Origin of the sequence: Vibrio sp. 10N.239.312.C11, assembly GCF_041466065.1 — a bacterium.
GTDB classification, from domain to species: Bacteria; Pseudomonadota; Gammaproteobacteria; order Enterobacterales; family Vibrionaceae; genus Vibrio; species Vibrio tasmaniensis_A.
The window spans coordinates 1-57,671 of record NZ_JBFSRZ010000029.1; the positions used below are offsets into that span (position 1 = coordinate 1).

The following is a 57,671-nucleotide window of genomic DNA, read 5'->3' on the forward strand; positions in this document are numbered from 1 at the left end:
GCGAAACGGGGTTGTTCTATCTTTAAATTTAATTACGCAACAAAGCCCCTATAAGTCATTAATTATATGAATGAAATTGAAAGTTAAATAAGGTTGATGTGTGGATCGCATCTTCTAGCAAAGGTTGTCTACCTACGTGTCAGAACGCTTAGGATTAAAGGCGTTTGTTGACCACTACAGATATCAATACGGAGCAGATGATGAGATTAACTAAATTGGCGATAGCAACTCTATGGGCGTGTTCGCTTTCTTCTCATTCATCCTATTTACCTCCCGACCATTTGGTACTGGCCAATACATACCAACAAGGCATTGATGTTTCTGAATACTGGAAGAGTGAAAAGCTTGATGGGATTCGGGCTCTTTGGGACGGACAACACCTTTATACTCGAAATGGGAATCGCATTTACTCACCGAAGTGGTTTACAAAAAACTTGCCTAAGGTACATCTCGAAGGGGAGTTGTGGGCAGGAAGAGGTCAATTCCACTTAGTCCAATCTACCGTCCTCGATCATACGCCTAGTGACGTAGCGTGGCGCCAAATAGATTTCATGCTGTTTGATATGCCAGGGGCCGCTGGTGATTATCAAAAGCGCTATTACAACATCTTGCATTGGGTAAGCATGATTGGAGAACCTCATGTCAGCTACATCGAACATGTACCGGTTCACAATGAAGAAGCTCTGTTCCATCAACTCGATAATGTCGATGAGAGTAATGGTGAAGGTTTGATGCTTCGTAAGATCACCAGTCGCTATCAAGCAGGCCGAAGTAATGACCTTTTAAAGCTTAAAAGGCATCACGATGCGGAAGCCACGGTTATTGGCTACAAAGGTGGAACAGGGAAGTATAAAGGGATGATGGGTTCTATTTTGGTTCACACAGAAGAGGGTGTGGAATTTTATATTGGAAGTGGGTTCAGTGACCAGATGAGGCTCGCACCGCCCGAAATAGGCAGCCGTATTACTTTTCGATACAATGGCTTTACTCAAAACGGAAAGCCCAAGTTTGCGCGCTTTGTTAGAGAGAAGAGTGAATACTAATCTCTTGAGTATAAACTAATCGCCCCCAAAATTATTTACAGCCGTAAGCGAAAAGAGCCCTGAAAATCAGAGCTCTTTTTGTATGCAATAACGGCGATACCGGTTTCGCGAGGACGGATCTAACGAGAGCTAAATTCTAACTGAACATCATCGTCTTGTTTATGCATCCAATGCAAACGCATACCGAGCATAATGGCAGCTGATGTTAGGCCGACAATGAAACCAATCCAGAAGCCATGTGCGCCCATAGGTTCAACAATCCAATCTTTCATTCCTAATATGTAGCCGATAGGAAGACCAAGTAACCAATACGCTACGAAGGTAATGTTGAAGATCGAACGCATGTCTTTGTATCCACGCAAAGCACCTGCAGCGATAACTTGGATTGCATCGGTACATTGATAAACCGCAGCGAACAACAACAATTGCATTGCAACGGTAACTACCGCCGTGTTCTCTGTGTAAAGTAACGAAACCTGCTCTCTAAACAATACTGTTAATGCCGCTGTCATAAAGGCGGTTACCAAACCGACGATGATACCCACGTGTGTTGCAATTTTCGCACCTTCAGTGTTGTTTTCACCCAACTTATGGCCAACACGAATACTCACGGCGGCACCGATACTCATTGGTATCATAAATATCAGTGACGAGAAGTTAATTGCAACCTGGTGTGCGGCGACAACCAAAGACCCAAGAGGGGCAACCAACAGAGAAACAACAGCGAATAGCGTCACCTCAAAGAAGATAGCAGCAGCAACTGGAAAGCCCAGTTTAAACAAACGAATTTGTGCTTTGAGCTGAGGCTTGTGGAACGTACCGAAGATATTGATTTTAGCCAAACGCTTTGATGTTAAAACGTAAGCGAACAGCAGAGCAAACATCACCCAATATACGATAGCCGTTGCAACGCCACAGCCAACACCACCCAGAGCGGGAGCGCCAAGCTTTCCGTATACGAACATCCAGTTAAGCGGGATGTTTAATAGCAAGCCAATAAAACCAATCACCATTGCAGGCTTAGTTAAAGACATACCATCTGTAAAGCTTCTCAAAGTTTGGAACAACAAAAATGCAGGAACCGCAAACATCACCGCATTCATATAACCGATGGTTTTTTCTGCCATGAGTTGTTCTATGTCCATCCACTCCAATATCAGTTGTGTCTGAAAAAGTACGCCAATGATTGGAAGGGAGATGACAAGCGCTAAAAACGCACCTTGTTGAATCTCAAATGGAATTTTTACTTGTCTACCAGAACCATGAAGTTGTGCAACGACAGGAACCAACGCCATCAATAGACCCACACCAAATAAGATTGATGGTAGCCAGATACTTGCTGCAATCGAAACCGCCGCCATATCGATAGCACTTACACCACCGGCCATTACGGTATCAACAAAACCCATTCCAGTTTGTGCAACAGATGCGATCAATACTGGGGTCGCAAGTTTGATTAGATTCGAGGATTCTTCTTTGTAACGATGCACAAACAACTCCAAATAAGAGGGAAAATTAGAATAATAGTGTAGGAAAGGACATTCTGAAGGAATCAGAGACAATGATCTTAAGCTTCCACTGGACGAATCATAAAGAAATGTCACAATAACTGCTATGAAAAACTGTTATTAGGGCGTGTTGATCTTTCGAGCTGATTTTTGCAGCGAGTTGCTGGGTGTTTATACAAGGCAGAGGCTTCGATGTGTAGCTAGCCTACATGAGAAGCCGATAACGTAGTAAAAATGACCAGCAAACGCTGCCCGAAGGGTTCGGCTAAAAGCGTTTTACTCTTTGTTGAGGGATATTTGCTTAGGATGCTAGGCTACTTCCCCCTCGCCGCGATTAAAACGCTTTTATCTCGAACAAAATTTAACCGAGAAAGGTCAACACGCCCTAGAATGCTAAATAGGAATCTTATGTTTACAGGTATCGTTCAAGGCATGGCAACACTGGTTGCTATAAACAAAAAAGAGTTGTTTCAGACTCATACCATTGAGCTAAGCAACGAAATGGTTGAGGGATTAGCGATTGGTGCCTCAGTAGCTCATAACGGTTGTTGCTTAACGGTAACGGAAATTTCGGGCAATCAGATTGCTTTTGATTTAATGCAAGCCACATTGCGATTGACGAACTTAGGCCAACTGACTGTTGGTGATAAAGTGAATGTTGAGCGAGCAGCAAAATTTGGTGATGAAATTGGCGGGCATAGTATGTCTGGCCACATTACGTTGATGGCGAACTTAGTGGATGTGATCAAGACTGAAAACAACCGCACGCTTTGGTTTGAGTTGCCACAGGAATCAATGAAGTATGTATTCAGCAAGGGTTATATTGGCGTTGATGGTTGTTCATTGACGATAGGTGAAGTGGAAGAGAACCGTTTCTCTGTACACTTGATTCCTGAAACGCTAAATCGCACTTTGTTTGGCAGCCGCGAAATAGGCGACCAAGTAAATATTGAGTTTGACCCTCAAACACAAGCGATTGTTGATACTGTTGAGCGCGTGCTAGCGAACCAGAAGTCGTAGTAGCGGTTCATCAATAACACGCGCCCCAAAAGCGTTGACTAAGTAAAAATCGAAGATGTTAAAAAAGAGCACATTAAGTGCTTTTTTTTTATTTTTGTGTTTTTCTAGGCTAGCTTCAAAATCGAGGTGTAGGTGTAGGTGTAGGTGTAGGTGTAGGTGTAGGTGTAGGTGTAGGTGTAGCTCGACAAGAGAGTAATTGTGTTAGAACACTTGTTCGTCGTCTGCATCAATCGAGAGATGGATTCTGTCTCTCAATTCATCAACCTGCATGTCCAGATGAATTGCATTGCAACATGCAGGGCAATCGTCGTAAAAATCTTGGCTCCCATTAGAAGCATCCAGCGTTATGCTAATTGCATGACCACAATGGGGGCAAGAAACATGTTTCTCTGTGTATTTATGCATGGCGAATTATCCTCACTGTAACTTGCACTAATCGTAGTAGCTTGTATGGGGCGTAACAAATAGCGATATCGAACGTTGCACTTATATCGATCGCAGTAGCTAGCTGTGATTGGTGTTAAACGGCCTGTATCTTCTGAATACACGCCTCAGTTTGTGCTAAATACTCGCCGCCAAATTGATTGCAGTGGTTGAGAAGATGGTACAAATTATAAATGTCTTTCCGTTCAGTATAGCCAACGTCGAGTGGATTGACGCTCTGGTAACCTTCATAAAACTCTTTTGAAAACCCTTCAAACAGTTCAGTTAGCGCTAAATCACATTCATGATCGCCCCAATAACAAGCGGGATCGTAACAGATTGGCCCAAAGGCTGAGTTAGCAACATTGCCGTTCCAAAGGTCTCCATGAAGCAAAGAAGGGCGAGGGTTGTGGCCTGCAAGACGCATATTCACTACATCAACAATGTCATCGATATCGCCGAATTCGATGCCTTTTTCTTTTAACAATTGCAGTTGGAAGCCAATGCGTTGCTCAGAGAAAAAACGCCCCCATTTCTTATGCCAAGGGTTGGGTTGAAGGGTGCTACCAATATAATTGTCTTGGTCACAACCAAACTCTTTCTGTTCACCCCATTGATGCAATTGAGCAAGTTGAACGCCAAAGTCATAGCTATTATTGCTTGTTTCAAGCGGCTTGGTCGGCAAGTAATTAAGGATAATGAACGAGCATTCTTTGGTTTTACCAATCAGTACCAACTCAGGAACATAAACGGTAGAGGTCTCTCTTAACAAGCGTAAATTCTCAGCTTCAATTTCAAACTTAGGTAAAAATTCTCGCTGGTTCACTTTTACAAAGTAACGTTCGTTACCATCGCTAATCATATAGCAATCGTTAATGTCGCCACCAGAAACCTTGGTACGTTCAGTTATCTGGAAGTTAAATAGAAGAGTATCTGAAAGTTGTTGAGAAATGGCCTGCCACATAGGAAATCCTCAAAGACTGAAGGTTAGAAATACAGTTTGTTTAATAGCAATAGTTTAGGATAAATCTGAGCAATTTATAGACGCACTCGTCAATGTTCTTGGCTCTTCTTCAACTAATGTAGAATCAATTGGCTGATTTGTGAACTCAAACTGATTCAAGCCCTTTGAAATCAAAACAGAAATTGAGAATGATATAAGGAAATAGTTTGGAACTAATCTCACGGCATGATGATTTTCATACAATAGAATCGCAGAAATAGGTTGAGATTATTTTTCACTATATTTTAGGTGTGTTTGGTGAAGTTAGGGTGTTTTGATTGAAATTTAAGCTTAAATGCTAACTCGGATCACTTTAATACAGTTTTTAGTAATAAAGAGATGACAAACAGACTCATATACATAGTATTAGGCAGGTACATATTAATCTGCTCTTGAGCTTAAACGGAGATTTATTGTGGTTGTAGAAACCGATGGCTATTTGGCTTTGATCGAACACTTATCATTTAACCTAGATGTCTTTACTAATAGTAATGGCGATACAGGTAATGAAAGTGTCGAAGACATCATCACTGACATGATATCAACAAATATCATGGCTATTTTCGAGCAAAACCCTGAGTTACATTCAAGCGTTCGTTTTCAACTATTGAAAGAAGCGGATTCAGTGGTGGCTGATTTAGGTGAAGTGTTAGCTGGTGTATGGTCAAAAAAAGCGACTAACGAACAAATTGTATTCTTAGATGAATACATCGCATTAGTGAAGAATCTGTTTGATACTGCGGTCGCTCAATACGACTAATTAGCTTCTAGTACATTTACTAGGCTAAACAGCGATAGGCGTTTAAATAGTACCTTCAAAGCAACTGTGTTATCAGTTAATCTTTTAATCACTATAAACGCCTAAAATGCCAAAACTTAGAGGCCCAATAAGGGTTATCCAATCTCGATATAATGACACCTTTCGATGTCGAAGCATGTAGGAATTGATTGTTTCCTAAATATACACCGACGTGTCGTACCGTCATCGATGTTTTGAAAAACACCAAGTCACCACTTATTGCCTGTCCATACGCTATTTCCTTTCCCTTTTTAACTTGAGCTTTTGTGGTTCTCGGTAAGGCTTGCTGGGTCGCAGTTTGCACTGCGATTTGAACGAAAGCAGAGCAATCTACGCCTCTAAATGAAGTCCCACCGAAATGATATGGCACACCTTTCCACTGTTCATACACACTCATATACGCATTGGTCGTTGATTGCTCTAACTTTGACAGAGGCTTGTGTGCGGTTTGACTAAGCTGAGAAGGGGATGGCGTAGAGCTACAAGCAGCCAATGTTGCTAAAGTTATTGTAACTACAGCCATTTTTCTGAATTTCATATGTAACTCTTCTGACAAAAAACTGAAATATAAACGTCATCAAGGACTTCTAGTATACGAACTAACTTAAGGATATCTTTTTTCGTAGTCAAACTGGATTTCACATGCCCGACACAAATTTATCAATAAAACCTTCACGTTATACATTCTCGCTCATTCAAACTGTCACCGCTGTATTTATTTCCATTCTTTTACTCGTCATCTTTTTATCTTTGGTCAGTCTCCGAGGCGTCGTTCGGGTCGGGGGCCATTTTGAAGCACTTTCGGAACAAGCATTACCTCTTGCATTAAACAACGCCGAATTAACACAAAGCGTGTTGGAGCAGGTAAAACTTCTTACTTATAGCACCCAATCAACCGACCTAAATACGCTTAGCACAACAGGCAACTCGATCGACGTGTTAGTTGCCGAAAGTAACCAAACGCTAGAAGAACTCCTCTTCATATCCCAATCTTTTCCTGACGCGATTTCCGTTGAACAAAAACAAAACTTAACCGAGAACATGGCGACCTTACAATTGATGACTAGCCAAGTGTTGTCGTCTCAAATTGAAATTCAGAATAAGCAAAACCTCATCAATGGCCAAGTCACTGAGTTTCGCTATGGTGTGAGTTCCATCGGACCTGAAATGAACCGTATCAGTTCTTTCCTTGTTCAGAACAACCCAGAGGCTTCCGATGCGGCTAACCGATTTACAGCGAGTGCTTCTGCAATGGCGAACACCTTCCTAATGTTGATGATGCAATCAGACTTAGAAAAAGCGCAAGACGAATACAGAGAGCTTCGAAATCGAATTGCAGGCATTAACCTAGCGTATGATGACTTTTCGGAATGGCATCCAGACATCGTAGAGTTCGCAAGCTTAACTGCGCCTTATGAGATGGTTAAATCTGGCTTTTCAGGTAACGGTGTATTAAGACAAATCCTGCAAAAGCTAGAACTTGTTGAGCAACAAGAAGCCGACTTAGAAAAAGTCATCCATCTGGCCAACACCGTGATAGGGACCTTAAATCAACTATCGAACACCGCTTCCATTTTAATTGATGAAAGCGAGTTTGTGGTCAATCAGACAATTGCGACGATAGACAAAGTACTATTTATTAGTGGATTAGTGATAACGGCCATCATTTCTATTTCATGGTTGGTATTACGTCGCTGGGTGAACAAAGGACTCAGAAACATTACTCAACAAATGAGCTTACTCGCGGAACACGATTTTTCAAAACAGAGTCAATTAGTTGGCCCATTGGAATTGCAAGTTATCGCATCAAAACTTAATTCTGTTGTCAACTCAACCGCTGATTCGGTGCGTTTGGTAACACGAAACTGTGAAACGCTTTATCAAACAGCGGAAGTCAGTCACGATGCCGCAGAGCAAACTAACTCAAGCTTACACGAGCAAAATGAATCGCTTCAGAACATGATTACCACCATTACAGAGCTTGAAGCATCTATTGGTGAAATTGCACGTATTTCTAACGCCTCGAATGATGACGCCCAGCTTGCTGAAAGTGAGTCAGTAACAGGGAGTCAAGTTGTTGGACTTAACCAGCAGCGACTGCATGCACTAGAACACTCTCTAAGCATGAATGAAGAATCGATGGCCGACTTAGACGGGCGTGTTAAACAGATTCGCGAAATGGTCGACATGATCAGCGGCATTGCTGACAACACTAACTTACTCGCATTGAATGCAGCAATAGAAGCAGCTCGAGCAGGAGATCAAGGCCGAGGCTTTGCAGTGGTCGCCGATGAAGTAAGAAAACTAGCCAGCGATACTTCCCAGCAAACCACTAATATTCGAAATATGATGAATGAATTGGTAGCAGCAGCTGATCGCTCACGGGCGTCTGTAACAGAGTCGAGAAACGAAATGGCGAATGCACTGGAAACCAGTGGAGATGTGAAACAAGCGTTTGAAAAAATCGAGGTAGCGGTTAGCCAGATTAAAGGACGTGTTGAACAAATCATGGTGGCGACAGAACAACAAGCCCGAGCCACTGTTGATGTTACACATTCAATCACCCGTGTATCGGAGCAGGGTGAAGATACCAAGTTGCAGTTAGAGTCTATGATTGAAAGCTCAGAACAAGTCGCCGAGATAGCAGGACACCAACAAGCCATGCTTCATAAATACGTACTGAAATAAACGAGCTTGCTGAGTTAAGCCTGACAGCATAATAGTTGAAGCACTAGCTACGCTTAAATTCCTATTGATACAGAAACGCCCTTAAGTTCTCATAAGAATTTAAGGGCGACTTGCTTTGGTATTAAGCTTGGTTTGTTATGGAGACAGGTTTGTTATTAAGATAGGTTTGACCTCAGTTTAAACTTGAGACTCAACTGAATTCGAACCTAGTCTTTCGTTGTCGGGAATCGTGCAAATGGCTGACGTAGCATTAAGTCTAACCGTTGCTCTTTACCATCTTGAATCTCTGGAACGCCAATCTGAACGTTATCATGGCCAAGCTTAGGTTGAGCGCGATAGGTTTTGAACCAAATGTCCCACACCGATAAGAAAAAACCAAAGTTTGAGTGCGTTTCCTTAACAATGATCGAGTGATGAACACGGTGCATGTCTGGTGTCACAATCACTTTTCTCAATCGCTTATCAATCCACAGTGGCAGACGCGCATTGCTGTGGTTAAACATCGCACTGGCGTTAAGAACAATTTCAAAAATGACAACAGCGATGACAGGTACACCAAGCGCGATCACTAAACTCACTTTAATCAGCATTGAAAGAATCATCTCAATTGGATGAAAGCGAGTTCCGGTTGTGACATCAATATCTAGATCCGCATGATGAACTCGGTGTAACTTCCATAGCCATGAAACACGGTGAAACACCAAGTGCTGCAAGTAAATAGCGCAATCTAACAGTAAGACACAGAACAGAATGGTGAGTTCTTTAGGAAGTAACAGGGTATTGAACAGACCCCATTGGTTTTCTTGTGCGATAACCGCCGCTTGAAATGCTGCGATTGGAATTAGAGTGGCTAATAGAAAACTGTTTAAAGCAACCAACGCAAAGTTGTTTCCCCAACGAAACCATTTACTCTGAGTCAGCGTTTTACGTGGAAAGCGGTACTCCCAAAGCGCACATGATCCAAAAACGACAATAAAACAAACAAGGCGAAGCAGGGATGGGTCTTGCATGGGAATTCCTTCTATCATTCTAGGGTCACTGTAAGTACAATCGTGCCACTTTTCTAGATTTATCGTTATTGTCCATGAGAATCCACGCTTTTCACCGTTTATATCAACACCGTTTATCCATTGCTACTAAGCCGTTTAATGCGCGCGGGTGTAAAGTAGTGCGATGTGAGTTCTGTAAAATAAAACAAGACAGCTGTATCTGCGAGCATCAACCTAACATTGATACGAACGTCGCGACTATGTTGATCTTGTCAGACAACGAAATCTTAAAACCAAGTAACACCGGTCGTTTGATTGTTGATACGGTAAAAGACAGTTACGCCTACCTTTGGCATCGTACTGAGCCAAATCAAGAGATGTTGGATGTTCTAAAAGACGACAAATACCAACCTGTGATCGTGTTCCCCGAAGACTATACCGACGACAAAACGCGCGTGGTTACGGATCTGGGCGAAATGCGGGATTCGAATAAGACACTATTGCTGATCTTTATTGATGGTAGCTGGCGCGAGGCCCGTCGAATTTTTCGTCGCTCAGAATATCTGCAAGATTTACCTGTGTTATCGATTGAGCCTGAGTCAGTTTCTCAATACATGATGCGAAAGTCAGACAACGAACAACATCTTTCGACAGCAGAAGTGGCGAGCTTGGTTTTGAAACAGGCTGGTGAAGAGCAGGGTGCCAAGACTTTACAGCTATGGTTTGAGACATTTCGGGAAAGTTACATGTTAAGTAAGACACGTTATAAGTCAGATCCAACCAAACCGAGCCTGAATGCTTTCATAGATCATACTAAAAGTGAGAAGTCACTCTAACCTTTAACCGCTTTGTGCTGACTTGTTGTTCAAACAAACTCAAACACGGGATAAGTTTGTCATCTATCACGGTTTGTAGGGGGAGTGTTATGGATAATGCTCTTTAGTTGTTTATTTACAAAAATTTATTTGCCCGAATTTAGGGAAAAATTGGAGAGATTTCATGTATTACGGCTTCGATGTTGGCGGCACAAAGATTGAGTTTGGTGCATTCAATGAAAAACTTGAGCGAGTAGCGACAGAACGCGTACCAACGCCCACTGAAGATTATCAACTGCTACTTGATACAATTGCTGGTTTGGTAAAGAAGTACGACAACGAATTTTCTTGCGAAGGCAACATTGGTCTTGGTCTTCCTGGAATGGAAGATGCTGACGACGGCACAATGCTGGTTGTTAACGTACCAGCTTCAACGGGGAAACCACTACGCAAAGACCTAGAAGCGCTTATTGGTCGTAGTGTCAAAATTGAAAATGATGCAAACTGTTTTGCGCTTTCAGAAGCGTGGGATGATGAACTTAAAGACGAACCATCAGTAGCAGGCCTAATTCTAGGTACAGGCTTCGGTGGCGGTTTAGTTTATGAAGGTAAAGTGTTCTCTGGTCGTAACCACGTTGCTGGTGAATTAGGTCATATGCGCCTTCCTCTAGATGCTTGGTTCCACCTTGGCGACAACGCACCGCTACTGGGTTGTGGTTGTGGTAAGAAAGGTTGTTTAGACAGTTACTTATCGGGTCGCGGCTTCGAACTGATTTACGAGCACTACTTCGGTGAGAAGAAGAAAGCGATCGAGATCATTCAAGCATACAACGAAGGCGAATCAAAAGCCGCTGAGCACGTAGATCGCTTTATGGAGCTATTGGCTATCTGTTTTGCAAACCTGTTTACGGGTCTTGACCCACACGTTGTTGCACTGGGTGGCGGACTTTCAAACTTCGAACTTATCTACGAAGAGATGCCAAAGCGTATCCCTAAATACCTACTGTCTGTAGCGAAGTGTCCGAAAATCATCAAAGCGAAACACGGTGATTCAGGCGGTGTTCGTGGCGCTGCATTCCTTAACATTAAGTAATCGTTACTTACCGTTAAGCTAGCTAAGGTTAGATAGTTAAAAAGAACAAATAAAAATGCCGCAATCTCGAAAGAGGTTGCGGCATTTTTTATTGTTCAGTGTTTTCGTTTCTTCAGCTCTTAGCTCTAATTACAAACGAAAAGCTAGAAGCTACATATCAAGAAAAAGAGCCAGAGGGCTTACTTCTTCTTTTTACCAACACCAAGGTTGTCTTTTTGCTTCAATGTAAGCTTAGTAAAACCAAGCTTACGGAAATAGTTGTCTTGGTAGTTACGAACCGCTTTAGTATCAGAAATGAACTCAAGCTGCTGCTCAGTTTTTAGATACTCTGTGATGTCGATACCTTCAGCTGCAGCTACAGCTTCTTGGATCGTGCGGTGTTCTTGTTTCGAAAACAATAACTCTTTGTCTTCATCTTTATAAGTGTACAGAATGGTACGAGCCATGGTGCTCTCCAATATAATTATTACTTTGCGCGCACTCTACATAAAAACAGTACGCCACTCAAGATAATGATAGGAAATTACCACTTATTAGCCTCATGAATGGAATGTGTAATAAGCATTTTGTGGTATACTATTCGTTATTTTTTAATCTGGCTGACTTAAACGGAACTTATGAGCAATACGCTTTACCCAAAGATCATGGGAATTATAACGCGAATCCAGAACTACCCTGGAATCAAAGGATTAAAAGAAGTCGAAGACAGAATAACGAGTCTATGCGAAGCTAATAATCAACCGATCCCGGATTCAATCGCGCTTTTCCTTAAAGGTTTCACAAGCTATCGCCACGATAACCTTTCTGACGCTGCTGAGCATTATAAAGCCTGCCTAAACGTCATTGCTCCTGAAGAAATTCAACTATATGTATTTGTCATCGGGTTACTTGCGTCTACCCATAACATTCGTGGTGATTATCAATCAGCGTATGCTTGTTACTCAGAGACACTAGAAAACTTACACCTAGTTGATGACAATTTTAAGTCACTTATATTCTGTAATCTAAGTGACTTGCACTTAAGCTTAGAAAAATACGAACAAGCGAAGCAATATGCTCGTAAAGCCATTATTTCATCTCAAAATGCGAATCGCCTGTTAGATTGTGCTGTCAGCCATTTAAACCTAGCCTATAGCTGTGCACATACAAATGAGTTTGAGCAAGCGGTTAGCGCCATTATGGAAGCGAAAAGAATAGGCACCTCGCTTTCTAGTAACAGGACGATAGCTCTTTGTCATAGTTACCTAGGGCAAACCATGCTCTTGTGGGGAGGCTTCGATGATAGTGATGTATTAGATGCATTTTATCAGGCAGAAGAGCACTTCAAAAAATCGAGAGATGAGCATAATCGAAAAGAAAATTTGGTTTACTGGTTTCAATTCTTAGAAGGCATTGGAGAGCGAGAACAAGCAAAAGTAGGGTGCGCTTTTCTCGAACAGAATTTTGATCTAAAGAGTAGTTACCGTTCTTATGCTATCTATGCCCAAACTAAGGCGAAGCTCTTTCGAGATGAAGAGGATTGGTCTGGTTTAGCGGCACTTCAAACTCAGCATGTGGATCTTTTAGAAAAACACATGAGAAGTTATGAGCGCGAACAGAGCGAACGTATTCTAGAAGGGGTAGGTACCATTCAGAGTAAGAAGAAAAATGACGTTCTGACTCAAATGCAAAAATATATGGGTGCGCTCACTGATATTGGTCAATTCATAGCAACCGCTGCAGATTTAGAAAGCGTACTGCCTGAGATACTCCATAAGATAAATATGATTCTACCAACATCTGAGTTTGGGATTGCTATGTATGACGATAAATCAGACATACTCGACTACCGCTATTTTGTTGATACTCAAGGATTAATACCGAACCTAAAAGTAGTTTGCCAAGAGAACCAAACCATTGGTACGTATGTGATTCGCAAGCGAGCTACCGTTCATTTTAATAGCGCGACAGATGCGGCTCTAGAACCCTATATCGGTAAAACCACACAAGACGATAATTTCGTTACGTTTCGTGGCGAGCTTGATACTAACTCAATGATTCTAACGCCAATCATTCTTAATGAAAAATTAATCGGCTTTCTGTCAGTTCAGCATCATCTACCAAACCAATATCAGGAACACCACTGTCAGCTTATAGAACATTTAGCTAGCTTTATTGCCGTGTCGCTAGAAAATCAAAAGCAACGACAGCGTTTAGAAAGTGCGAATCAAACACTCGAAATCTTGAGTACTACTGACCCACTAACAGGTCTAGCTAATAGATATCAATTAGATAACATCACGCCAGTCTTAATACATAACGCTTACTACCAAAAACAATCTCTAGCGGTCCTTATGATCGATGTTGACGAGTATAAAGCTTATAACGATTTTCATGGGCATTTAGAGGGCGACGAAGCGCTTCGTATTATCAGTCGCTTACTTAAAAAAACATTCACAACCAAGAATGACTACCTTTTCAGATATGGCGGTGATGAGTTCATGGCGATTTGCTTCGGACAGAGTAGTAGTGATATTGAAAATAAGGTTGTCACTCTGCGAAAGATGTTAAATGAAGTCAAATTAGCAAACCCTAAAGCTCTCTATGCGGAACAATTAACACTCTCTATTGGTGGGGTTAACGTCGACTTAGCCAGTGACAATGTGGATCGAAACTTTAAAATGATTTGTGATATTGCAGACAAACAGCTCTATCAAATCAAAGAAAATGGCCGTAACAACTATAATTTGGTCGATTGCAGATTACTTAAAGTCGAGCTTGTTTAGTTCAACTCTGTATACAACCCCCCATAAAAAGAAAGCCCCTGATATCCAATATCAGGGGCTTCATCTATTTAGAGTATGTATTACTCTGAATTCGCTAGCTTAAAGCTAACAATCTTGTTTATTTACACACGACCTTGCAAAGGAATGATCGTCACCGTTTCACCGGCTTTTACAGTGTCTACCGCTGGTGAAATCTCGATTAGACAGTTTGCTTCGCTCATTGAACGTAGAATACCTGAACCTTGCTTACCGGTTGTTTTTACTTCAAGCACGCCTGATTCGTTCATTGAGAACACGCCACGGCTGAACTCAGTACGACCTTGACGAGAACGTAATTGCTCAGTCGCTATCGCGTTCGCTTTCACTGGTGTCCAGTTAGTTTGACCTTGTAGCTTGCGGATTGCAGGTTCTACAAAGTTAATGAACGACACCATCACGGCTACTGGGTTGCCAGGTAAACCGAAGAAAGGTTTGTCTTCAATTTTGCCGTAAGCAAGAGGGCGACCTGGACGCATGTTGATACGCCAGAAGTTAATCTCACCCAACTTATCTAACGCGAGTTTGATGTAGTCAGCATCACCAACAGACACGCCACCAGAAGTCAGAACCATATCGGTCTCTAACGACGCAGCATGAAGTACATCCATCATCTTTTGTTCGTCATCTTCGATAATGCCGTAATCAACGATGTCGCAACCTAGCTTTTGAAGCATGCCGATGATAGTGAAACGGTTCGAGTCGTAGATAGAGTTTGGCTTTTGCTCAACGCCCGGAGCCTGAACTTCATCACCCGTTGAGAACACACCCACCTTCACTTTACGCAGAACAGGGCAGGTACCGAAACCTAACGACGCCATCATACCCATTTCTGGTGCTTCGATGCGTGTGCCACGTGTAAAGACAGGTTGGCCAATTTCTAAATCTTCACCGGCCATACGGACATTTTGTCCAACGGAGATTTTCGCATCTGGGAAGCTAACTTTATCGCCATCTTGCACGGCTTGCTCACGCATCACAACAACATCAACGCCATCTGGCATTGGTGCACCCGTCATGATCTTAACAGCTTCACCTTGTTGAACGGTTTTGTCGTAGCTGTGACCAGCCATAACTTCAGCAACAATGTTGTAGCTATCCAATTCAAGATCTTCACTACGAATCGCGTAGCCATCCATTGCAGAATTAGTATTCTGTGGGACGTTGATTGGCGAGATCACATCTTCAGCCAACACACGACCGTAGCCTTGCAGTAATTCAACACTCTCTGTGAGATCAAGCGCGTCAATGCTATCAACAATCTTTTGTTGGCCCTGAGTTACGGTTAAACCTGCTGGAGAGAACGAATCACAACACACCGCGGGCGCTGCGTCTTTTGAAGATGAGCATGACGCTGCTTTGCCTTTTGTAGAGGAAAGGTCAAAGGACTGCGCGTAATCGATGATGAAATCACGAATCGCTTCTAAGTCGTTGATCGACATTTGAGGTAAGTCAGATTCAACGTGGCTATCAGCAGCAATAGCAATGATGTTGTCATCGTTTTGGTACAACCAAGGTTTACCCACTTCATCACGGTGGAGCTCGATTTTAGGGAAAGCAATGTTCTTACAGCCTTCAACCAAAATCAGATCAAGTGTGTTGGTATCAAAACGAGTCAACAGGTAATCAAAATCGGCTTCTGCTTCTGGAGTCTCAGTCATCATCACATGACGGTTACGCGAAGCTATCAGCATTTGATTTGCGCCCGCTTTGCGTAAACGGTAGCTGTCTTTGCCCGGCTTATCGACATCAAAATCGTGGTGAGCATGTTTTAGCACACCAACTTTTAAACCCGACTCTGTCAATAAAGGAAGCAGAGCTTCTAATACGGTTGTTTTGCCTGTGCCACTGTAAGCAGCAAACCCCAATAGAGGAAGGTTAGGGCGTTGTTTAGAATCTTTCATTATTGAAGCGTTCCGAATTGGGTGAGTTCTTCTGGCGTGTTGAGATTAACAAAGCAGTTAGGAGAATCGCTAAAATCAACGTATTCCGTGACACACTCTTTGTACAGCAAGATAATTTTACGATCACCACGTTCCAAAAACGCTTCTAACTTTGGTAGAACACGTTTGTGGAATAGGGTGAATACTGGTTGCTTAAATTCGCCATCATGCGCGACAAGAATGTCGCTGTCTTCTTTTACTGCTGCACAAAAACGTTCAACAAGGTCATCACTAATCTGTGGGCTGTCGCAAGGGACAAAGCCGACCCAATCTGTGCTCGCGTTTTTAAGGCCAGCATGAATGCCGCCCAATGGGCCTGGATAGTCAGGGAAAGAATCGGAAACAACCGGTGCAAATGCTTGGTAACTGTCTAAGTTACGGTTGGCATTGATGGTAATGCTGACATCTTGTTGTGACAGCTTGTTAATAACGTATTGAATGAGCGGAGAACCGTTGAGCTCAACGAGTCCTTTATCTTTTCCGCCCATGCGGCTGGCTTGTCCGCCAGCCAAAATAACCCAACTAGTTTGCGTTGGAAGCAGCATAAATATTCTCTTGTGCTTTGTTCTTTTTAATAACTTGCAGAAGCGGTGATTCAGTCAAAGTGTTGTCCTTGATCCACCACTGCTTCTTACATAAATCGGTTAACGCGTTAGTTTGGTGGCTAGTGATGACCAAACTCGCGCCTCTCTGAAGAAGATCTTCGGCCATAATCACCAATCTTTCAATAGATTCTTTGTCTAAAGAAGCACTTGGTTCATCCATAAGCAAGATTGAAGGCTTAAGAATCCAAGCACGGGCCATTGCCACGCGTTGGCGCTCACCACCAGACAACACAGAAATGTGCTCATCTGCCAAGGTTTCTAAACCTACCATTCTTAATGCATTAATTATTTGAGCTCGCTTATCTTTTTGACTCTCTTTATTAAAGCGAATGCCATAAGCGACATTTTGGTACACCGAGCCATCAAAAAGGTAAGGAGTTTGGTGGAGATAGATGATGTCTTTAAATTTTAACCGAGGAAACAGGCTATGTTGCCAGCTTTGTGTCGGAGACTGAATACGGCCAGAGCTCGGCTTGATCAATCCTGATAAGATTTTAAGTAGGGTCGTTTTGCCAACGCCATTGTCCCCTTTGAGATAAATGGCATCGTTGGGGCCGATCGACAATTCGGGGATGTGGAACAAAACACGCTCTTTGTAGCGCATTGAAATTTGCTGCGTTGTTATTTTTATACTCATGACAGCGTTCCTAAGTTCTTAAATAGCCTTTTCCTCTCACACTGGAAAGGAAAAAGTTAAGGGCTAATGCCAATGCTAATAACACCATACCGAGGGCGACGCCTTGAGCGAATGCGCCTTTGTGGCTTTCCATGGCGATAGCTGTTGGGATGTTTCTTGTCATCCCCATAATGTTGCCACCCACCATCATTGAACAACCTACTTCTGTGACGATACGAGAGAAGGCAGCAATGGTTGCAGCCAATAGAGGGAAACGAGTTTCCCAAATCAAGGTACACGCGACTCGTGTTGTTGGTACGCCAAGAGTGCGCGCTGTTTCTACTGCTCGGCGGTCACTGGCCTGCAGAGCGCCATGCATCATCGCAACTAGGATAGGGAAACAGATCAGCATCTGACCTAGAATCATCGCCTTTTGCGTGAACAGTAATTGCCAGTCACCTAAAGGACCAGAACGAGAGAGCATCATGTACATCAACAAGCCAATTACCACGGTCGGTATCGCTTGTAAGGTGTTGATCACCGAAAGCAGAGCCCATTTACCGGGGAATTCGGTGTAAGCCAGTAAGAAAGCCATAAGGATTGCAGGAACAATCACTAATGAGATGGCGGACAAAGATACACTGAAGGATACCGCGACGATTTGCCACAATTCGTGGTCAAAACTCACCAGTAGATTCATTGCATCAATCGTTGTTTGCCATAAGGTCATGAAGTATCTCGTTTGAATCGATAATAGGCTTTTATCGGTAGTGTCTGATGTTAATCATAGCTGACACAAACTATTTGAGCCTGTATTGGTCAGCGATTGTTTCTAAGCGTGAATGCCTTTAAAGCAAGACGGTTTTTAAACGTGATTATTTAGGTGGTCTCGTTGACTGTTTAGTTAAGCGTAGCGCTAGTTGGTTAGGGTTAAACCTTCAACGCTACGCTTTACTCACAACCCACGACTCATTTCTTACAACAAGCTATTCTGCGCTTGCAACCAACTATTCTGCGTTTGCAACAAACAGCTGTTTGCCGTGCAGTTTAAAGTCGTTGATCAGTTTCTGGCCTTTAGGGTTAACCAACCAATCACTGAATACTTTCGCTGCTTGGTAATTGATGCTTGGGTAGCGTTCTGGGTTAACAATAATCACTTGGTAAGGGTTAAATAGGTTCTTGTCGCCTTGGAACAACACTTTAAGGTCAAGTTTGTTTTGGTAAGCCAACCAAGTACCACGGTCTGTCATGGTGTAGCCTTGCATTTCAGACGCCATGTTCAGAGTTGGGCCCATTCCTTGACCAACGCTGCGATAGCCGCCAAAGTTTGGCTCCATCTTAGTTTGTGCCCAAATACCCATCTCTTTCTTATGAGTACCAGAGTCGTCCCCACGAGAAACAAACGTCACGTTGTTGTTCGCGATTGCTTTGAACACATCAGCTACTGCTTTTTGAGATTCAATCTTCGCAGGGTCGCTTTGTGGGCCAACGATAACAAAATCGTTGTACATCAGCTTACGAGGTAAGACGCCGTAACCTTTTTTAACGAAGTTCGCTTCAGCTTTTGGTGCGTGAGTCATTACCAAATCAACATCACCGTTTTCACCCATGCGAAGTGATTTACCCGTACCCGCAGCGAGAACATCAACCTTAATACCAGAATCCTTTTCGAACTCAGGCAATAGGTAGTCCAGTAAGCCTGAGTGGTAGGTACTTGTGGTTGTCGCCAATTTGATATGAGTGGTGTCTTCCGCGCTGCTAGCCGTGTAACTGACGATAGATAGAGCTGCAATAGTTAGGGGAATTGCTTTCATTATTATTATGTCCATTCTGTTATAAATGAATGACATGCCTCTATTTTTAAAGGGCTCAAAGAAGGGCATGTGCATAAGACGCTAATTGTTGTAATTAGGAATCTACACCTACTAAGCAAGCTTAATGCCAATAAATAGTGCATCAAATTTCATTAAATTGCTGTTATATCGAACAAAACTGCGTCATTTAGGCTAACAAAATGCATTAAAATATGAGCTAGGACAAAATGTCGCACATTGTCCCTGTCGCACAAAAGGTTAATTGGTACACTCTGTCCCAACTTTCCCCATCGGCTAATCATTATGTCTTTACCTAGTTCACCTGCATCGAACCTCAACCCAAACACATTGACTCAATATCAAGCGTTTTCCGTCTTGGTCGTGGACGATGAAGTCGGGATGCAGGCTATTCTAAAGAAGGCCCTGGGTAAGTTCTTTGGCAAGGTATCGAGTGCAGGGTCTGTTGAAGAAGCTGAAATACTGCGTTCGAGCGAACATTTTGATCTCATTGTTCTTGATATCAACCTGCCAGGACGCTCTGGCATTGAGTGGGAAGAGGCTTTTAACGACAACGACAAACGTGCCGATGTTATTTTCATGACTGGCTATGCTGATCTAGAGATGACAATATCTGCGCTTAAGCTTGGCGCTTCAGACTTCATTCTTAAACCTTTCAACTTAGAACAAATGATACAAGCTGTACTACGTTGTATGGATAAGCGCCTTGACCAAAGAATGCAGTACGCGTTGAAGCGCGATGTTAGCCGTCATATCAAGACCGAATTAATCGGCAATTCAGACAAGACTAAACAGCTTAAATTGCTGATCAGTCAATTTGCACCGTCGAGAGCATCAGTTCTTATAGAAGGTGAGTCAGGTACGGGTAAAGAGTTAGTTGCTCGTGGTGTACATGAAGCTAGCAAACGAACAGGGCCATTCGTGCCAATCAACTGTGGAGCGATTGCGCCTGAACTTCTGGAAAGTGAGCTATTCGGGCATACCTCTGGCGCATTTACCGGCGCGAAGAAAAACCGTGAAGGTCTGTTCAGAGTCGCAAGTGGTGGCACCTTGTTCCTTGATGAGATCGGTGAAATGCCACTGCCAATGCAAGCAGCGCTGTTACGTGTGTTAGAGCAACGTACTATTCGTCCAGTTGGCAGTGAGAAAGAGATCGCTGTCGATGTACGTGTCGTCGCAGCAACAAACCGAAACCTTCAAGAAGAGGTCGATAAAGGCCACTTCCGTCGCGATCTGTTCTACCGACTCAATGTACTTAAGATTGATGTTGTGCCATTGAGAGAACGACCGTCTGATCTGATAGAGCTTGTTCCATACTTCACTCGTCATTTATCTAGTGAACTGGGTATGCCGGTTCCAAACTGGGCACATGAAGATATCTTGGCAATGAATGAATACGAATGGCCGGGCAATATTCGCGAACTTAAAAACTTAGTCGAAAGATGCATTCTTTTAGACAAGCCACCAGCGCACTATTGGCGCGAAATTAATGGCGATCCTGCGCCCACCAGCATTTCAGTGACGGTGTCACATGGAGCGGAAATACCAAACTTGAATAACGTAGACGCTGCAGAAGGTTACCCCAACACTTGGACACTCAAAGAAGTAGAAAAATCTCATATCGAGCAACTGGTGAGTTTTCATGATGGTAATAAATCCGCAGCTGCAAGAGACCTCGGCGTTGCACGGAAAACGCTAGAGCGTAAATATAAAGATTGGAACACAGAAGGCTCTGAATATGCCGATTAGACGTCATTGGTGGTCAAAGTGGACGTTCCGGTTCAAAACCATGGTGCGTTATCGCCTGCTATTTCTAACATCCGCTCCCATCATTCTTACCTTATGTGCGCTTGTCGCTATAACACTGTATTGGTCAGTACATTACACGTGGCAGGGTGCTCTGATTGATGTCGATGAGCGTTTGGATGTTGCTGACAACAGTATCCATCTAATTCAGAACCAACAAGCCTATAACGTTCAAGCATTTGCTGAGTCTTACAACTTCCGAATCAAACTCACGAGTGATATTTCGAAAGAAGAGCTCACACGTTGGGTTTCTGAAAACAAATCTCGCTACGAGCTCGACTTTTTGCGCTGGAGAAGTGTTGAGATCATGGGGAAAAAGCGTGAATACCTCGACCTGACACGCAAAGAATCGTTCTTTAGTGTATTGAGCCAAAATGAACTCAACGATTTAGACCAAAACCTTGCAAGGCAAGCCGAAGTCCCAATGCTCAATAATCAAAACGTTGAAACTCGAGGTTTAGTTAGCCGCACTGTTGTGTCAATTCGAGACAAGAATGATCACGTTATTGGTTTTCTTGATGGCGGGATCCTACTTAACAACAGCACACAGTTAGTTGATCAGATCAGCAACTTGATCTATCCACAACGTGATGGTTTTAATCGCCGCATTGGCACGGTTACCGTATTCCTTGATGATCTGCGTGTCAGCACCAATGTGCCATTGAGCAGTGAAGACAGTGCAGGGCGCGCAATTGGTACTCGCGTTTCTCATGAGGTTCATTCAAAAGTATTGAATCAAGGGCAAAAGTGGTTAGACCGAGCATATGTTTACGACGCTTGGTACATCACCGCTTATCAACCAATCCACGACCAGTTTGATAACGTTATTGGCATGCTTTATACCGGCTATCTAATCTGGCCACTCGTAGAGACGTATCTGACTAACCTTGGTGAAATCAGCATCACCATCATATTACTGCTGTTAGCTTCCGGTTTGATCGTACACCGTGGTGCACGCGATCTTTTCAACCCAATTGAACGCATCCATAAAGTTGTAAAACTCGTCCAAATGGGCCAAGACAAGCGAATCGGTACGTTGGGTTTGGATGATCAACACGAACTTACGTTGCTTGCGAAACAGTTCGACAAAATGTTAGATTTGCTCCACGAGCGTAATCAAGAGATTCAACAAGCTGCGTCTGAACTCGAATGTAAGGTTCATTCTCGTACCGCCAGTTTAAAAGAGAAAACGGAAGAACTCGAACTGCACATCCAGCTTCTCAACCAAGCTAGAGATAAGCTGGTGGTCAACGAAAAATTAGCCGCGTTAGGTGAGTTAACCGCTGGTATTGCCCATGAAATCAACAACCCGACAGCAGTAATTCTAGGCAACGTTGAGCTAATGAAGTTTGAACTAGGTGACGAAGTGGCTCGTGTAGACGAAGAAGTCCACGCGATCATGGAGCAGATCGACCGAATCCGAAACATCACACGAAGCTTACTTCAATACAGCCGACACGGTGGTGTACAAGACGAAATCACTTGGCAACATATCAATCCAATTGTCGATGAAAGTATTACGCTCGTAAAAACAGGCGCAAAAAAGAAAGGCATTGTGTATGTCTCGCAATTGAATGCTAAAACCTCAGTCGAAGTGAACCGAAACCAATTGCTGCAAATTCTAGTAAACCTGCAAATGAACGCGATTCACGCGATGGACGGACAGGGCACATTGACTATCTCGAGTGAAGATTGGGTTGAAAATGGAGTATCTCATGGGGCTATTGTTCATGTTGAAGATGAAGGCTGTGGTATTAAGGAAGAACAACTGAAACGTATATTCTCGCCTTTCTATACCACCAAAAGAGACGGCACAGGCTTAGGTTTGTCCGTTTCTCAAAGTATTTTGAGCCAAACTGGCGGCGAAATACGAGTTGAATCCGAAGTAGGTAAAGGAAGTCGCTTTAGTATCTATCTTCAGCAAAAAGCCACACCGCAGTTATTAGTGTCTAACCTTTAGTCGTTCATAACGCGAATAGAAAAACACCTCCGCACTTAAGATAAGTTCGGAGGTGTTTTTATTTATGGCCCGTTATTTCAAACAATTACAAGCCATGTCGAACAATTACAAGCGTCTAAAATATGAAAAGCCTAATGCGCTGCCACTGAAATCTTCGGTGGGTTGATGTTGTGCTTCTTAAACTCTTTCATCACACGCAGGGTAATGTCGGTTTCAAACAATTTCTCATACGCGGTGTCCACCACATAAGCCTTACACGTCAACTGTATCGCTAGGTAGTTGTCGGTAATCGTCTGTTTAACCAGAACCGTTACAGGCTTTGGCAAGTGTATGTAACGACTTGAAGACGCGGCTTCTTGAATCAGGTCGCGGGCTAGGGTGATGTCTTCATTCATACCGACGTAAAACGGAATCACCACTTGCATGTCCAATGAGCCATAGTTACCACTGGTGGTCACTTCATTTAAGAACTTGTTGTTCGGAATAGTAATGATGTCATCGTTCAGGGTTCTCATTCGTACCGAACGTAAACCAATGGTGATGATGTCGCCGTAGTTGCCTTCGAACGTGACGCGGTCACCAACCTGAAACGGTCTGTCAATCATCACAGTGATGCCGGCGATAAACGATGCTGCCAAGTCTTTAAGCGCAAAGCCGACCGACACGGCGAGCGTACCACCAATCAAAGCTAAGATTTGGTCGTTGATTCTAAAGCTCATCATGAACACGATAAGACCGGTGCTCACGTAGATAAAGAACTGAGTAAACGATTGCAGCTTTTGTAGCAGCATTCGATATTGCACGAACTGACTACCAAAACTGGTCACTAACGAATTGATGAACTTAAGCAACAACCACATTGCGGCAATAACGATCATGGAGAAGAACACGCCGCTCCATCGCACCAAGCTCGCTATCTTAGAGATGTTTTCTACGTTAGCTAACTCTTCCGTCGCAAAGGTCGGGAAACTGACAGCACTTGCCAAGCCAACAAATAGTAGGATAAATAACTTCTTCATTTTACTTCACCAGTAGATGTTGACGATCAAGAACGTTAGTAATGTGGCGGAACCAGTGCTCGGAAATTCGAGCCTTTTCTTCATGCCAACCAATATAACCACGGCTTTCAAAGTAACGCAGAATCCCCGTTATCTCTGCCGTGCTCAGCTGTGTACATTCAGACAACACTTCTGGAGAAGCGATTTCCAGTTGTACAATAGAACGAAGTACAGCCAACATAGGTTTAGGCATATTCTCTAGTTCTTGCGCTTCAGGGACATGGAATAAACGTACTACCGCTTGATCTGTCTCTTTATTTCGGTTCAAAGAGAGTCGGAAGAAACGCAGCGCAACGGTAGGGTTGCCATCAGAGTAGTGCCACAAAATTCGATAGAAACCTTGGCGTGCACGTTCTTCTTCACTCATATCATCTTGGTCCCATTGCTTAGGAACCACTAAGCCATCAAAAGACAACGGCTTCTCAAGCTCCGTATTGATACGGCTATTTAGAAGTTCACCCACTTGTTTCTCTGTCCAACGCGGAAGGAAGCACACCAAATCAAACAGCAGACGCTCACCACGCGCTCTATCCACAAATCGCCAACTTGATTTGGCGATCGATATCACGACACGGTGGTTCTTTTTAGAACGACGCAGAAGGTTGGTCAAACGAATCAAATCAGACAGGCCACCGACCATTGGTTTCACCAGTCGTTGAGCGTTATCTATCGCGATAAGGTAAGTGGTATTGCTCTTACGAAGGTGCGCTAATATTTGAATTTCAGTTGCTTCTTCTTCCAAGCCAATGCTCACGGCTAAATGCGCTAAGAGCTCTTGGTAACCCGCGTAAGGGCAGCTTACATATACGGGCTCAGCGTTAGATACTTTGTGCAGCAAGGTATAAAGCAGCGTTGTCGCGCCCACACCACGCTCACCTGAAACAATACAGATAGCCGGGCTGTCTGACATCAAGTAGCGAGACAGTTGCTTAACCTCGTCACCGGCATAGTCAATTAACGTGCTGTCTATATTCCCCGGTAGAATGTACTCATACGTTTGATCGCCTTTGATTCGAACCAAGTTTTGCTGATTCTTATCAAGATCTGACTGCTTAGCCACTTCGATTCTAAACAGATACGCCAAAGCTTGGCTAAACAGCGTGTAATTAGATAGCAAGGCCATGATGCGGTGTTGGAAGCTGTAAACGCTCAGCCACACGATACCAATGGCTGTCGCCAATATATTAAGTAAGAACGTATCCTTACGGTTTACCGCCCAATTAACCCATACCGGACGATCAGAGATGTGTTGAAGTGTATCGAAGACCTTCGCTCTCCATAACCTGAGCACTGAAACCGTAACCAATACAAACCAGAAAAACAGGGCGCTATATATCCAACTATAAATCGTGCCTTTGCCTAGCGTAATACTTGATATTTGCAGAATCACCCCCGCCACAATGAAGCTCCACACGTAACGGCGGATAGTCGATAGTCGCAACGCGATCACTTCTTGATTGGATGTACGACCCAAACGGTAGGCAAATTCCAAAATAAAGCTGATGGCAATCGAACCACCTAGAATCCACCACGTAAAGATCTCCAGGAAAATCAAATGTTGCAGACTAGGGATACTAGAAAGCACTCTCAGTGACAATGTGATGGCAATTAGCCAAGCAATCGCACTTTCAGCGCGGCTGATGTACCAAATGACACGAACCAAAAAAGGAGGATTCGTCTTCGCTTCAAGAAAGTTAATTCGAAACACCTCAATTAAGCGAGTGCTGTTAGCAAGCCACCACACTAAACCGAAATAGATGAACAACACTTTTAACGACGCACCAATCACAGGCACTGGCGAAATAAAGATATCGTTAACTAACGCCTTGAAGCTTCGAATTTGGAAGTATGCAAGATACTCAATATTGAGCTTAGTTAATTCCCATTCTTGCTTAAACTGGGTAACACCATAAGGGCCAAAACCGGTTAAGCGCTCTTTGTTCGCAGAGTTCGTCTGTTCTAGAAGATGTTGTTTACTGACGTTTAAGCTATTCAAAGTGACGTAACTGGTTTGAACCTCAAACCATTGATCGACGTCGTTGTTATCTCTGTAAGCTTTTATCTGTTGCTCGAAGATTTTGATTTCCTGCTTTTGAACTCGCAGAACTTCAGCTAACAAGATATTGACTTGGCGTCGGTCCGACGGATCCATAAAGAGGGGATCGGGTAACGAATCAATTCGAGCATCGAGCTCAACAGCAGAATCGGATACCTGCGGCTGAGATTGTAAGTCATATTCCAAGTTGGCATGACTAGGCCATGAGAGAATGGCTAAAGTGAGGAGTAAGAAGCGCGATAGTGAACGCATAAAAGTCTCTTAGAATTATGAGGTTAGGATTACTATAGTTAGATAATCTTACTTTGTGAAATCCAACCCCGTATCGGGGGCGAGTACTTTATTCCTGTTTCGATCGATTTTGTCATGAAATTGTCAGGGATTAGGCTAGTCTTGGCTATGTCTGTGCCTGCTTTGATCGGGTTGGTTTTACTGTAACTGATCAGCATACGATATATTCAATGGTCGGCATGATTTGGGACGTTATATCTCTCCCATTTTAGGGCGCCGTTTGATATTTTGTTTTCCCTGAAAATCAGCGGCTTTTCGTCGATAAATAGAAAATCAAAAGTGTGAGTCAGCTCAAACTATGATTTGGTTGGGTTATCACTCACTTAATAGCGGGTAATTGCAATCAAGACTTGCAGTTAAAGCCCCGAACAAGTAACGTTGCGGCGTTTTTCACATTAAAAAGGTAACGGCATTGATCTCCACAGCAAATATCACCCAACAATTCGGCGCTAAGCCACTTTTCGAAAATATTTCAGTTAAGTTCGGCGAAGGCAACCGCTACGGTTTAATCGGCGCGAATGGCTGTGGTAAATCGACGTTCATGAAGATCCTATCTGGTGAACTTGAGCCAAGTGCTGGTAACGTAAGCTACGATCCAAACGAGCGCGTAGCTAAACTAAACCAAGACCAATTTGCTTACGAAGAATTCACGGTAATCGACACGGTTATCATGGGTCACAAAGAGCTTTGGGCTATTAAGCAAGAGCGTGACCGCATTTACTCTTTGCCTGAAATGAGCGAAGAAGACGGCATGAAGGTAGCTGATCTTGAAGTTCAGTTCGCTGAAATGGACGGTTACATGGCAGAAGCGAAAGCGGGTGAGCTTCTTCTTGCGGTAGGTATTGAAGAATCTATGCACTTCGGTCTAATGAGCGAAGTAGCACCAGGTTGGAAACTTCGTGTTCTATTGTCTCAAGTACTGTTTGCAGACCCGCATATCATGCTTCTTGACGAACCAACGAACAACCTGGACATGGACACCATCAAGTGGTTGGAAGATACGCTAAACCAACGTAACTGCACAATGATCATCATTTCGCACGACCGTCACTTCCTAAACTCTGTTTGTACACACATGGCTGACCTTGATTACGGCGAACTTCGTCTATTCCCAGGTAACTATGATGAGTACATGACAGCTGCGACTCAAGCTCGTGAGCGTCTACTGTCTGACAACGCGAAGAAGAAAGCACAAATTGCTGAACTTCAAACGTTCGTATCTCGTTTCTCTGCTAACGCATCTAAAGCGAAGCAAGCAACGTCTCGTGCTAAGCAGATCGATAAGATTCAACTAGACGAAGTTAAAGCATCTAGCCGTCAAAACCCATTCATCCGTTTTGAACAGTCTAAAGAGCTATTCCGTAACGCACTTGTGGTTGAAAACCTATCTCAAGGTTTTGAAGAAGACCTATACAACAAGTTCGACGGTATTTTCGAAGTAGGTGAGCGTGTTGCTATCATCGGTGAGAACGGTGTGGGTAAAACAACGCTACTTAACACACTAGCTGGCGCTCTTGAGCCACGCACTGGTGAGTACAAGTGGTCTGAAAACTCAAACATCGGTTACTACGCTCAAGATCACGCACACGATTTCGAAACAGACATGAACTTGTTTGATTGGATGAGCCAATGGCGCCAAGAAGGCGAAGACGAGCAAGTTGTTCGTGGTTTCCTAGGTCGTATGCTATTTGGTCAAGACGACATTAAGAAATCTGTAAAGGTTATCTCTGGTGGTGAACAAGGTCGTATGCTTCTTGGTAAGATCATGATGCACAAGCCAAACATCCTGCTTATGGATGAACCAACGAACCACATGGATATGGAATCTATCGAAGCGCTTAACTTGGCTCTTGAGAACTACAAAGGCACATTGTTCTTCGTATCTCACGACCGTGTATTCGTAGACTCGCTTGCAACTCGTATCCTTGAAATCAAAGATGGCAAAATCAACGATTTCCGCGGTACTTACGCAGAATTATTGAAAGCACGCGGCTAAGCTTTAAGTTAGCCTTAGTTTTCAACTCAATGCGTTGGAAATTAAGCTATCAGCTATAAACCGAAAACCGAAAATTAAAAACGCCGTCATACTGAAAAGTATGACGGCGTTTTTGTATCTTGTATCTATCCTTAAAGGGTCACTAACTCTTTACATCAGAACTTTACAATTAGAAGCGGTTAGTGAATCACCAATCGAACTTACGCTTTTTTCCGTCTGCTGATTATTCACCTTTCACATCAAAATCAATCTTCTCTGCGCCAGTGAACACTTGGAAACGCAGGCCTTTAGCACGAGCAATGGTTGTGATACCAAATTGCTGAGCCAAATCTAAACCCATTTGCGTTACGCCTGAACGTGATAACAGAACAGGAATACCCATCTGCGCCACTTTGATGACCATTTCAGAAGTCAGGCGGCCAGTAGTGTAAAAAATCTTATCTTCACCAGACTCTTTGTTAAGCCACATCTCACCAGCCAACGTATCTACTGCATTGTGACGGCCAACATCTTCAACAAACGATAGAACCTTGTCGTCTTTGCAAACTGCGCAACCATGTACCGCGCCAGCTTTCTTGTAGGTGTCGTTGTAATGGGTCAGTGCTTCTAAAGCCGTGTAAATTTCAGATTGCTTAATCTTGGTCTGAGGCACTTGGTAATCTTCCAACTGCTTCATCACGTTACCAAACATAGTGCCCTGACCACAGCCAGAGGTCACCGTCTTCTTCTTAAGCGCTTGCTCAAGCTGGCTCGTATCTTCATTGGTAATGACCGCTGCAGAGCTGGTTTCCCAATCGATGATGATAGATTCGACCGCTTCAGGGTTAGAAAGGAAGCTTTGGTTCTTCAAATACCCCAAGACTAAGGATTCAGGGCGTGAGCCGAGCGTCATCAGGGTTACGATCTCTTTCCAGTTCAACATGACGGTAAGAGGGCGTTCGCAAGCGATCTGTTTGGTTAGCTTCTCACCATATTCATCAAACACTTCAACTTCGATTGTTTGAAGTGGGTTTTCACTAGTTTTTATTATGTTTGGTTTTACCACAGTCACGTCCTACTTAATGAGATAGCGATTTTAAGAGATAAGAAGTTAACAAGAGGGTCTAACGCCGATCTTGTTCATCGATTCTTTAACTCATACTTAAAGCAAATCTTATTCCAAAATAACGGGGATTGATGGAAACATGAAGCATTAGATTAAAATAGCGCAAAATATGAGAGTTCACCGAGTGGAGTTGTCTGAATTTACGTGTATCGACTACCGTTAAGTTACAACTTGATGACGAACATTGTAGATGCGCTATTGAAGTTAACGTGTATTGGCGTGTTTATTGCTTTATAGCGCTTATAGGATTGAGCTAAGTACAAAATGTCCTAAGCACATTCAGGCCAAAGAAAATCAATTGGGTGAAGTATGTCTGAGATAAAAGAATTCAAAGAACAATATGAAAAAACAGAAGCAGCTTGGCCAATAGGTGTCCAAAGAATAGAGAAAGAGATCAAAACAGGTATCTGGGTAACCACTCAATGGGAATTGACGGGGTTTGAACTATCACCAGAAGATGACGCCCCAGACGTTTGTTTACTTCAATTACATAAAGATGAACGTACAGACTATCGATTCAACCTAAGCTCTCAGCAACCTAAGCTTTTCTTAGTAATGGATAATGTCGATTCTGATGTTAAGCCCGTCATTCAGTTACTTACTGCCTCACAAACCGTTGCAGGGCAATACATGGACGGTGACAACCAAGTACTTTCCTACGACATTCCATTACCAGTACAAGCTTGGATGGAAGCGTTCATCGGTCGTCATGGCGAGTTATTAGAAACAAGACGTAAGAAACGCAAAGGCGCGGGAAGATCAAATGGCAACTAACTTCTTTAGCCGTTGGTCTCAACGAAAGCTTGATGAATCCACTGACGAACCTTTGGAAGTAGAGCAAACACTGGAAGCACCAGAACTTACTTCTTCTGATTCTTCACCTTCTGAGATTTCGCCTGCTGAGCTTTCGTCTGCTGAGCTTTCGTCTGCTGAGCTTTCGTCTGAAATGGAAGCAGCAGCGCCTCAGTCTTTAGAGAGTGAAGCTTCAGAAACCAATGAAGACGTTCATGTTGCTGACGTTCAAGATCCCGCACCAGAAGCCACTGAAGATTTGTCTGTTGCCCAATTATTGGTATCAGAAGCCTCTGAAAGCGTAAAAAAAGCGGCATTGCGTAAACTATTCCTCTCAGAAGAGTTCAACGTTCGTGATGGTTTAGATGATTACGACGACGATTACAGCAATTTGAAGTCTCTGTCTGAAGGAGTTGCAGAAACTCTTCGCGATTGGGTAAAAGACAAGACAGAAGAAGACACAGTAAACGAACCTAAACAAGCCGCTGATAATGAAGAAGAAACTTTGATTGATGAGGTTGATGACTCTATTAATGAAGCTGAAGAGACCGAGTCAGAACTCAGTGAAAGTGACGAAATTGCGGGTGAAGAAAAATGACTGTATAAAAACACAGTGACCAATAATAAAGCTACAATGTCAGACGAAGCTGACCTGACAGAGATGGGACAAAATATACCACACAAATAATAGGTACATTTTGACTAAACACTCAATGAACCGCTTGCGACAAAATGTCCCAAGCGGTTTTTTTATACGTACAATAAACGCCACAAAGCATTAAGGCACTGATATATAAGAATTATTAAATTGGCATGGAATTTGCTAAATAACGTTCATTATCAACTTTTTTGTAGATAGACGAGTTCAGGGTCTAACGAATGGCACACTAGCTAAAGAGTTAGTTGTTAACGGATTACTCAGCAAGTTCTCTATCGCTTACTACAATGAAGGTTGAACAGATTATCCATGTCCATAGATGGAACTGAGCAATGCTTAAACAATTATTAGAACAAGCAACTTCAAATAACGCTAAAGCAAGACTGTATGCATTTGAAAATACAGTAGAGTTAACAAATCTGATTCCACCTACTGTTAGCTACGAAAGCGGCGGTAATACACTTGTTATTGGTCCAACTGCGATCATTGAAAGTGCTGCGGCGCAATTACCTCAATTAACGAGCTTAACCTTGTTGTCAACAGACGGCGAAAAGGGCACAAACCCAGAACTGTACTTCGCGAATTCGGTTCAAGTATCGGGTTTCCTCGGCACGTTTGAAGTCGTGATTGAGAGTAAAGGCACATCAAGCAACCTAGCGAAAGTCGCCATTAATCACGATTGTTTCGATGTTGTTCTAGACCTATGTCTGAACAGCTGCATGACAGAAGAAGTACCTGTTCCTGGGTATTACCCAGTAGGGCGCGGTTATCCAAAACTGGCGGAAGCACTGGAAGAGATTCCAACGCTAATGGGTACTTTTGATAAGCCTAAGTTTTTCCGTCTAGACACTGACCTTTGTGCACACAGTTCTCGTGGCGTAAAAGGCTGTGAGCGTTGTGTTGATGCTTGTCCTGCTGGCGCGCTATCAAGTGAAGGCTCAGACAAGACAGGTCACAAGATCGAGATTAACCCTTACCTATGTCAGGGCGTTGGGACTTGTGCAACAAGCTGTCCTACAGAAGCGATTACCTATGCGCTTCCAAATCCTGACGATACCCAAAAATTCATTGAACGTACGCTAGCTAACTATGAGCATGCGGGCGGTCTGGACCCAATCGTACTTATCTGTAGCTCACGTCATGAAACTTACAACGTGATGGCTCTTAAAGCGCTACCAGATAACGTGATTCCAATCGTTGTTGAAGAATTGCCTTCTATTGGTATTGATACTTGGTTTGCAGCGTTAGTGAATGGCGCAACTCAGGTTCTGTTTGCTGCTTCTCGCTTTATGCCAGAGACGATCATTCGTGTTCTGAATAACGAAGTAGGGATCGCTCAAGAGTTACTAGACCAAATCGGTGTTCCAAAAGAAACCATCGATATCCTGTATTTGGAATCTCTACGTGAAGGGCCTCCAACACTGTATGTTGATTCGTTCGATCTTGCACTTGGCGATCTTCAAGGCAATAAACGTCAACGTCTATTCACAGCACTTGACGCGATGTCTTCATCTCGTATTCCTGTTGAAAACATTGTAGAGCTCCCTTCGAATGCGCCATACGGCACGGTTTCGTGTGAAAGCAAAGATTGTACTTTGTGTATGAGCTGTGTGGCTGTGTGTCCAACACGTGCGCTGCATACCGATGGTGCCTCTCCATCACTTAAGTTTGTAGAGCAAGACTGTATTCAATGTGGTCTGTGTGAAAAGGCATGTCCTGAGAATGTTCTTACTCTGACTCCTCGTATGAATTGGGTGAAAGAAGAACGTCAGAAGGCTGTTGTGATTCATCAAGAGAAAGCAGCGGAATGTTTACGTTGTCATAAGCCATTCGCACCACAGTCTATGATTGACATGCTACAGAATAAGTTACGCGGTCACTCTCACTTTTCAGACGAATCAGCAATCAACCGTATTGCGATGTGTGAAGACTGCCGTGTGGTAGACATGTTCGATTCAATGGCTCAAGACCCATTGAAACAATTGAAATACTAGGAGTTGGCCTTGGATACTCATTTAGATCAAGAACAGACACTAAGAACTGAAATCTATCTGGTTCTTTCTGCATTGTTTCGTAGTGCACCTTCTGAAGAGGTGATCGACTTTCTAAAGACACTAGACATTGAAGCGTCTGAGAGTGCGATGCAAAAGGCTTGGATTGCGATTCAACAAGCAGCAACCGAATCAAACCGCGAAGCACTAGAAGATGAATATCAGAATCTTTTCATTGGCATTGGCCGTGGGGAGATTGTTCCATTTGGATCTTGGCATAGAACTGGCGCCATGATGGAAAAACCATTAGCAGAGATTCGTCATGACCTAGAGCTTTTAGGCATTGAACGTGATGATCAAGTGAAAGAGCCAGAAGATCATATTGCGGCTCTTTGTGAAGTAATGGCGATGCTAACCGATGAAGAAGACGCGCTTCAACAAGCCGTTTTCAATAAGCATCTTGGTCCTTGGTTTAACTCTTTTACGCGTCAACTTGAAAGTGCAGAAAGTGCGAACTTCTACAAATCAGCAGCACAGCTATGTGAAGCATTCTTAACGTTGGAGCAGGTTCGTTTCAGCGTGAATACAAAAAGCAGTAAACACAAATTAAAGATTGATGTGAAAAACGTCACTGATTACGAGTAATCGAGCAGTACGCGATTATATCGATAGAGGGGCATGAAGCCTCCAAAAAGATCTACCGCAAGGTAAGGAAGCAATGATGAAAGATAACAAAGAAATAGATACAAGCCGTAGAGACTTACTCAAAGGTTTAACGACTGCAGCCGTTGCTGGTGCCGTTGTCGCTGGTACAACGAAAGTGGCAACTGCTTCAGAAACGGTTGAAATGCCGAAAGAAGACGTGAAGAAGACGGGCTATCGTGAAACGCAACATATTCGCGATTACTACGACACACTTTAGGAGATAACGGATGAAACTTGTCAAACGCTCCGATAGTGTGAGCAAAGAAACCAATCAGCTAGGTGTGTCTCGTCGCGCCTTCATGAAAAACACTTCACTTGCTGCTGGTGGCGCAGTGGTAGGCGCAAGTCTATTCGCGCCGGGCATGATGAAGAAAGCACAGGCTAAATCTGTCGATCCAGAAGCGAAAACAGAAGTGAAACGTACAATCTGTTCTCACTGTTCTGTGGGTTGTGGTATCTACGCTGAAGTTCAAAATGGCGTATGGACAGGTCAAGAACCTGCATTCGATCACCCATTTAATGCTGGTGGACACTGTGCGAAAGGTGCAGCACTGCGTGAGCACGGACACGGTGAACGTCGTCTTAAGTACCCAATGAAATTGGAAGGCGGTAAGTGGAAGAAGCTTTCTTGGGAACAAGCGATTGAAGAGATCGGTAACAAGGCACTAGAACTTCGTAAAGAGTCTGGCCCTGATTCGGTTTACTTCCTAGGTAGTGCAAAACACAGTAACGAGCAAGCTTACGCATTCCGTAAGATGGCGTCTTTGTGGGGAACAAACAACGTTGACCACCAAGCGCGTATTTGTCACTCAACCACAGTAGCCGGTGTTGCAAACACTTGGGGTTACGGTGCGATGACAAACTCGTTCAATGACATGCACAACTGTAAATCGATGCTGTTCATTGGTTCAAACCCTGCAGAAGCTCACCCAGTAGCAATGCAGCACATCCTAATCGCGAAAGAGAAGAACAACTGTAAGATCGTTGTGGCAGATCCTCGTCGTACGCGTACTGCTGCGAAATCTGACCACTATGTTTCTCTACGCCCGGGTTCAGACGTTGCGTTTATCTGGGGTGTGCTATGGCATGTCTTTGCTAATAAGTGGGAAGACAAAGAATTCATCCGCCAACGTGTATTTGGCATGGACGAGATCCGTGAAGAAGTCGCGAAGTGGAGCCCAGCAGAAGTTGAACGCGTGACAGGCGTAAGCGAAGAAGACGTTTACCACACAGCAAAACTTCTTTCTGAGAACCGTCCAGGTTGTATCGTTTGGTGTATGGGTGGTACTCAACACACGACGGGTAACAACAACACACGAGCTTACTGTGTACTTGAGCTTGCGCTAGGTAACATCGGTAAATCAGGCGGCGGTGCAAACATCTTCCGTGGTCACGATAATGTACAAGGCGCAACTGACCTTGGCGTACTGTCTGACACACTTCCAGGTTACTACGGCTTGTCTGAAGGTTCTTGGCGCCACTGGTCTAAAGTTTGGGACATCGACTTTGACTGGGTGAAAGGACGTTTCGACGACAACGCATACGGCGGTCAAAAACCAATGAACAGTGCAGGTATTCCTGTATCTCGTTGGGTTGATGGCGTACTTGAAGACAAAGACAAGATCCGTCAGCGCGAAAACATCCGTGCCATGTTCTACTGGGGTCACGCGGTGAACTCTCAGACTCGTGGTCCAGAGATGAAGAAGGCGATGCAGAAGCTGGATATGATGGTTATCGTTGACCCATACCCAACAGTTGCAGCAGTGATGAACGATCGCACAGATGGCGTTTACTTGCTTCCAGCAACCACTCAATTTGAAACCTACGGCAGCGTAACGGCATCAAACCGTTCTCTACAGTGGCGCGACAAGGTTGTTGATCCTCTGTTCGAATCTAAGCCTGATCACGAAATCATGTACCTTCTTTCTAAGAAGCTTGGTTTCTCTGATCAACTGTTCAAAAACATCCGTGTTGAGAACAACCAACCGTTGATTGAAGACATCACTCGTGAATTCAACAAAGGTATGTGGACGATCGGCTATACAGGTCAAAGCCCAGAACGTTTGAAAGAACACCAGCAAAACTGGCACACGTTCCACAAAACAACGCTTGCTGCAGAAGGCGGCCCAGCGAATGGCGAGACTTACGGTCTTCCTTGGCCATGCTGGGGCAACCCAGAGATGAAACACCCAGGTACGCATATCCTTTACGATACGTCTAAACCTGTTGCTGAGGGCGGCGGTAACTTCCGTACTCGTTTCGGTGTCGAATTTGAAGGTCAAAGTCTATTGGCTGAAGACAGCTACTCAAAAGGCAGCGAAATCAAAGACGGTTACCCAGAATTCAGTGACAAACTGCTGAAACAACTGGGTTGGTGGGACGATCTAACCGCAGAAGAGAAAGCTTCAGCGGAAGGTAAGAACTGGAAGACTGACGTTTCTGGTGGTATCCAGCGTGTGGCTATCAAACACGGTTGTATCCCGTTTGGTAATGCGAAAGCGCGTGCGATTGTTTGGACATTCCCAGACCGCGTACCACTGCACCGTGAACCACTTTACACACCACGTCGTGACCTAGTTGCTGACTACCCAACATGGGATGACAAGGAAGCAATCTTCCGTGTTCCTACGTTGTACAAATCAATTCAAGACCAAGACAAGTCTGCTGAATACCCAATCATTCTGACTTCTGGTCGTCTGGTTGAGTACGAAGGTGGTGGTGAAGAAACACGTTCAAACCCATGGCTAGCTGAACTTCAACAAGAGATGTTTGTTGAAGTGAACCCGAAAGACGCAAACGACATTGGCTTCAAAGATGGCGATGATGTTTGGGTTGAAGGTGCTGAGAAAGGCCGCATCAAGGTGAAAGCGATGGTTACTCGTCGTGTTAAACCGGGTTTAGCGTTCTTGCCGTTCCACTTCGGTGGTAAGTTTGAAGGTGAAGACTTACGTTCTAAATACCCAGAAGGCTCTGATCCTTACGTTATTGGCGAAGCTGCCAATACAGCAACCACATATGGTTACGACCCTGTCACGTTGATGCAGGAAACGAAAGTAACCCTTTGTAATATTCGTAAAGCGTAAGGAGTCTTAAAATGGCTAGAATGAAATTTCTTTGTGACACCAAACGTTGTATCGAATGTAACGGTTGTGTCACTGCATGTAAGAACGAAAATGATGATGCTCTGGAATGGGGTATTCAACGTCGCCGCGTTGTGACACTGAACGATGGTGAACCGGGTGAAAACTCTATCTCAGTCGCATGTATGCACTGTACTGATGCCCCTTGTATGGCAGTTTGCCCAGCAGACTGTTTTGAACATACAGAAGACGGCATCGTACTTCACAATAAAGATCTGTGTATCGGTTGTGGTTACTGCTTGTTTGCTTGTCCGTTTGGCGCACCTCAATTCCCTAAACAGGAAGCCTTTGGTGAGCGCGGTAAAATGGACAAATGTACCTTCTGTGCTGGCGGCCCTGAAACAGAACCAGGTTCTGTTGAAGAGCGTCAGAAGTACGGTGCGAACCGTATTGCTGAAGGCAAGCTACCTATGTGTGCTTCACTTTGTTCGACAAAAGCGCTGCTTGCAGGTGATGCTGAACAAGTCTCTGATATCTTCCGTCAGCGTGTTGTAGAGCGCGGTGCGAAAGGTGCTGGCTGGACAGACGGCAACGACCTTTCTTACGATGCGATGAAGAGCTAGTTAGGAGAGACATATGCTTACAATGTTTAAGCGTCTCTTCCTTGTTGTGCTGCCGATGTTGGCAGCACTAACAATGCTGTCTCCTTTGAGTCATGCATCTGAGACGAACTCATCACAAACTCAATCGAGCTCTGCTGAAAGAGAAATCACACAACTTGCTGGCGCTGATTTTTGGCGACAAGTAAGAAACGGTGAGGAAGGTTACACCACATCTCAATCGGCTGAGCACGGTGTGTTAATCAGTACGCCCGGGCAAACGTGGTACATATTGAAAGAGAAGTGGATGTCGCCAGCAGGTGCCGTCGCTATCTTTGGCAGTATTGCTTTCGTTACTCTAATGTACGTTGTGATTGGCCCATTAATGCTGAGTGCGCCAAGAACTGGCCGTAAGATCAAGCGTTGGTCTCGACTGGATCGTGCGTTGCACTGGAGCATGGCGTTTACCTTCTTAACACTGGCGTTCAGTGGTTTGATGTTGGTTTACGGTAAACACTTTTTGAAACCTTATATCCCAACGGATCTATGGGGCTTCATTGTTCTACTGGCTAAACAATACCATAACTACATCGGCCCAATTTTCTATGTGCTGTTGATGGCTGTTCTTATCAAGTGGTGGCGCAAGTCTATCTTCAAGATGGTCGATATCCAATGGTTCATGAAACTGGGCGGTATGGTTGGGAAACATAAAGGTTCTCATCCATCTGCAGAGTTTTCGAACGCGGGTGAAAAAGCGCTGTTCTGGCTATTGATTGTAATGGGTAGTGTGGCTGCGATCAGTGGCTTGGTTTTAGACTTCCCAATCTTCGGTCAAACGCGTCGTGATATGGAGCTTTCAAACCTAGTCCACATGTTGGCTGCTTTGATCCTTATCTGTGGCTTTGTGTTCCACATCTACATCGGCTTGTTCGGTATGGAAGGGGCACTAGAAGGCATGGTAACAGGCGAAGTCGATGAAACTTGGGCTAAAGAACATCATGACCTTTGGTACAAAGAAGTGATGGAACAAGAGAAAAACGGCGTTGAACAAAGCGCTAACGCAGCAACAGAGAAAAGTGAAGGGGTGAATAAGAATGAACAAACCTCATAAAGGTATTTGGGTTGCTTACATCCTCAGCTGTTTTACACCATTTACTTGTCTTCTCTCTGGTGTAATTGCCATCATCTACGCGGGCTATCGTTTAGATAAAGGTGAAGACGGCGAAGTAGTGGATACGCATTATTACGGCTTGATTCGCTCGTTCTTCTTGAACCTGACGTTCTTTGTTGTGCTTATCGTCACGGTAGCGACCTCTAACGGCGTGTTGATCGGTGTGAACGATTACTGGTATCAAAACCACATTATCGATGACATCGCTTACTACATTCCATATGTGGGCATGTTATTTGGTGGTGTGGCGATTGTGGTGTGGTTTATTCGTATGTATCAAGGCATGCAGCGTTTAAGTCAAAACCTACCGCAAAACCCGACAACAGGTCCAAACCTGTAGTGAGTATCAGACGAACTAGATAACAACTTATCTAGAGCGATTTACTCAAAACAACCATCATATAGAAAGCCCAGTGATTCAAGTCACTGGGCTTTTTTTGTCCATCTAGAACAAGTATCTAGTCAACTTAGAAGAAGATTTTTAGCTAATTCTTCAAGATATTTGGGGTAGCTCTAAAACAGAGCCAAGCCTGATATTGACCGCGCCAATATGGTGCAACTCCCTTAATTGGTGCAATTAATTTTAAACATCCCTCCATCTCAAATATCCAAAAAAGTGCAGTGGTAATTTTAACCCTTTAAAATCATAAGTTTAAAACAAAAGCTTGTTGCACGAAAATTACGTGAACGTGTTGGAACGCATCTTGCGTTTACTGTTGAGTCTTTAATTAATTACGACATCAATTCGCACGGTTCTAGTGCAATTGAGACAAAGCTAAGGGAGAGAGCTTTAATGAGTCAAACGGTTACCCAAGTTCATAGCGCAGTAGAGAGCTTGACGCAGAGTTCAGACACTCTATTTCTATTATTAGGCGCCATCATGGTCTTCTTAATGCACGCAGGCTTTGCATTTTTGGAAGTCGGTACAGTAAGAAAGAAAAACCAAGTGAACGCGCTGGTTAAGATCCTCTCGGATTTCGGCGTTTCTGCCATTGCCTATTTCTTTATCGGTTACTGGGTGGCTTACGGTGCGCATTTCTTTGCAGATGCAGAAACCTTATCGCAAGGTAATGGTTACGAGCTGGTGAAGTTTTTCTTCTTGATGACGTTTGCTGCGGCGATTCCAGCGATCGTTTCTGGTGGTATCGCTGAGCGTGCACGTTTCTATCCAATACTCATCGCAACACTTTTCACCGTTGGGTTTGTTTATCCATTCTTTGAAGGCATCATTTGGAATGGTAATTTTGGTTTCCAAGATTGGCTTGAAGCGCAATTCGGTTATGGCTTCCATGATTTCGCGGGCTCTGTTGTCGTTCATGGTGTTGGCGGCTGGATTGCATTGGTCGCGGTTTACTTCCTTGGCATGCGCAAAGGCCGTGTCCGCGCCGGCAAACACACTAACTTCGCACCATCAAACATCCCATTCTTAGCACTAGGTTCTTGGATATTATGTGTGGGTTGGTTTGGCTTCAACGTGATGTCAGCTCAAGCTATCAATGGTATCAGCGGTCTCGTGGCAATGAACTCACTCATGGCAATGGTTGGCGGTATTCTTGCGGCTCTGATTGCAGGTAAAAATGACCCAGGCTTCATCCACAATGGTCCTTTAGCTGGTCTCGTCGCTATTTGCGCAGGCTCAGATTTAATGCACCCACTCGGCGCACTGGTAACAGGCGGCGTAGCTGGCGCATTGTTCGTTTACTTGTTTACTTACATGCAAAACAAAACACAGATAGATGATGTGCTAGGTGTGTGGCCTCTGCACGGTGTATGTGGTGCATGGGGTGGCATTGCAGCGGGTATCTTCGGTCAGCAAGCATTCTGGGGGCTAGGGGGCGTAAGCTTTACTGCTCAGATGGTTGGTACACTAGCGGGCATTACGGTGGCTTTAATCGGTGCATTGGTTGTCTACGGTGTGTTGAGCAAAGTAACTGGCCTAAGGTTAAGTGAAGAAGATGAGTTTAATGGCGCGGATCTTTCTATCCATAAGATCTCATCAATCAACGAAGACTGATCACGGTTCAATAGATAAACATCAAGCGGCTTCGGCCGCTTTTTTTGTGCCTATTTCATTTCTGAATAGCAGAGATCAAGCGAGTTATGTCACAAATAGCCAATGAATTCAGTTGGCTAAGACTATGGTCTAATCCCTAAAACTATTGTTGGAATTTGAACAGTGCTAAGCTGTTACCAAGTGACATATTGAAAAGGACGTTATATGCATTTCCCATATCGAAATATCGTAATTCTTACTGGCGCCGGTATCTCTGCGGAGTCGGGGATACAAACATTCCGAGCACAAGACGGATTATGGGAAAACCATAAAATCGAGGATGTTGCGACACCTGAAGGTTTTGCAAAAGATCCTGACCTTGTACAAGCGTTTTACAACAAGCGTCGTCATGGATTACAGAGTGAAAGTATCTTTCCAAATTCAGCCCACAAGGCGCTAGGAGAGCTTGAAGATAAGCTCGATGGCAAAGTAACCATCATCACTCAAAACATCGACAATCTGCACGAGAGAGGCGGTAGCAACAACATTATCCACATGCACGGTGAGCTTCTTAAGGCACGTTGTAGTGAGTCAAACCAAGTTCTAGAGCACAAAGACGACATTCATACTGGTGAATTGTGCCATTGTTGCCAGATACCAGCTCAAATGCGTCCTCATATTGTGTGGTTTGGCGAAATGCCTTTGAGGATGGGCGACATTTATTCAGCGTTAGAAGAAGCTGATTTGTTCATCTCGATCGGCACGTCAGGTGTGGTTTATCCAGCCGCAGGTTTTGTACATGATGCTAAAATGCATGGAGCACATACGATCGAGATAAACCTCGAACCCAGTGCGGTAGAGAGTGAATTTGAAGAGAAACGTTACGGTAAGGCGAGTATCGAGGTACCTAAGCTAGTCGGTGAGCTATTGCTGTCAGAGAAGGGGTCTCTAACGGCCTGACCCTTGTGCCAATAAATTGATTGACCCGCTTAAGGTTGGAACTTGAGAGCTCGTTATCAGCAACAGTTATCATTTATCATTTATCATTTATCAGTGGCAAACTGACATTTATTCAGATGAGGCTCTAGTCATCGGTTTGCCTTGTTGTCTCTATATTCAGGTAATTTGTTTCTAGATTAGGACAAGACGTGCACCAAGAGTTTTGAACAGGTCGTTGAGCTTTTTTCATTTCGTACATCGCCTTATCGGATTCAACCAATGCCTGTTTAAAATTATCTCGGCTGGTCACTTCGATACCGTAAGAAAAACTGATGTTCTCACCATGCAGTAAGTTATTGACTTGGCTGACAAACTCACCACCACGACCGAGTTGAGCCGTTGCAACAAACTCATCACCACCCACTCTAAACACCATTTCATCTTCCAATGCAGTTTGCCTCAGAGCCTGAGAGAAACGAACAATCATTAAATCTCCAACTTTGTGGCCTTTAAGGTCGTTCGCCTCTTTTAGTCCATCTAAGTCGAAGTAAATGAGCTCAAACTCTGCAAGTTTGATCGCGTCAAACTTCTTGCGATTATACAGACCAGTAAGCTCGTCGCGTTTACCTTGGTCTTTGATTTTTCCAGTTAATTCTGTAATGCCGTAAGCGATCAATAGAAATGCGATTTGTAGCAACCCGTCTTCCAAGAAGGTATCTATTAGTTCATTTTGGTCAGCCCACTCATCAAGATGTTTAAGCTCGGTTGATACGTCATAAAATAGGTTAAAAATGAGTAATAGAGCGCCGTAGCGAAGAACTTTGTGGGGACGAATTGAATGACGCGCAACATAATAGATGTACATAGTGATCACGAGGGTATTTGTTTCGAAAAACAAATCATAGTTTGAATCAATATGAATAAATGAACTCAAGCCAAGCATCAACAGTGACGCTAACAGCATAAAAGTCACAACTAACAGGATAGGGTTTGCTTGCATATGTAATCGCACTTCGTATTGTTTGTTCAATCCTATATAATTTCTGAATAAAAATAAAGCGGCTTACGCCGCTTTATTTAACTTACTAGCAACAATTAAATTTTTGCTAACAAATTAGTTGTCTACTTTAAGTTTTTGAAAGTACTCGTCATAAATAACGCTCGCTTCGCCAACTTCGTCTTGCCAAACACCATTATCCATCACTGATTGTGGCGGGAAAACGTTCTTATCTTCAGAAAATTCTTTCGGAAGAAGAGGGTAAGCCGTTTTAACTGGTGTTGGGTAACCGATCTCTAGAGCAATTTTCGCAGCGTTCTCTGGGCGAAGTAGGAAGTCGATCATCTTATGTGCCGCTTCAGTGTTCTTAGCACCTGCTGGAATCGCTAGGCTATCCATCCAGAAGATAGCGCCTTTCTCTGGCCAGATAATGTCAATCGTTGCGCCTTCTTGACGTGCCATGTAAGCAGAGCCATTCCAAAGCATACCAAGAGACACTTCACCCGCTAGGTAAGGGTTCGCAGGGAAATCTGAGTTAAATACCAATACGTTTGGCATCAGCTTACGAAGTTCTTCGTACGCTTCTTTGATTTCTTCAGGATTAGTCGTGTTTGGAGAGTAACCCAGTTTAGACAGTGCGATATGGAAAACCTCACGAGAGTCATCCATCATCATCAATTGACCTTCCCACTGTGTATCCCACAGATCGCCCCAGTTTTTAACTGAAGACTTGTCTAGCATATCTGAGTTGATACCAATACCCGTTGCGCCCCAGATGTATGGGATCGAGTAGTTGTTATTTGGATCAAATGGCTTATCTAAGTAATTTGGATCCAAATCTGCAAAGTGGCTTAGCTTAGTTTTATCAAGCTCTTGTAGCATGCCTTCTTTACGCATCTTAGAAACGAAGTAAGTAGAAGGAACGACCAAGTCGTAACCCGTACCTTGAGTTTTTAACTTAGCGTACATGCTTTCGTTAGACTCATAAGTTGAGTAATAGACTTTAATGCCAGTCTCTTCGGTGAAGTCTTCTAGTACTTCATTTGGAATATATTCAGACCAGTTGTAAAAATACAGTTCTTGGTCAGCTGCGAAAGAGGGTGTAGAAAGTAAAGTAGCAGCACACAATGCGCCGGTATACAGTGTTTTTTTCATTACTGTTCCGTTCATTTGTTTGATTTGGAGCTGGGTATTGAACCCAAAGTAAATGGATTTCTAAAAATCGCGCTAAATTATAGCAGTGATATAACAAAATAGGCAGCCTAAGCTGCCTATTCATTGATATTCTTATTTTTAGTTTGTTGATTACCTAACTAGGCTTGTTAAGTAAACCCGTTACTTATTAGCCTCTTTTGACCGGAGCAATTAGATAACAAACTCGCTTACTGACCGGCTTTAAGTTTCATGAAGTAATCTTCGTACTTCACCGTCTTATCACCAACCGCAGCTTGCCATTCCACACGATCAAGGTCTTCTTGAGATGGGAACAGCGCAGGGCTGTCTTTAAACTTCTCGTTAGACGCTTTAACGGCTGTTAGGTAGCCTGTGTCACGAGAAATCTGCTCAGCAATCTCTGGGCGAAGTAGGAAGTCGATCATCTTATGAGCTGCTTCTACGTTTACCGCACCAGAGCTAATCGCAAAGTTATCAACCCAACCGATACCGCCTTCTTTAGGGAAAACCAGTTTGATTGGTAGACCTTCGTTTTGCGCTGCAGCAGCTGAACCGTTCCACAGCATACCAAGACCCACTTCACCAGACATATATGGGGCGCCTGGGTTGTCTGAGTTAAATACTAGAACGTTCGGCATTAGCTTTTGTAGCTCAGCGTAAGCTTCGTCGATCTCTTTTTCGTTAGTTGTGTTACCAGAGTAACCTAGCTTACGCAGTGCGATGTGGAACACTTCACGCGTGTCGTCCATCATCATCAGTTGACCTTCAAGCTCTGGCTTCCATAGATCAGCCCAGCTTTGGAAATCTTCTGGATCGTACATGTCCGTGTTAACAGCCAAACCTGTAATCGCAACTACGTGTGGAATAGAGTAGTCGTTGCTTGGGTCGTACGGCTTATCTAGGTAGTTCGTATCTAGGTTCTTGAAGTTGTACAGCTTAGTTTTGTCGATTTTTTGTAACATACCTTCGTCACGCATCTTAGAAACGAAGTAAGTCGACGGCACAACTAGGTCGTAGCCTTTGTTGTGTGTTTTTAGCTTTGCGTACAAGGTTTCATTCGACTCGTAAGTTGAGTAGATAACCTTGATTCCAGTTTCATCAGTGAACTGTTCTAGAATCTCACTGTTGATGTAAGGTCCCCAGTTCATGAATACCAATTCTTTGTCATCTTTTGCAAACGATGGTGCAGATAACATTGAAAGCGCACATGCACTACCAGCTAATAGAGTAGCCCATTTTTTCATTGACGTTAGCTCCAAACTAAACGTTGCCTAAAGGCAGTAGATAGAAAAACAGAATGGCAATTTACCATTCTGTTTATGAATAACACTTTTGTTAAACTTGAATCTTATCAAGTCCGTCTCAGTAAAGAGTAGGAGACTTACTTGATTTTCTCTCTCGCTAACAACTGAGAAATAATCACCAGTATTAACGACACCACTAACATCACTGTTGCTAGGGCGTTGACCTCTGGAGATATACCGACTTTAACCATCGAGTAAATCTTCAGTGGCAAGATTTCGTAAGTTGGACCTGTTACGAAAGAGCTGATGATCACATCGTCCAAAGACAGAGTGAAGCTCAATAACCACCCCGCAGCAACCGCTGGCTTAGCAAGAGGCAGGATGATCTGTTTTAGAATCGTCCACTCACTTGCACCTAAGTCTTTTGCTGCTTCTAGCATCTTCACATCAAAGCCATTCAAGCGACTGTAAACCGTTACCACAACGAACGGTAAACAGAAAGTAATGTGCGCTGCAAGTAGGGTAAAGAACCCAAGTTGCACACCCATAACCAAGAATAGCGCAAGAAGCGAAATCGCCATTACGATATCTGGTGACATCATCACGATGAACAACATGCCATTGACGATGCCTTTACCTTTAAATTGGTAACGGAATAGGGCAACGGCTGTCAGGCTTCCGACGATCGTTGCGGCCGTCGCTGAGAACACCGCTACGTTGATCGAATGCCACGCAGCCTGCATTAGGCTGTCGTTGTTAATCAGTGCGTCATACCACTTGGTGGTAAAACCACCCCATTTCATGCCGAATTTATTGGCATTAAATGAGTTTGCAATCAATACGATAATAGGTAGGTATAGAAAAGCGTATACCAGCGCCATAAAGCTGAACTTAACTGTGCGACCCATTAGTCTAGCTCCACTTTCTTATTCAATAACTTGCCTGCACGGTAGTAGGCATAAAGCATCACAGCCATTGCCACGGTCAGTGCAATACTCGTCGCAGCGCCAAACGGCCAGTCCCGAGCATTAAGTACTTGGCTCTTAATCACGTTACCAATCAGCAGGTTCTTTGCTCCACCTAATAGGTCAGAGATGTAGAACATACCTAATGCAGGTAATAACACCAATAAACAACCGCCGACAATACCTGGCATAGTCAGTGGTAACACGACTTTCAATAGCGTTTGCAGTTTGTTCGCACCTAAATCTTTAGCCGCTTCTAGGTACGTATCGTCCAGTTTTTCAATCGCTGAATACAGCGGCAGAATCATGAATGGAAGTAGGATATACACTAAACCGATCATTACTGCCGTTTCTGAATACATAATACGAAGTGGCTTATCGATAATGTCTAACGCCAACAAGCCTTTGTTCAACACACCTTGAGTACCCAGAACCACTTTCAATCCGTAAGTACGAATCAGTGAGTTAGTCCAAAATGGTACAATCACGAGGAACAACATGATTGGACGCCACTTCGCTGGCATTTTTGCCACGATATAGGCGAACGGGTAACCAATAATTAAACAAAGCAGGGTAGCAACGATTGCCATATAGAAAGAGTGCATCAGCACTTTAAAATACAGCGGATCAGCCAAACGCACATAGTTATCGAGAGTAAAAGTCATCTCAATCAAGTTAGCTTCATCACGAGTTAAGAAACTAGTACCGATGATCATGATGTTTGGAATCATCACGAACAGCACTAACCAACCTGTGATTAAAGCAACAATTGCGTTTTGTAAATTAAACTTCTTGCTCATCTTCTAATACCACTTCCCAGCTCTCAACCCAAGTTACTGCAACTTTTTGGCCCAGTGAGTGATCAACATCAGGGTCATCTTCGTTGAAGAATTCACTAACCATGACACGCATACCCGACTCAAGTTCTACGACTGAATCTAATGTCATGCCTTTATAGGTTCGCTCGACAATGTGACCAACAATACCGCGTTGCTCAGATTCTTTGATTTCTTCGATACGAAGATCTTCAGGGCGAAGCAATACTTGCAGTTTTTGACCCGGTGTTACGTCTTTATCGTGATAGATAATGGACTCTTCACCTTCGATTGTCGCAACAATGCGCTTTTCATCTTGACGAGATTTAGCTGTCGCTTCGAATACGTTAATTTCACCAATGAAACGCGCTACGAATAGGTTCTTAGGCTCTTCGTAGATCTCTCTTGGTGTTCCGTCTTGTTCAATCACGCCATCACGCATAACAATAATGCGGTCGGACATAGAGAGTGCTTCTTCTTGGTCATGCGTTACAAAAATGAACGTGATACCAAGTTGGCGTTGCAGTTGTTTCAGCTCGATTTGCATCTGTTTACGTAGTTTGTAATCAAGAGCAGATAAAGATTCATCCAACAAGAGAACTTTAGGCTTATTAACGACAGCACGAGCGATTGCGATACGTTGCTGTTGGCCGCCAGATAGCTGGTGTGGCTTTCGTTGTGCCATTTGCTCTAAGCGCACCATTTTCAAAGCATCCATTACACGAGGTTCAATCTCGCTGCTTGGAACTTTCTGCATGCGTAAGCCAAATGCCACATTATCGAAAACGGTCATATGCGGGAATAGGGCATAGCTTTGGAAAACAGTGTTTACATGCCTTTGTTCAGCAGGAACTTGGGTTACGTTCTGTCCAGCTAATAGTATTTCACCACTATCCGCCGTTTCAAAACCCGCAATCATTCTTAGCACGGTTGTTTTACCACAACCTGATGGGCCTAAAATCGTGAGAAACTCACCATGATTTACGTTTAAATCCAGATTGCCGATGACTTCCTTACCATCGAAACTTTTACTGATGCCAGTTAGCTGTACTACTGGCTTCCCTACTGATTTTTTAGCGTTCAACGTCTGTTTTTCTCCACCTTGGTTCTATTTGAGACCTGTTGCTATACACCTCTAAGGCGCGCATCATAATCACCAAAAACGTGAATTCAAAGCATTTTTTATCTTTCGAAGACAAAAAAATTCGCAGGTAAAAGTAAACATCCTTTACCATACTGTTATTTGTTGGGTTCACATCCCAACAAGTGTCTAATTATTGACCATTAAGACGTAAAAGCAAGCCTTGTTACAGATTCATATTTTAGTTTGCATCCGACATATGGGTATAATGAAGGTAATTTTTTATCAATAAGTTAGGTGCCTTCGTTTAGTTGGCGCACCTAGGTATCAATATGAACAACGACATCGAAAAAGATTTTAATTTGGGCGGTAGTATCGACCGTGCACTTTCCGGCGATTATGAGCTCAAAGCAACGGCTGTATTCCAAGAAGCTTGGAAACATACGATAAGTCACTTTCTTTCGTTTTCCCCTGCGATTGTTGCGCTGATGTTCGTACAATTGGCTATCTTTTATATCGCACTAAAACTGCAACTTGGTGACCCTGCAGTTATCTTAGATGCGGTAATCGACCCTGAAGCCTTTACACCTCAGATCGTTGAATCGGTTTTCATTGCAAATTTTAGCTATGAAGTCGTCAGTGCACCCATCTATGCCGGCATCTGTTTAATGGCAATGAGCCACGCTGCAGGTCTTCAAACTAAAGTACGCCACATAGGCAAAGGTTTGCAGTTTACGATCCCCGTTATTCTAGTGACTTTGTTCAGCCTAATGCTTCAAGGCATCGCTGGTATGATTCTGCCATTTCTGTCTATCTACTTCTCACTTGCGTTCAGCAACTCAATTCTGCTGATTTGTGATAAAAAAGTTCCGCCGATGCAATCGCTGTTACTTTCTCTAAGAGCAGTAAATAAGAAGATCTTCGTAGTCGCGTCTATATATCTAATGGTTATGCTGATGTTCATCGTTGCTGCGATGATGTACGGCATTGGCTTGATCTTCGTTCTTCCATTCTTCTTCCACGTGAAAGGTATCGTTTACCGTGAGATGTTTGGCATCAAGCTGAAGATAATTGCATCAGACCGCCCAATGAGCGATGACGATAGCGATGGCGGTAACAATAACGGCAACAACAGTAGCCATGGTAACAAGAACAAAAACCCGCAGGTCTTCGATGCGTAATAACGACAAAGGCAGCGCGAGTAAATCTCTTGCGCTCAAAGTAACAACACTAGCAATAGTGGGTTCTATTTCACTGATTGGCCCTTACCTTTACCAAGAAGAAGAACGCCGACGTACGACAGAACAGAGCTCTAATTCAGCAGACCAATTTGATGACTTGACTGTTGCTTCAAGCGCACCAAATTTTGCGACTATTAAGGATGTAAACGAGAAAAAAGATGCGTTTTTTTCGTTCCTACGCCCAAGCATCAAGATTGAAAACAAACGTATCACCAAAGAACGTGCGTTTTTAACTAAGCTCTCTGAATCTGGTTTAGGTAATATTGATTCTGAAGACATTTCTTATGCGAAAAGGTTAGGGAAGTTGTACAGCTTACCGGTACCTAGCACAGGTATAGAGCAGACATGGTTGGCGGAAATGCTTAACCGAGTCAACGTACTGCCAGAGGCGCTGGTACTGACACAGGCTGCTAATGAATCAGCTTGGGGGACATCACGTTTCGCCACCAAAGCAAACAACTATTTCGGACATTGGTGTTACAGCAAAGGTTGTGGCCTTGTTCCGCTACAACGTAACGAAGGCAGCTCGCATGAAGTAGCAACATTTTCTTCAAGCCAAGAATCCGTACACCGTTACTTCATGAACCTTAATCGTAACCGTGCCTATGCAGATTTAAGAGCCATTCGTGCGCAACTGGCAGCAAATGGTAATGATCTGTTAACCAAAGAAACGGCGACCGAATTGACCAATGGCTTGTTAAAATATTCTGAGCGAGGTTCAGACTATGTGACTGATTTACAAGCTATGATCCGTCACAACAAGGTATACTGGGAAAAGTAACTCATTTGGATATCCGTTTGATTGACTTCTTTAGTCAATTTGACACCAAGCAATATCGCAAAAGAGCAGCTCATTGGCTGCTCTTTCTATTTATAAACGCTCAACTTCAACAAGATTATAATAATGAAAAAGACAGCTATCGCTTTATTGGCCACTTTAAGTTTTGGGGTTTCTCTTCCAGCTTCGGCGCAAGAATACATGTTCACGTATTCTAAACTCTATACTCAGCTGAAAAACAACACCAAAGAAGGGCACGATGATGTCAAAGTTGCGGTGTTCTTTGTTGACCAACAAGCACAGAAAACCTGTCACATCAGCAAAGCTTGGATGGAGAAAGAAGAGCACTACGAAGAGCTAAAAGTATCTCCTGCGAATGAGCTGCTTCTACCTGTAGATCAAAACCTGCGCTCAGCAAATCCTCTTATCTTTGTACAAACCCAAGAGCAAGAGTGTGCATATTCGCTCGTTGTAATGACTCAAGAGCCTTTAGCTGGCGATGTTGAAGTTGCACAGCTAGAAAGCCTGTTACCACAGATGCAGGCAATGCTAGAAGACGTCAGCGGCATGTTCTCTAGCTGGTTCACACCTGATATCCAAGGGTTAACGTTGGAGTTCAATGACAAGCTTGAAGGCAACATTGCTCTATCTAACGGTAAACAGATCCCAATTAAAGAAGGCCGTGTTAAATTCACCTTAGAAGAGCTCAATGGAAGTGACAGCATCACTTTACCAGAGCCAACGGTTCGCGTATTACCGTACATTCCCGCGCAATAAGTCTAGCTAAAAGCACTCCCTACGCTTTGAGGAAGTAGTTCTTAAGCAGCCTGGTCTTTTAGAGAAGGCTGCTTTTCTTTGTCTACTATACAAACCTCGAATTTGTTAAGACGCGTTTATCTAACCGTTTAGAGAGCTTAAAGCTCAAAAGAAGCGGAATCTTTCCAATACTCAGCTTGTTAATCCTGCCGTTACTATTTCAACATCAAATAAAAATCCGTATAATCCACGCCCTAAAACAGTCCCACTAGCAATCTACAGTCGGTAATACGACGGTGTGAGAGTCGCAATGAACCAAAACGAAAATAAAAAAGAAACACTTGAATTCAACAAGCTTCAGAAACGTCTGAGACGAAATGTTGGAAATGCCATCGTTGACTACAACATGATCGAAGAGAATGACGTAGTAATGGCATGCATTAGTGGCGGTAAAGATTCATTTGCGATGCTAGATATTTTGCTACGTTTACGTGAAGCTGCACCTATCAAATTCGATGTTGTTGCCGTAAACCTAGACCAAAAACAACCTGGCTTTCCTGAGCATATTCTTCCTGAGTACTTCGAAACTCTGAACATTCCTTACTACATCGTAGATAAAGATACGTACTCCGTAGTTAAAGAGAAAGTGCCAGAGGGTAAAACAACCTGTGGTCTATGTTCTCGTCTTCGTCGTGGTACTTTGTACTCGTTTGCAGAGAAAATTGGGGCGACTAAGATTGCTCTTGGCCACCACCTAGACGATATTGTTGAGACGATGTTCCTGAACATGTTCCACGGTGCACGCTTGAAAGCAATGCCGCCAAAATTGCGTTCTGATGATGGCCGTAACGTTGTTATTCGTCCACTGACTTATTGTCGTGAAACGGACTTAATCCAATACGCAGAGCACCTAGATTTCCCAATCATTCCTTGTAACCTGTGTGGCTCTCAAGAGAACCTACAGCGTCAGAACATTAAAGCGATGTTGATTGATTGGGATAAGCAAACGCCAGGTCGTGTTGAGAAGATTTTCAAGTCAATTCAGAACGTAAGTCCAAGCCAACTGGCTGACCGAGAATTGTTTGATTTCGTAAACCTTCCACTAGACCGTAGTGAAGATCGCAAGGCCTACGAATTCGAAGAAGCTGAAATTTCCTCTTCAAATATTGATGAGTCAATGTTCATCGACGTGACTAACGTATAACGAGATATTCACGATTCTGTATTTGGAATGGCGGAAGCTCTAGATAATAAAAAACGCCTCAAGCAGTGCTTGAGGCGTTTTTTATGATTTTAAATCAGCTATAGGGTATTAACCTATAGATAAATTAGGATCAAGTGGACTGACGTAACCCGACGGTTTAAGAGCCAGTACATCGCAGTTAATCTTGTCGATTACATGTTCCGCAGTATTACCAATAAACACGGCAGACAATCCAGTACGGCCGGTTGTACCAAGAATCACCATAGCAGCGTTGTTTTCAGACGCGACACGAGGAATAACATCTTCTGGCAAGCCTTGCTCAACAACAGTTTGCTCTTCACTCATACCGTGCTTCTGGCGCAACGCTTTCATCGCTGTTAAGTGATGGCCACGAACCGCGTCAGTATAAGAGGTTGGGTCAAACTCTGGCAGCTCGATTGTGATATTAGCAGGTGTCACCGGGTAGGCGTTTACCAATAGCGGCTCAGCATCTAAACGACCTGTGATTTCAAGTAATCTGTCGACCATCGTATCATTGAGCTCTAAGTGAGCTTCTGTTTCAGAGCCAACATGAACGGAAGCGTAGATCTTCGCGTGTTCTGGCCAGAAATCATTTTTAACCAACAACACTGGGCTAGGGCATTTTCTTAATAGGTGCCAGTCGGTTGGAGTAAAGATGACTGATTCTAAGGTATCGTGCTTACGTGTGCCTTTGATCAAAATGTCATGCTCACCACTGTAAACCTCAGCAATGATCGCTTCATACGGGCGATTATGCCAAACCACTTGAACGTTAAATTCAATGGAATCATCAAGGTAAGGAGCCGCCACTTTATTCATCCAAATTTCACGTTGATGAATTACACCTTTACGCATTGCGTCTCTTTCATCGACAGAGAGCATAGATGTCATATCATACGAGAAATCGTAGATCGATAAAAAGAAAGTGATGTGGCTTGTTGATGTGCTTTTCTTGGCAAGTTGGATAGCACGAACTAGAGCAGGTTGCTCATCGTGATTAATGTCTGCGACAACTAAAATTTTGTTATAGATACTCATAACTAAGCCTACTTTTCAGACCGAACATATAAATAATGTAGCGTAGTTATGGAGAGAATAAGAGAAATATAAGAGGTTTTAAGAGAGAAACATGATGTAGCTCATTATTGAACTACATCATTGATATCTAGACTATTCTTTTGAAACGCCAGCAAGTTCCATCAACGCATCGTGATCTTCGATAGTGATATATTTGCCTTTAACGCTCAAGATGTCTGCTTTTTGGAAGCGACCTAAAAGACGGCTAATTGTTTCAACAGTCAAACCAAGGTAGTTACCAATATCGCCACGAGTCATCGTTAGGCGAAACTCACGTGGGCTGAAGCCACGTTGAGAGAAACGAGTAGAAAGGTTGTAAAGGAATGCAGCAAGACGCTCTTCCGCGTTCTTCTTAGAAAGAAGCAGAATCATTTCTTGGTCACCTTTAATCTCATTACTCATCAGACGCATAATTTGCTGACGCAATTTAGGCATTTTTCCTGATAGGTCGTCTAGAATTTCGTATGGAATTTCACATACCATAGAAGTTTCTAACGCTTGTGCGAAACTAGGGTGCATGTCACCAGTAATCGCATCGAAGCCAACAAGATCGCCCGCTAGATGGAATGCAGTAATTTGCTCATCACCTTGCTCGGTAATCGTGTAGCTCTTGATCGTTCCAGAGCGAATAGCGTATAGAGATTTAAGCTCGTCACCGGCTTTAAATAACTCTTGGCCTTTTTGAATAGGCTTTTTTCTCTCAATGATCTGATCAAGTTGATCGAGTTCAGATTCATTCAAAGTAAACGGAATACAGAGCTGGCTAATACTACAATCCTGGCAATGGATCGCACAGCCACCAGACTGAACACGTTTCGTCACAGGCTTTTCAGAAATCATAACAATCTTTCACTATTTGATATACGTCAATATTTTAGCATTCCTTAATCCTAAAGGGTAGTAAAAAAACCGGATTAAAGACGCCGCTATACGGTATAAATAATAAGCTGTAGCGCCATATAACCGGTATAGAAGCCGTAAATGAGGATTAAAATTGCACCAAACTGACGAAATAAGTCAGCTTGTTGCAGTTTTTTGAGGAAATTTGCCCCCATTCCAACCGTGAGCATCGCAGGGAGGGTTCCTAAACCGAAAGCAAGCATGATACCCGCTCCGTTATACCAACTTCCTGATACGGCCGCCCATGTAAGCATAGAATAAACAAGGCCACATGGTAACCACCCCCAAATGAAACCAAATGGTAGAGCGTGACTAGGATGCTTCAATGGTAGAAATGATTTACCGACAGGAGAGATATAGCGCCATAGTTTTTGTCCGACTTTTTCAAAAAACAACAAGCCGAACCACCATTTGCCAATATACAAACCTAAGACGATCATAAAGCCAGCAGCAAATAATCGCAGCCAACCTAGCAGAGCGTTAAAATCGCTTAGCTGACCTATAGAAGAAATTGCACCGCCAATCACACCGCCAATCACGGCATAGCTTAGCAAGCGTCCTAGGTTATAAAGCAGGGGAATGACAGGGGAAGGTTTACTGTTTCCAATTGAAAGAAGCGACGCAATGCCACCACACATTCCCATGCAGTGACCTGCGCCGATCAACCCAACAACAAAGGCTCCGATCCAATCAGGCGTCATCGTTCTTTTTGTCTAAGTTAGTTTGGCTTTCTACGTTAGCTTTCTCGTTCTTAACAGGTTTACTATCAGAATGGTGAAGAGCATTAGTGTCTTCATCAAACAGAATGTTGTGGCCTTGACGCTCAAGGTCTTCAAACTGCTCACTCTTAACTGCCCACAGAAATATACCGACAGCGATGCACACAAGTACGATCGCAATTGGAATAAGTATGTATAAACTTTCCATTATTTACCTTGCTCTTTTAAAAGCCTTAACGAGTTAGACACAACAATAATAGAGCTAGCAGACATGCCAACAACGGCAATGTATGGAGCAACCAAACCCGCTACGGCCAATGGAAGAATAAGTAAGTTATACCCCAACGACCACGCTAAGTTTTCACGGATTATCTTACGCGTTTTAAGCGCTAATGTTCGTGATTTAAGTAATCTATCGAGTTTGTCACCCAATAACACCATATCCGCTGAGGCTTTCGCCACGTCGGTACCGCCGCCCATAGCAACCGAAAGGTGTGCACCTGCAAGAATAGGCGCATCGTTAATACCGTCACCAACCATCATGGTGATGTCACTAGCGTCTCTAGAGTTTAAATAAGCCAGTTTATCTTCCGGCTTCGCGTTAGCAACAATGTCAGTAATGCCGATCTCTTCAGCAACAGGTTTCGCGTTAATCAAAGAATCGCCAGTCAGCAGCGTGGTTTTGATTCCCGCTTCTTTGAATTGCTTAATGAACTCAATACTTTCTTTACGAATCGGGTCTTCATAAGTGAATGTTGCGGTATGTCGACCAGACATCGACAAGTAAATACCATTGCTTTCCGATGTTTGTGCATCACCAAGAATGAATTCACTGCTGCCGATAGCGACTTCTTGTCCATTCCACTCACCAGTGATACCAGAGCCAATTACGTTATTGACAGACTCTACTTCGATATCATCAGAAAGATGAGTCTTGAACGCTTTCGCGATAGGGTGGTTAGCATGTTGCTCTAGGCTCGCCGCTACTTTCAAACAGGTGTCTTTATCAAGTTCTGCGAAGGTTTCAACTTGGCTGATACGAATATCACCCTCGGTCAACGTGCCTGTTTTATCTATGATCAAGTGATTCACTTTGCACAAAGTTTCAAACACATGGCCTTTGCGCAGCAAGATACCGAAATTACCCATACGAGAAGTTGAGCAGGTGATGGCTGTCGGTGTTGCAAGCGATAGAGCACAAGGACATGTCGCAACAAGTACCGAGAGCATAATCCAGAAAGCATCTTCTGGACGTGTTTGGTGCCAGTAAAACCAAGTGCCGAACGAGATAACCAGAATCACAGCAACAAAGTATCGAGCAACCACATCGGCAATCTCAGCGATGCGAGGCTTAGACAGCTGCGCTTCATCCTGAAGGCGAACGATATTGGAAATCACGGAATCAGCTTTAGACGTCATCACTTCCAATTCAAACGATTCATCACCATTCAATGTACCAGCAAATACGGTATCGCCTTCATTCTTAACCACATGAATCGATTCGCCAGTCAGCATCGATTCATCAATATGAACTCTACCAGACAGTACTTTACCATCCGCAGGGATATGCTCACCGGGTAGAACCCGAATCTGGTCGCCGACTTTCAATGTTTTAACTGGAACTTGTTCACCGTCTAATGTTGTCGCCATAGCTGGAACTAGCTTAAGCAGGTTACCACTAGCTGCTGCCGCTTTACGACGCGCGCGCATCTCAAGGAAACGACCAAGCAACAAGAAGAAGGTGAACATCGAGATAGATTCAAAGAACACTTCGCCTTGCTCTGTCACCGTTGCCACTAAACTCGCAACATAGGCAAACAATAGAGCGATCGACACAGGAACATCCATGCCCAAGGTTCGGCCTTTAATACTACGCCAAGCGTTAATATAGAACGGTAATGCTGAGTAGAGCAGTACAGGCGTTGCGAAGATCAAGCTCACCCAACGAAAGTAGCTTTTGAATTCCGGCTCAAGGCTGCCAAAAACTTCGAGATAAAGCGCCACCGCTAGCATCATAACTTGCATAGTCGCTAAACCCGCGACACCAAGACGATAAAGGTAGTTTTTCATCGAACGATGATAAGCGGCTTCTTGTTGGTCAGCCTCGAATGGTGCAGCTTTGTAGCCCAACCTATGAATCGCGGATAGCAACTCGCTTAGTTTAGCCTGAGTGTTGTCCCAACTAAGCAAAGCGCGGTTGGTCGTGGTATTAACACGAATACTCACAACGCCAAGCTTTGAAGAAACTTGCTTCTCAATAAGCCAAGCACAAGCCGCACAAGAGACACCATCTAGTGACAATGTCACCTCAGAGACGTTTTCGGAGTTACGGACGAACTCCAATTGAACATCTTCATTGTCATAGTGACTGAGAGCCAGAAGTTGCTCTGGCACCAGATCGGCTTTTTCAGCCGGAGCAGTACGGTATTGGTAATAAGAGACCAAACCGCTATCTATGATTGTCTGGGCTACGGTTTCGCAACCCGGACAACACATCGGACGAACCGATCCTAAAATTTCTACTTTAAAATCCGTTTCCGCTGGTACATCTTCACCGCAGTGATAACAGGATTCACACATAAGCTTTAATTCGTTAGTTGAGTAGGAGTATCAATAGGGAAGTTCATGCGACCTTGCACTAACCATTCAGAATCATGCGGAGAAAGCTCAATAAACCATGGTCCTTGCATTTCGTGATCCAAAGTCATGGTGTAGTTGCCTTTCGCATCCGCTGTCAGTAGTTGAGTAAAATCGCGGTCAGGCAGTGTTCTGTGAACAAACATTGCGTTAATCGCAGGGAAGTGATCGAGTTTACCTTTCTCAAGAGTAATGATAACTGAGTTACCTTTCTCGTTAACTGAAGCTGAAAGGCCGAGTTCCTTTGCAATATTTACTTTTGAAATGTCGACATTAATGCCTTTTCCTTTTTTATAGTAATCCTCAGTCACTAGGTCTACAGAGTTCTGTGTGAACACAATAACCGTCATGATGGTCCAAATAACTACTGTCGCTGGCAACGCGATTAAGAACCACGGCCAAAACTGTTTATACCAAGGCTTTACCATAAAAAAGATCTCAAAAAAGAATAAAAAGAAGGGGTTATAAAATAAAGGAAAGACAGCCTCTTAGAAAGAGGCTGTTATTGAAATGTTACTTATTATCCGAGTTGCTTAAGCTCCACACGTATGATGAAATCAGTTGTACTTTATCCTCGCCTAGAATGTCTTTCCAAGCAGGCATCACGCCAGAGCGTCCGTACATTACTGTTTCCGTCACAGCAGCGCGAGAGTCGCCAAACAACCAGTCGCGGTCGGTCAGGTCA

The 57,671-nt window shown here is 43.6% G+C and carries 51 protein-coding genes and 1 pseudogene (1 of these 52 running past the window's edge); 25 read left to right on the top strand and 27 right to left on the bottom strand.

The window, feature by feature from the left end; genetic code table 11:
- The first annotated feature begins 200 nt into the window (after positions 1 to 200).
- On the top strand, positions 201 to 1,043 hold the full coding sequence (locus AB6D07_RS13490; protein WP_029222951.1) for a DNA ligase: 843 nt from the start codon (positions 201 to 203) through the stop codon (positions 1,041 to 1,043).
- 119 nt (positions 1,044 to 1,162) lie between these two features.
- On the opposite strand, the gene AB6D07_RS13495 is transcribed toward AB6D07_RS13490, so the two are convergent.
- Positions 1,163 to 2,533: an MATE family efflux transporter gene (locus AB6D07_RS13495; RefSeq protein ID WP_017103147.1), complete on the bottom strand. Its 1,371-nt coding sequence runs from the start codon at positions 2,531 to 2,533 to the stop codon at positions 1,163 to 1,165.
- Between the two features lie 426 nt (positions 2,534 to 2,959).
- On the opposite strand from AB6D07_RS13495, the gene AB6D07_RS13500 reads away from it, so the two are divergent.
- Entirely contained in the window at positions 2,960 to 3,571 is a 612-nt protein-coding gene (locus AB6D07_RS13500) for a riboflavin synthase (RefSeq protein ID WP_029222952.1), read from the top strand.
- Positions 3,572 to 3,772: 201 nt separating this feature from the next.
- Here the strand turns inward: AB6D07_RS13500 and AB6D07_RS13505 are convergent, their stop codons facing one another.
- Together AB6D07_RS13505 and AB6D07_RS13510 are read right to left on the bottom strand one after the other, a co-directional pair.
- Complete coding sequence (locus tag AB6D07_RS13505) at positions 3,773 to 3,976, bottom strand: CPXCG motif-containing cysteine-rich protein (protein WP_012603956.1); 204 nt, start codon at positions 3,974 to 3,976, stop codon at positions 3,773 to 3,775.
- Positions 3,977 to 4,091: 115 nt separating this feature from the next.
- Positions 4,092 to 4,958 (bottom strand): fructosamine kinase family protein, encoded by an 867-nt coding sequence (locus AB6D07_RS13510; RefSeq protein WP_017103149.1) that lies wholly within the window; start codon positions 4,956 to 4,958, stop codon positions 4,092 to 4,094.
- 454 nt (positions 4,959 to 5,412) lie between these two features.
- Between AB6D07_RS13510 and AB6D07_RS13515 the strand changes: the two genes are divergently transcribed.
- Positions 5,413 to 5,757, top strand: a complete 345-nt coding sequence (locus AB6D07_RS13515) for a DUF3802 family protein (RefSeq protein ID WP_009846752.1) — start codon at positions 5,413 to 5,415, stop codon at positions 5,755 to 5,757.
- Positions 5,758 to 5,848: 91 nt separating this feature from the next.
- Here the strand turns inward: AB6D07_RS13515 and AB6D07_RS13520 are convergent, their stop codons facing one another.
- Positions 5,849 to 6,334, bottom strand: coding sequence for a C40 family peptidase (locus AB6D07_RS13520; protein ID WP_017103150.1), 486 nt, complete (start codon positions 6,332 to 6,334; stop codon positions 5,849 to 5,851).
- Positions 6,335 to 6,438: 104 nt separating this feature from the next.
- Here AB6D07_RS13520 and AB6D07_RS13525 point away from each other — a divergent pair, with 104 nt between their 5' ends.
- A complete protein-coding gene (locus AB6D07_RS13525; protein WP_017103151.1) occupies positions 6,439 to 8,484 on the top strand; it encodes a methyl-accepting chemotaxis protein in 2,046 nt (681 codons plus the stop codon).
- A 206-nt stretch (positions 8,485 to 8,690) separates the two neighbouring features.
- Here the strand turns inward: AB6D07_RS13525 and AB6D07_RS13530 are convergent, their stop codons facing one another.
- Positions 8,691 to 9,494 (bottom strand): sterol desaturase family protein, encoded by an 804-nt coding sequence (locus tag AB6D07_RS13530; protein ID WP_017103152.1) that lies wholly within the window; start codon positions 9,492 to 9,494, stop codon positions 8,691 to 8,693.
- Positions 9,495 to 9,562: 68 nt separating this feature from the next.
- Between AB6D07_RS13530 and AB6D07_RS13535 the strand changes: the two genes are divergently transcribed.
- Entirely contained in the window at positions 9,563 to 10,309 is a 747-nt protein-coding gene (locus AB6D07_RS13535; protein ID WP_012603951.1) for a tRNA-uridine aminocarboxypropyltransferase, read from the top strand.
- Positions 10,310 to 10,472: 163 nt separating this feature from the next.
- Positions 10,473 to 11,381 (top strand): N-acetylglucosamine kinase, encoded by a 909-nt coding sequence (gene nagK, locus AB6D07_RS13540; RefSeq protein ID WP_017103153.1) that lies wholly within the window; start codon positions 10,473 to 10,475, stop codon positions 11,379 to 11,381.
- A gap of 179 nt (positions 11,382 to 11,560) precedes the next feature.
- On the opposite strand, the gene AB6D07_RS13545 is transcribed toward nagK, so the two are convergent.
- Positions 11,561 to 11,827: a DUF2960 family protein gene (locus AB6D07_RS13545; protein WP_004733780.1), complete on the bottom strand. Its 267-nt coding sequence runs from the start codon at positions 11,825 to 11,827 to the stop codon at positions 11,561 to 11,563.
- A 171-nt stretch (positions 11,828 to 11,998) separates the two neighbouring features.
- Between AB6D07_RS13545 and AB6D07_RS13550 the strand changes: the two genes are divergently transcribed.
- Positions 11,999 to 14,146, top strand: a complete 2,148-nt coding sequence (locus AB6D07_RS13550) for a GGDEF domain-containing protein (RefSeq protein ID WP_017103154.1) — start codon at positions 11,999 to 12,001, stop codon at positions 14,144 to 14,146.
- Positions 14,147 to 14,268: 122 nt separating this feature from the next.
- Here AB6D07_RS13550 and AB6D07_RS13555 read toward each other — a convergent pair whose 3' ends face one another.
- The 5 genes from AB6D07_RS13555 to AB6D07_RS13575 all read right to left on the bottom strand — a co-directional run bounded on the left by AB6D07_RS13555 (position 14,269) and on the right by AB6D07_RS13575 (position 19,160).
- The gene (locus AB6D07_RS13555; RefSeq protein ID WP_009846745.1) at positions 14,269 to 16,086 is read right to left on the bottom strand and encodes a bifunctional molybdopterin-guanine dinucleotide biosynthesis adaptor protein MobB/molybdopterin molybdotransferase MoeA; all 1,818 of its coding nucleotides are present in this window, start codon (positions 16,084 to 16,086) and stop codon (positions 14,269 to 14,271) included.
- Positions 16,086 to 16,670, bottom strand: a complete 585-nt coding sequence (gene mobA / locus AB6D07_RS13560; RefSeq protein WP_009846744.1) for a molybdenum cofactor guanylyltransferase MobA — start codon at positions 16,668 to 16,670, stop codon at positions 16,086 to 16,088. Before mobA ends, AB6D07_RS13555 begins: the two co-directional genes overlap by 1 nt.
- On the bottom strand, positions 16,648 to 17,367 hold the full coding sequence (locus tag AB6D07_RS13565; RefSeq protein WP_009846743.1) for an energy-coupling factor ABC transporter ATP-binding protein: 720 nt from the start codon (positions 17,365 to 17,367) through the stop codon (positions 16,648 to 16,650). Before AB6D07_RS13565 ends, mobA begins: the two co-directional genes overlap by 23 nt.
- A gap of 10 nt (positions 17,368 to 17,377) precedes the next feature.
- Complete coding sequence (locus AB6D07_RS13570; protein WP_372091319.1) at positions 17,378 to 18,076, bottom strand: ABC transporter permease; 699 nt, start codon at positions 18,074 to 18,076, stop codon at positions 17,378 to 17,380.
- 277 nt (positions 18,077 to 18,353) lie between these two features.
- Complete coding sequence (locus AB6D07_RS13575; protein WP_017103155.1) at positions 18,354 to 19,160, bottom strand: substrate-binding domain-containing protein; 807 nt, start codon at positions 19,158 to 19,160, stop codon at positions 18,354 to 18,356.
- 303 nt (positions 19,161 to 19,463) lie between these two features.
- Between AB6D07_RS13575 and AB6D07_RS13580 the strand changes: the two genes are divergently transcribed.
- Both AB6D07_RS13580 and AB6D07_RS13585 read left to right on the top strand, forming a co-directional pair.
- Positions 19,464 to 20,927 carry a sigma-54 dependent transcriptional regulator gene (locus AB6D07_RS13580; protein ID WP_032500697.1) on the top strand — a complete coding sequence of 488 codons (1,464 nt, stop codon included), beginning with the start codon at positions 19,464 to 19,466 and terminating at the stop codon, positions 20,925 to 20,927.
- Positions 20,917 to 22,944 carry a cache domain-containing protein gene (locus AB6D07_RS13585; RefSeq protein ID WP_017103157.1) on the top strand — a complete coding sequence of 676 codons (2,028 nt, stop codon included), beginning with the start codon at positions 20,917 to 20,919 and terminating at the stop codon, positions 22,942 to 22,944. The genes AB6D07_RS13580 and AB6D07_RS13585 overlap by 11 nt, the downstream gene beginning before the upstream one ends.
- 131 nt (positions 22,945 to 23,075) lie before the next feature.
- On the opposite strand, the gene AB6D07_RS13590 is transcribed toward AB6D07_RS13585, so the two are convergent.
- Positions 23,076 to 23,963, bottom strand: a complete 888-nt coding sequence (locus AB6D07_RS13590) for a mechanosensitive ion channel family protein (protein ID WP_017103158.1) — start codon at positions 23,961 to 23,963, stop codon at positions 23,076 to 23,078.
- 1 nt (position 23,964) lies between these two features.
- A complete protein-coding gene (locus tag AB6D07_RS13595; RefSeq protein ID WP_372091321.1) occupies positions 23,965 to 26,310 on the bottom strand; it encodes an ATP-binding protein in 2,346 nt (781 codons plus the stop codon).
- 451 nt (positions 26,311 to 26,761) lie between these two features.
- Here AB6D07_RS13595 and AB6D07_RS13600 point away from each other — a divergent pair, with 451 nt between their 5' ends.
- The gene (locus AB6D07_RS13600) at positions 26,762 to 28,345 is read left to right on the top strand and encodes an ABC-F family ATPase (RefSeq protein WP_017103159.1); all 1,584 of its coding nucleotides are present in this window, start codon (positions 26,762 to 26,764) and stop codon (positions 28,343 to 28,345) included.
- 223 nt (positions 28,346 to 28,568) lie between these two features.
- Here the strand turns inward: AB6D07_RS13600 and fdhD are convergent, their stop codons facing one another.
- Positions 28,569 to 29,390, bottom strand: coding sequence for a formate dehydrogenase accessory sulfurtransferase FdhD (gene fdhD, locus AB6D07_RS13605; RefSeq protein WP_017103160.1), 822 nt, complete (start codon positions 29,388 to 29,390; stop codon positions 28,569 to 28,571).
- A gap of 369 nt (positions 29,391 to 29,759) precedes the next feature.
- On the opposite strand from fdhD, the gene AB6D07_RS13610 reads away from it, so the two are divergent.
- From AB6D07_RS13610 to cobB, 11 genes and pseudogenes are all read left to right on the top strand, one after another.
- Positions 29,760 to 30,224, top strand: coding sequence for a DUF3305 domain-containing protein (locus AB6D07_RS13610; RefSeq protein WP_017100623.1), 465 nt, complete (start codon positions 29,760 to 29,762; stop codon positions 30,222 to 30,224).
- Positions 30,214 to 30,930 (top strand): annotated as a pseudogene (locus AB6D07_RS13615) (DUF3306 domain-containing protein). Before AB6D07_RS13610 ends, AB6D07_RS13615 begins: the two are co-directional and overlap by 11 nt.
- Positions 30,931 to 31,232: 302 nt before the next feature.
- The gene (locus AB6D07_RS13620; protein ID WP_017103161.1) at positions 31,233 to 32,894 is read left to right on the top strand and encodes a 4Fe-4S dicluster domain-containing protein; all 1,662 of its coding nucleotides are present in this window, start codon (positions 31,233 to 31,235) and stop codon (positions 32,892 to 32,894) included.
- A 9-nt stretch (positions 32,895 to 32,903) separates the two neighbouring features.
- Positions 32,904 to 33,536: a molecular chaperone gene (locus tag AB6D07_RS13625; RefSeq protein WP_017103162.1), complete on the top strand. Its 633-nt coding sequence runs from the start codon at positions 32,904 to 32,906 to the stop codon at positions 33,534 to 33,536.
- Between the two features lie 76 nt (positions 33,537 to 33,612).
- A complete protein-coding gene (locus tag AB6D07_RS13630; RefSeq protein WP_029222953.1) occupies positions 33,613 to 33,813 on the top strand; it encodes a twin-arginine translocation signal domain-containing protein in 201 nt (66 codons plus the stop codon).
- A 10-nt stretch (positions 33,814 to 33,823) separates the two neighbouring features.
- On the top strand, positions 33,824 to 36,679 hold the full coding sequence (locus AB6D07_RS13635) for a formate dehydrogenase subunit alpha (RefSeq protein ID WP_009846730.1): 2,856 nt from the start codon (positions 33,824 to 33,826) through the stop codon (positions 36,677 to 36,679).
- Positions 36,680 to 36,690: 11 nt separating this feature from the next.
- Complete coding sequence (gene fdh3B / locus AB6D07_RS13640) at positions 36,691 to 37,299, top strand: formate dehydrogenase FDH3 subunit beta (RefSeq protein ID WP_010440854.1); 609 nt, start codon at positions 36,691 to 36,693, stop codon at positions 37,297 to 37,299.
- 13 nt (positions 37,300 to 37,312) lie between these two features.
- Positions 37,313 to 38,386 carry a formate dehydrogenase subunit gamma gene (locus AB6D07_RS13645; RefSeq protein ID WP_017103163.1) on the top strand — a complete coding sequence of 358 codons (1,074 nt, stop codon included), beginning with the start codon at positions 37,313 to 37,315 and terminating at the stop codon, positions 38,384 to 38,386.
- Entirely contained in the window at positions 38,370 to 38,786 is a 417-nt protein-coding gene (locus AB6D07_RS13650; protein ID WP_010440849.1) for a hypothetical protein, read from the top strand. Before AB6D07_RS13645 ends, AB6D07_RS13650 begins: the two co-directional genes overlap by 17 nt.
- A 453-nt stretch (positions 38,787 to 39,239) precedes the next feature.
- Positions 39,240 to 40,460: an ammonium transporter gene (locus AB6D07_RS13655; protein WP_017103164.1), complete on the top strand. Its 1,221-nt coding sequence runs from the start codon at positions 39,240 to 39,242 to the stop codon at positions 40,458 to 40,460.
- A 204-nt stretch (positions 40,461 to 40,664) separates the two neighbouring features.
- Positions 40,665 to 41,399 (top strand): Sir2 family NAD+-dependent deacetylase, encoded by a 735-nt coding sequence (gene cobB / locus AB6D07_RS13660; RefSeq protein ID WP_009846726.1) that lies wholly within the window; start codon positions 40,665 to 40,667, stop codon positions 41,397 to 41,399.
- A gap of 124 nt (positions 41,400 to 41,523) precedes the next feature.
- Here the strand turns inward: cobB and AB6D07_RS13665 are convergent, their stop codons facing one another.
- From AB6D07_RS13665 to potA, 6 genes are all read right to left on the bottom strand, one after another.
- On the bottom strand, positions 41,524 to 42,390 hold the full coding sequence (locus AB6D07_RS13665; RefSeq protein WP_017103165.1) for a GGDEF domain-containing protein: 867 nt from the start codon (positions 42,388 to 42,390) through the stop codon (positions 41,524 to 41,526).
- 102 nt (positions 42,391 to 42,492) lie between these two features.
- Positions 42,493 to 43,530, bottom strand: a complete 1,038-nt coding sequence (locus AB6D07_RS13670; RefSeq protein WP_029222954.1) for an extracellular solute-binding protein — start codon at positions 43,528 to 43,530, stop codon at positions 42,493 to 42,495.
- A 227-nt stretch (positions 43,531 to 43,757) separates the two neighbouring features.
- The gene (locus tag AB6D07_RS13675; RefSeq protein ID WP_017103166.1) at positions 43,758 to 44,792 is read right to left on the bottom strand and encodes an extracellular solute-binding protein; all 1,035 of its coding nucleotides are present in this window, start codon (positions 44,790 to 44,792) and stop codon (positions 43,758 to 43,760) included.
- Between the two features lie 137 nt (positions 44,793 to 44,929).
- Positions 44,930 to 45,700, bottom strand: coding sequence for a spermidine/putrescine ABC transporter permease PotC (gene potC, locus AB6D07_RS13680; protein ID WP_004733706.1), 771 nt, complete (start codon positions 45,698 to 45,700; stop codon positions 44,930 to 44,932).
- Complete coding sequence (gene potB / locus AB6D07_RS13685; RefSeq protein ID WP_012603924.1) at positions 45,700 to 46,557, bottom strand: spermidine/putrescine ABC transporter permease PotB; 858 nt, start codon at positions 46,555 to 46,557, stop codon at positions 45,700 to 45,702. The genes potC and potB overlap by 1 nt, the downstream gene beginning before the upstream one ends.
- The gene (gene potA, locus AB6D07_RS13690) at positions 46,541 to 47,656 is read right to left on the bottom strand and encodes a spermidine/putrescine ABC transporter ATP-binding protein PotA (RefSeq protein ID WP_009846720.1); all 1,116 of its coding nucleotides are present in this window, start codon (positions 47,654 to 47,656) and stop codon (positions 46,541 to 46,543) included. The genes potB and potA overlap by 17 nt, the downstream gene beginning before the upstream one ends.
- Before the next feature lie 329 nt (positions 47,657 to 47,985).
- Between potA and AB6D07_RS13695 the strand changes: the two genes are divergently transcribed.
- The 4 genes from AB6D07_RS13695 (at position 47,986) to ttcA (ending at position 51,632) form a co-directional block, all read left to right on the top strand.
- Positions 47,986 to 48,834, top strand: coding sequence for a membrane protein (locus tag AB6D07_RS13695; protein ID WP_017103167.1), 849 nt, complete (start codon positions 47,986 to 47,988; stop codon positions 48,832 to 48,834).
- Positions 48,827 to 49,675 (top strand): glucosaminidase domain-containing protein, encoded by an 849-nt coding sequence (locus tag AB6D07_RS13700; protein WP_029222955.1) that lies wholly within the window; start codon positions 48,827 to 48,829, stop codon positions 49,673 to 49,675. Before AB6D07_RS13695 ends, AB6D07_RS13700 begins: the two co-directional genes overlap by 8 nt.
- 123 nt (positions 49,676 to 49,798) lie before the next feature.
- Complete coding sequence (locus AB6D07_RS13705) at positions 49,799 to 50,449, top strand: DUF2987 domain-containing protein (protein ID WP_017103169.1); 651 nt, start codon at positions 49,799 to 49,801, stop codon at positions 50,447 to 50,449.
- 289 nt (positions 50,450 to 50,738) lie between these two features.
- Complete coding sequence (gene ttcA, locus AB6D07_RS13710; RefSeq protein WP_029222956.1) at positions 50,739 to 51,632, top strand: tRNA 2-thiocytidine(32) synthetase TtcA; 894 nt, start codon at positions 50,739 to 50,741, stop codon at positions 51,630 to 51,632.
- 108 nt (positions 51,633 to 51,740) lie between these two features.
- On the opposite strand, the gene uspE is transcribed toward ttcA, so the two are convergent.
- The 7 genes from uspE to ccoP all read right to left on the bottom strand — a co-directional run.
- Positions 51,741 to 52,691, bottom strand: a complete 951-nt coding sequence (gene uspE / locus AB6D07_RS13715) for a universal stress protein UspE (protein WP_017097864.1) — start codon at positions 52,689 to 52,691, stop codon at positions 51,741 to 51,743.
- Positions 52,692 to 52,823: 132 nt separating this feature from the next.
- Complete coding sequence (locus AB6D07_RS13720; protein ID WP_009846714.1) at positions 52,824 to 53,570, bottom strand: FNR family transcription factor; 747 nt, start codon at positions 53,568 to 53,570, stop codon at positions 52,824 to 52,826.
- Between the two features lie 86 nt (positions 53,571 to 53,656).
- Positions 53,657 to 54,331 (bottom strand): sulfite exporter TauE/SafE family protein, encoded by a 675-nt coding sequence (locus AB6D07_RS13725; RefSeq protein WP_009846713.1) that lies wholly within the window; start codon positions 54,329 to 54,331, stop codon positions 53,657 to 53,659.
- Positions 54,321 to 54,557 (bottom strand): cbb3-type cytochrome oxidase assembly protein CcoS, encoded by a 237-nt coding sequence (gene ccoS, locus AB6D07_RS13730; RefSeq protein WP_009846712.1) that lies wholly within the window; start codon positions 54,555 to 54,557, stop codon positions 54,321 to 54,323. Before ccoS ends, AB6D07_RS13725 begins: the two co-directional genes overlap by 11 nt.
- The gene (locus tag AB6D07_RS13735; protein ID WP_017103171.1) at positions 54,557 to 56,929 is read right to left on the bottom strand and encodes a heavy metal translocating P-type ATPase metal-binding domain-containing protein; all 2,373 of its coding nucleotides are present in this window, start codon (positions 56,927 to 56,929) and stop codon (positions 54,557 to 54,559) included. The genes ccoS and AB6D07_RS13735 overlap by 1 nt, the downstream gene beginning before the upstream one ends.
- Positions 56,930 to 56,934: 5 nt before the next feature.
- Positions 56,935 to 57,414: a FixH family protein gene (locus AB6D07_RS13740; RefSeq protein ID WP_009846710.1), complete on the bottom strand. Its 480-nt coding sequence runs from the start codon at positions 57,412 to 57,414 to the stop codon at positions 56,935 to 56,937.
- An 85-nt stretch (positions 57,415 to 57,499) separates the two neighbouring features.
- Positions 57,500 to 57,671 carry the end of a cytochrome-c oxidase, cbb3-type subunit III gene (ccoP, locus tag AB6D07_RS13745; RefSeq protein WP_009846709.1) on the bottom strand. 803 nt of this gene lie beyond the right edge of the window, so only the last 172 of its 975 coding nucleotides appear in the window; the start codon falls outside the window, past its right edge — the gene reads right to left on this strand; it ends in the stop codon at positions 57,500 to 57,502.

Excerpts from the sequence above, each read along its gene's own strand:
- AB6D07_RS13490 (WP_029222951.1), top strand. The coding sequence starts at position 201 with ATGAGATTAACTAAATTGGCGATAGCAACTCTATGGGCGTGTTCGCTT.
- AB6D07_RS13500 (WP_029222952.1), top strand. The coding sequence starts at position 2,960 with ATGTTTACAGGTATCGTTCAAGGCATGGCAACACTGGTTGCTATAAAC.
- AB6D07_RS13505 (WP_012603956.1), bottom strand. The coding sequence starts at position 3,976 with ATGCATAAATACACAGAGAAACATGTTTCTTGCCCCCATTGTGGTCAT.
- AB6D07_RS13510 (WP_017103149.1), bottom strand. The coding sequence starts at position 4,958 with ATGTGGCAGGCCATTTCTCAACAACTTTCAGATACTCTTCTATTTAAC.
- AB6D07_RS13520 (WP_017103150.1), bottom strand. The coding sequence starts at position 6,334 with ATGAAATTCAGAAAAATGGCTGTAGTTACAATAACTTTAGCAACATTG.
- AB6D07_RS13525 (WP_017103151.1), top strand. The coding sequence starts at position 6,439 with ATGCCCGACACAAATTTATCAATAAAACCTTCACGTTATACATTCTCG.
- AB6D07_RS13530 (WP_017103152.1), bottom strand. The coding sequence starts at position 9,494 with ATGCAAGACCCATCCCTGCTTCGCCTTGTTTGTTTTATTGTCGTTTTT.
- nagK (WP_017103153.1), top strand. The coding sequence starts at position 10,473 with ATGTATTACGGCTTCGATGTTGGCGGCACAAAGATTGAGTTTGGTGCA.
- AB6D07_RS13545 (WP_004733780.1), bottom strand. The coding sequence starts at position 11,827 with ATGGCTCGTACCATTCTGTACACTTATAAAGATGAAGACAAAGAGTTA.
- AB6D07_RS13550 (WP_017103154.1), top strand. The coding sequence starts at position 11,999 with ATGAGCAATACGCTTTACCCAAAGATCATGGGAATTATAACGCGAATC.
- AB6D07_RS13555 (WP_009846745.1), bottom strand. The coding sequence starts at position 16,086 with ATGAAAGATTCTAAACAACGCCCTAACCTTCCTCTATTGGGGTTTGCT.
- mobA (WP_009846744.1), bottom strand. The coding sequence starts at position 16,670 with ATGCTGCTTCCAACGCAAACTAGTTGGGTTATTTTGGCTGGCGGACAA.
- AB6D07_RS13565 (WP_009846743.1), bottom strand. The coding sequence starts at position 17,367 with ATGAGTATAAAAATAACAACGCAGCAAATTTCAATGCGCTACAAAGAG.
- AB6D07_RS13570 (WP_372091319.1), bottom strand. The coding sequence starts at position 18,076 with ATGACCTTATGGCAAACAACGATTGATGCAATGAATCTACTGGTGAGT.
- AB6D07_RS13575 (WP_017103155.1), bottom strand. The coding sequence starts at position 19,160 with ATGAAAGCAATTCCCCTAACTATTGCAGCTCTATCTATCGTCAGTTAC.
- AB6D07_RS13580 (WP_032500697.1), top strand. The coding sequence starts at position 19,464 with ATGTCTTTACCTAGTTCACCTGCATCGAACCTCAACCCAAACACATTG.
- AB6D07_RS13585 (WP_017103157.1), top strand. The coding sequence starts at position 20,917 with ATGCCGATTAGACGTCATTGGTGGTCAAAGTGGACGTTCCGGTTCAAA.
- AB6D07_RS13590 (WP_017103158.1), bottom strand. The coding sequence starts at position 23,963 with ATGAAGAAGTTATTTATCCTACTATTTGTTGGCTTGGCAAGTGCTGTC.
- AB6D07_RS13595 (WP_372091321.1), bottom strand. The coding sequence starts at position 26,310 with ATGCGTTCACTATCGCGCTTCTTACTCCTCACTTTAGCCATTCTCTCA.
- AB6D07_RS13610 (WP_017100623.1), top strand. The coding sequence starts at position 29,760 with ATGTCTGAGATAAAAGAATTCAAAGAACAATATGAAAAAACAGAAGCA.
- AB6D07_RS13620 (WP_017103161.1), top strand. The coding sequence starts at position 31,233 with ATGCTTAAACAATTATTAGAACAAGCAACTTCAAATAACGCTAAAGCA.
- AB6D07_RS13630 (WP_029222953.1), top strand. The coding sequence starts at position 33,613 with ATGAAAGATAACAAAGAAATAGATACAAGCCGTAGAGACTTACTCAAA.
- AB6D07_RS13635 (WP_009846730.1), top strand. The coding sequence starts at position 33,824 with ATGAAACTTGTCAAACGCTCCGATAGTGTGAGCAAAGAAACCAATCAG.
- fdh3B (WP_010440854.1), top strand. The coding sequence starts at position 36,691 with ATGGCTAGAATGAAATTTCTTTGTGACACCAAACGTTGTATCGAATGT.
- AB6D07_RS13645 (WP_017103163.1), top strand. The coding sequence starts at position 37,313 with ATGCTTACAATGTTTAAGCGTCTCTTCCTTGTTGTGCTGCCGATGTTG.
- AB6D07_RS13650 (WP_010440849.1), top strand. The coding sequence starts at position 38,370 with ATGAACAAACCTCATAAAGGTATTTGGGTTGCTTACATCCTCAGCTGT.
- AB6D07_RS13655 (WP_017103164.1), top strand. The coding sequence starts at position 39,240 with ATGAGTCAAACGGTTACCCAAGTTCATAGCGCAGTAGAGAGCTTGACG.
- cobB (WP_009846726.1), top strand. The coding sequence starts at position 40,665 with ATGCATTTCCCATATCGAAATATCGTAATTCTTACTGGCGCCGGTATC.
- AB6D07_RS13670 (WP_029222954.1), bottom strand. The coding sequence starts at position 43,530 with ATGAAAAAAACACTGTATACCGGCGCATTGTGTGCTGCTACTTTACTT.
- AB6D07_RS13675 (WP_017103166.1), bottom strand. The coding sequence starts at position 44,792 with ATGAAAAAATGGGCTACTCTATTAGCTGGTAGTGCATGTGCGCTTTCA.
- potC (WP_004733706.1), bottom strand. The coding sequence starts at position 45,700 with ATGGGTCGCACAGTTAAGTTCAGCTTTATGGCGCTGGTATACGCTTTT.
- potB (WP_012603924.1), bottom strand. The coding sequence starts at position 46,557 with ATGAGCAAGAAGTTTAATTTACAAAACGCAATTGTTGCTTTAATCACA.
- AB6D07_RS13695 (WP_017103167.1), top strand. The coding sequence starts at position 47,986 with ATGAACAACGACATCGAAAAAGATTTTAATTTGGGCGGTAGTATCGAC.
- AB6D07_RS13700 (WP_029222955.1), top strand. The coding sequence starts at position 48,827 with ATGCGTAATAACGACAAAGGCAGCGCGAGTAAATCTCTTGCGCTCAAA.
- AB6D07_RS13705 (WP_017103169.1), top strand. The coding sequence starts at position 49,799 with ATGAAAAAGACAGCTATCGCTTTATTGGCCACTTTAAGTTTTGGGGTT.
- ttcA (WP_029222956.1), top strand. The coding sequence starts at position 50,739 with ATGAACCAAAACGAAAATAAAAAAGAAACACTTGAATTCAACAAGCTT.
- uspE (WP_017097864.1), bottom strand. The coding sequence starts at position 52,691 with ATGAGTATCTATAACAAAATTTTAGTTGTCGCAGACATTAATCACGAT.
- AB6D07_RS13720 (WP_009846714.1), bottom strand. The coding sequence starts at position 53,570 with ATGATTTCTGAAAAGCCTGTGACGAAACGTGTTCAGTCTGGTGGCTGT.
- AB6D07_RS13725 (WP_009846713.1), bottom strand. The coding sequence starts at position 54,331 with ATGACGCCTGATTGGATCGGAGCCTTTGTTGTTGGGTTGATCGGCGCA.
- ccoS (WP_009846712.1), bottom strand. The coding sequence starts at position 54,557 with ATGGAAAGTTTATACATACTTATTCCAATTGCGATCGTACTTGTGTGC.
- AB6D07_RS13735 (WP_017103171.1), bottom strand. The coding sequence starts at position 56,929 with ATGTGTGAATCCTGTTATCACTGCGGTGAAGATGTACCAGCGGAAACG.
- AB6D07_RS13740 (WP_009846710.1), bottom strand. The coding sequence starts at position 57,414 with ATGGTAAAGCCTTGGTATAAACAGTTTTGGCCGTGGTTCTTAATCGCG.